General features: G+C 36.5%; 39 protein-coding genes and 1 pseudogene. 18 read left to right on the top strand and 22 right to left on the bottom strand.

What is annotated here, in order from left to right:
- Positions 1 to 34: 34 nt before the first annotated feature.
- A complete protein-coding gene (locus tag MM236_RS15435) occupies positions 35 to 652 on the bottom strand; it encodes a DUF4142 domain-containing protein (protein WP_241275891.1) in 618 nt (205 codons plus the stop codon).
- Between the two features lie 74 nt (positions 653 to 726).
- Positions 727 to 1290, bottom strand: coding sequence for a hypothetical protein (locus MM236_RS15430; protein ID WP_241275890.1), 564 nt, complete (start codon positions 1288 to 1290; stop codon positions 727 to 729).
- 495 nt (positions 1291 to 1785) lie between these two features.
- On the opposite strand from MM236_RS15430, the gene MM236_RS15425 reads away from it, so the two are divergent.
- The 3 genes from MM236_RS15425 (at position 1786) to MM236_RS15415 (ending at position 5224) form a co-directional block, all read left to right on the top strand.
- Positions 1786 to 2334 (top strand): DUF2975 domain-containing protein, encoded by a 549-nt coding sequence (locus MM236_RS15425; protein WP_241275889.1) that lies wholly within the window; start codon positions 1786 to 1788, stop codon positions 2332 to 2334.
- A 3-nt stretch (positions 2335 to 2337) separates the two neighbouring features.
- Entirely contained in the window at positions 2338 to 2544 is a 207-nt protein-coding gene (locus MM236_RS15420) for a helix-turn-helix domain-containing protein (protein ID WP_241275888.1), read from the top strand.
- Positions 2545 to 2869: 325 nt separating this feature from the next.
- A complete protein-coding gene (locus MM236_RS15415; protein ID WP_241275887.1) occupies positions 2870 to 5224 on the top strand; it encodes a TonB-dependent receptor in 2355 nt (784 codons plus the stop codon).
- 45 nt (positions 5225 to 5269) lie between these two features.
- Here MM236_RS15415 and MM236_RS15410 read toward each other — a convergent pair whose 3' ends face one another.
- Entirely contained in the window at positions 5270 to 5935 is a 666-nt protein-coding gene (locus tag MM236_RS15410; RefSeq protein WP_241275886.1) for an FAD-binding oxidoreductase, read from the bottom strand.
- A 154-nt stretch (positions 5936 to 6089) separates the two neighbouring features.
- Here MM236_RS15410 and MM236_RS15405 point away from each other — a divergent pair, with 154 nt between their 5' ends.
- The gene (locus MM236_RS15405) at positions 6090 to 6695 is read left to right on the top strand and encodes a DUF2911 domain-containing protein (RefSeq protein ID WP_241275885.1); all 606 of its coding nucleotides are present in this window, start codon (positions 6090 to 6092) and stop codon (positions 6693 to 6695) included.
- 259 nt (positions 6696 to 6954) lie between these two features.
- On the opposite strand, the gene MM236_RS15400 is transcribed toward MM236_RS15405, so the two are convergent.
- Positions 6955 to 8007 carry a M42 family metallopeptidase gene (locus MM236_RS15400; protein ID WP_241275884.1) on the bottom strand — a complete coding sequence of 351 codons (1053 nt, stop codon included), beginning with the start codon at positions 8005 to 8007 and terminating at the stop codon, positions 6955 to 6957.
- Between the two features lie 206 nt (positions 8008 to 8213).
- Here MM236_RS15400 and MM236_RS15395 point away from each other — a divergent pair, with 206 nt between their 5' ends.
- The 3 genes from MM236_RS15395 to MM236_RS15385 are packed head-to-tail and all read left to right on the top strand — an operon-like array spanning position 8214 to position 10762.
- The gene (locus MM236_RS15395; protein ID WP_241275883.1) at positions 8214 to 8969 is read left to right on the top strand and encodes a sulfite exporter TauE/SafE family protein; all 756 of its coding nucleotides are present in this window, start codon (positions 8214 to 8216) and stop codon (positions 8967 to 8969) included.
- A gap of 27 nt (positions 8970 to 8996) precedes the next feature.
- Positions 8997 to 10409, top strand: a complete 1413-nt coding sequence (locus tag MM236_RS15390) for an ATP-grasp domain-containing protein (RefSeq protein ID WP_241275882.1) — start codon at positions 8997 to 8999, stop codon at positions 10407 to 10409.
- Complete coding sequence (locus MM236_RS15385) at positions 10406 to 10762, top strand: response regulator (RefSeq protein ID WP_241275881.1); 357 nt, start codon at positions 10406 to 10408, stop codon at positions 10760 to 10762. Before MM236_RS15390 ends, MM236_RS15385 begins: the two co-directional genes overlap by 4 nt.
- An 80-nt stretch (positions 10763 to 10842) precedes the next feature.
- Here MM236_RS15385 and MM236_RS15380 read toward each other — a convergent pair whose 3' ends face one another.
- Positions 10843 to 12726, bottom strand: coding sequence for an amidophosphoribosyltransferase (locus MM236_RS15380; RefSeq protein WP_241275880.1), 1884 nt, complete (start codon positions 12724 to 12726; stop codon positions 10843 to 10845).
- A 468-nt stretch (positions 12727 to 13194) separates the two neighbouring features.
- Between MM236_RS15380 and MM236_RS15375 the strand changes: the two genes are divergently transcribed.
- Positions 13195 to 13530 carry a hypothetical protein gene (locus tag MM236_RS15375; protein ID WP_241275879.1) on the top strand — a complete coding sequence of 112 codons (336 nt, stop codon included), beginning with the start codon at positions 13195 to 13197 and terminating at the stop codon, positions 13528 to 13530.
- Between the two features lie 91 nt (positions 13531 to 13621).
- The gene (locus MM236_RS15370; protein WP_241275878.1) at positions 13622 to 14968 is read left to right on the top strand and encodes a sigma-54-dependent transcriptional regulator; all 1347 of its coding nucleotides are present in this window, start codon (positions 13622 to 13624) and stop codon (positions 14966 to 14968) included.
- Between the two features lies 1 nt (position 14969).
- Here MM236_RS15370 and MM236_RS15365 read toward each other — a convergent pair whose 3' ends face one another.
- The 6 genes from MM236_RS15365 to tsaD all read right to left on the bottom strand — a co-directional run bounded on the left by MM236_RS15365 (position 14970) and on the right by tsaD (position 21981).
- A complete protein-coding gene (locus tag MM236_RS15365) occupies positions 14970 to 17462 on the bottom strand; it encodes a hybrid sensor histidine kinase/response regulator (RefSeq protein ID WP_241275877.1) in 2493 nt (830 codons plus the stop codon).
- A 52-nt stretch (positions 17463 to 17514) separates the two neighbouring features.
- Entirely contained in the window at positions 17515 to 18021 is a 507-nt protein-coding gene (locus MM236_RS15360) for an HNH endonuclease (protein ID WP_241275876.1), read from the bottom strand.
- Positions 18022 to 18074: 53 nt separating this feature from the next.
- Positions 18075 to 18539, bottom strand: a complete 465-nt coding sequence (smpB, locus tag MM236_RS15355) for an SsrA-binding protein (RefSeq protein WP_241275875.1) — start codon at positions 18537 to 18539, stop codon at positions 18075 to 18077.
- A 171-nt stretch (positions 18540 to 18710) separates the two neighbouring features.
- Positions 18711 to 19379: a DUF4276 family protein gene (locus tag MM236_RS15350; protein WP_241275874.1), complete on the bottom strand. Its 669-nt coding sequence runs from the start codon at positions 19377 to 19379 to the stop codon at positions 18711 to 18713.
- Positions 19380 to 19381: 2 nt separating this feature from the next.
- A complete protein-coding gene (locus MM236_RS15345; protein ID WP_241275873.1) occupies positions 19382 to 20767 on the bottom strand; it encodes an AAA family ATPase in 1386 nt (461 codons plus the stop codon).
- Positions 20768 to 20976: 209 nt separating this feature from the next.
- Entirely contained in the window at positions 20977 to 21981 is a 1005-nt protein-coding gene (gene tsaD, locus MM236_RS15340; RefSeq protein ID WP_241275872.1) for a tRNA (adenosine(37)-N6)-threonylcarbamoyltransferase complex transferase subunit TsaD, read from the bottom strand.
- Between the two features lie 60 nt (positions 21982 to 22041).
- Between tsaD and MM236_RS15335 the strand changes: the two genes are divergently transcribed.
- The 4 genes from MM236_RS15335 to MM236_RS15320 all read left to right on the top strand — a co-directional run bounded on the left by MM236_RS15335 (position 22042) and on the right by MM236_RS15320 (position 29927).
- Positions 22042 to 26586 carry a translocation/assembly module TamB domain-containing protein gene (locus MM236_RS15335; RefSeq protein ID WP_439648023.1) on the top strand — a complete coding sequence of 1515 codons (4545 nt, stop codon included), beginning with the start codon at positions 22042 to 22044 and terminating at the stop codon, positions 26584 to 26586.
- Between the two features lie 251 nt (positions 26587 to 26837).
- Positions 26838 to 28139: a cryptochrome/photolyase family protein gene (locus tag MM236_RS15330; RefSeq protein ID WP_241275870.1), complete on the top strand. Its 1302-nt coding sequence runs from the start codon at positions 26838 to 26840 to the stop codon at positions 28137 to 28139.
- The gene (locus tag MM236_RS15325) at positions 28136 to 29089 is read left to right on the top strand and encodes a Smr/MutS family protein (RefSeq protein WP_241275869.1); all 954 of its coding nucleotides are present in this window, start codon (positions 28136 to 28138) and stop codon (positions 29087 to 29089) included. The genes MM236_RS15330 and MM236_RS15325 overlap by 4 nt, the downstream gene beginning before the upstream one ends.
- Before the next feature lie 4 nt (positions 29090 to 29093).
- Positions 29094 to 29927 carry a hypothetical protein gene (locus tag MM236_RS15320; protein WP_241275868.1) on the top strand — a complete coding sequence of 278 codons (834 nt, stop codon included), beginning with the start codon at positions 29094 to 29096 and terminating at the stop codon, positions 29925 to 29927.
- Between the two features lie 205 nt (positions 29928 to 30132).
- On the opposite strand, the gene MM236_RS15315 is transcribed toward MM236_RS15320, so the two are convergent.
- Entirely contained in the window at positions 30133 to 31278 is a 1146-nt protein-coding gene (locus tag MM236_RS15315; RefSeq protein ID WP_241275867.1) for a cystathionine gamma-synthase, read from the bottom strand.
- A gap of 142 nt (positions 31279 to 31420) precedes the next feature.
- Here MM236_RS15315 and MM236_RS15310 point away from each other — a divergent pair, with 142 nt between their 5' ends.
- Positions 31421 to 32143, top strand: coding sequence for a TVP38/TMEM64 family protein (locus tag MM236_RS15310; RefSeq protein ID WP_241275866.1), 723 nt, complete (start codon positions 31421 to 31423; stop codon positions 32141 to 32143).
- A 111-nt stretch (positions 32144 to 32254) separates the two neighbouring features.
- On the opposite strand, the gene porU2 is transcribed toward MM236_RS15310, so the two are convergent.
- Complete coding sequence (porU2, locus tag MM236_RS15305) at positions 32255 to 37282, bottom strand: putative type IX secretion system sortase PorU2 (RefSeq protein WP_241275865.1); 5028 nt, start codon at positions 37280 to 37282, stop codon at positions 32255 to 32257.
- Positions 37283 to 37284: 2 nt separating this feature from the next.
- A complete protein-coding gene (locus tag MM236_RS15300; RefSeq protein ID WP_241275864.1) occupies positions 37285 to 38400 on the bottom strand; it encodes a putative type IX sorting system protein PorV2 in 1116 nt (371 codons plus the stop codon).
- Positions 38401 to 38801: 401 nt separating this feature from the next.
- Here MM236_RS15300 and MM236_RS15295 point away from each other — a divergent pair, with 401 nt between their 5' ends.
- The 4 genes from MM236_RS15295 to MM236_RS15280 all read left to right on the top strand — a co-directional run bounded on the left by MM236_RS15295 (position 38802) and on the right by MM236_RS15280 (position 42164).
- Positions 38802 to 39131, top strand: a complete 330-nt coding sequence (locus MM236_RS15295; RefSeq protein WP_241275863.1) for a PadR family transcriptional regulator — start codon at positions 38802 to 38804, stop codon at positions 39129 to 39131.
- Between the two features lie 3 nt (positions 39132 to 39134).
- Entirely contained in the window at positions 39135 to 41045 is a 1911-nt protein-coding gene (locus MM236_RS15290) for a PspC domain-containing protein (protein ID WP_241275862.1), read from the top strand.
- Between the two features lie 122 nt (positions 41046 to 41167).
- Positions 41168 to 41878, top strand: coding sequence for an MBL fold metallo-hydrolase RNA specificity domain-containing protein (locus MM236_RS15285; RefSeq protein WP_241275861.1), 711 nt, complete (start codon positions 41168 to 41170; stop codon positions 41876 to 41878).
- 34 nt (positions 41879 to 41912) lie between these two features.
- Positions 41913 to 42164, top strand: a complete 252-nt coding sequence (locus MM236_RS15280; protein ID WP_241275860.1) for a VF530 family protein — start codon at positions 41913 to 41915, stop codon at positions 42162 to 42164.
- A 7-nt stretch (positions 42165 to 42171) separates the two neighbouring features.
- Here the strand turns inward: MM236_RS15280 and MM236_RS15275 are convergent, their stop codons facing one another.
- From MM236_RS15275 to MM236_RS15240, 8 genes and pseudogenes are all read right to left on the bottom strand, one after another.
- Positions 42172 to 43260 carry a BamA/TamA family outer membrane protein gene (locus MM236_RS15275; protein ID WP_241275859.1) on the bottom strand — a complete coding sequence of 363 codons (1089 nt, stop codon included), beginning with the start codon at positions 43258 to 43260 and terminating at the stop codon, positions 42172 to 42174.
- Between the two features lie 498 nt (positions 43261 to 43758).
- Positions 43759 to 45207 (bottom strand): helix-turn-helix transcriptional regulator, encoded by a 1449-nt coding sequence (locus MM236_RS15270; RefSeq protein ID WP_241275858.1) that lies wholly within the window; start codon positions 45205 to 45207, stop codon positions 43759 to 43761.
- Positions 45208 to 45297: 90 nt separating this feature from the next.
- Complete coding sequence (locus MM236_RS15265; RefSeq protein WP_241275857.1) at positions 45298 to 45621, bottom strand: hypothetical protein; 324 nt, start codon at positions 45619 to 45621, stop codon at positions 45298 to 45300.
- Positions 45622 to 45783: 162 nt separating this feature from the next.
- Positions 45784 to 46200, bottom strand: a complete 417-nt coding sequence (locus tag MM236_RS15260) for a helix-turn-helix transcriptional regulator (protein ID WP_241275856.1) — start codon at positions 46198 to 46200, stop codon at positions 45784 to 45786.
- A 769-nt stretch (positions 46201 to 46969) separates the two neighbouring features.
- Positions 46970 to 48340, bottom strand: a complete 1371-nt coding sequence (locus MM236_RS15255; protein ID WP_241275855.1) for a tetratricopeptide repeat protein — start codon at positions 48338 to 48340, stop codon at positions 46970 to 46972.
- A 373-nt stretch (positions 48341 to 48713) separates the two neighbouring features.
- The gene (locus MM236_RS15250; protein WP_241275854.1) at positions 48714 to 49229 is read right to left on the bottom strand and encodes a phage tail-like protein; all 516 of its coding nucleotides are present in this window, start codon (positions 49227 to 49229) and stop codon (positions 48714 to 48716) included.
- A 95-nt stretch (positions 49230 to 49324) separates the two neighbouring features.
- Positions 49325 to 54958, bottom strand: a complete 5634-nt coding sequence (locus tag MM236_RS15245) for a DUF8202 domain-containing protein (protein WP_241275853.1) — start codon at positions 54956 to 54958, stop codon at positions 49325 to 49327.
- Positions 54959 to 55041: 83 nt separating this feature from the next.
- Positions 55042 to 57671: pseudogene (locus MM236_RS15240) on the bottom strand (hypothetical protein); the annotation flags it as partial.

Raw genomic sequence — 57671 nt, 5'->3', positions numbered from 1 at the left:
TCTAGGATATTTCAAATATTCCGAAACCTAAATATTAAGATTTCATTTTTTCACATTTTTCTTTACAAGCTTCAGCGTGAGACAAATGAGCTCTCAAACTTGGCAGTTTCTCAGTAGCCCAAGCTCTGATTTCTGGATCTTCAGAATCCTTGGATGCTTTTTCAAACTTATCTATAGCATCTTCATGATGATCTACCATCATTTTGCTATAAGATTTCCCAAATTCATTTCCTTTTTCATCCGCTAATTTATCATAAGCTTTTTGAGTATCTTCTGTAGCTGTGGTAGGGATAGAAACTGATTTGGACCGTGCTAGTGCCACCAATTCTTCATGTGCTTTGGAATGATCATTTTCCATCATCTTACCCAGTTCTTTTACATGCTCAGAATCACCATGCTGCTGCGCAAGTTGACCCAATTTGATTTCTTCCAATTGCATTTCTGCTGCATCCATCAAAAACTGCGTGTCACTATCATTGTCGATAACCACAATTGTTTTGTCATCATTGGTCAACTTTGCCATGTTTTCTTCCTGTGCGATATCCTTGGAATCTGAAGTTTTATTTTCAGTGCAAGAATATGCCAAGAATATCGGTCCTGCCAGACATAAGGTGTAGATCAGGATAGATTTTAAATTGATTATTGTTTTCATATAATAGTTGGTTTAGTTTTAATAAATATGCGAAAAGCTTGTCTCAAGCTCTTCGCATATTTGGTATTTAGATTCTACCAGTGAATTTCTTCACCTCGGTTTGTTTTCCAATTTTCTTCCAAAAACTTGGCGTCTTCTTCATTTTTTGGAGTTACAGAGATGACTACATTGCCATCCTCAATTCCAGATTCATATAATTTTGCTCTTGCTTCTGGGATACCAGAACCAACCAAGGCTCCAATAACACCACCAGCAAGACCACCTGCACCTGCACCTGCCAATCCCGCTGCTATAGGACCTGCGATTAATATACCAAGCCCAGGAATTGCAACACTAGTACCGATTGCAGCGACTACCCCAGCAATTGCTCCCAGTGTACCACCGATTGCAGAACCTTTGCCAGCATGCTCAGCAGCTTTGGTTCCTATTTCTGTTTCCTTGGAGGCATCATCATCAAAATGCTTCTTTCTGGTGTCATTTGACATGATCAAGTTGATTTCCTCTTGTGAATACCCCCTTTCATGAAGTGTATTGTAAGCTTTCTCAGTACTTTGTCTGTCACTGAACATACCTGTAAGTACTCTTTTTTCAGAAGTTTTATCTACTAATCCTTCGTTGTGGTTCTTTGAATTTTCCATTTTAAAATAATTTTTTGTGAAACAAATGTGTTTTTAGCATTGTCAATCAGCTGATTAGCTGCATTGACCTAAAAGAAAGTAAATGATTAGAAAGACTACAATAGTCCCTAAACATCCACCACCAAATTTTTTAGCTCCATAACCTGCTAATAGTACTTTGAATATTTTATTCATTTAAAATAAATTTTTGTAGCTCCGATATAAACAAAGGTGGTGATGAACAACAATATTTTCGTTATGTAATTATTATAAAAGATTACAAAATTATTATATTTATTTAAAACTATATCAATAGGAATCAATTTGATATTGGACTGATAAAAACCCAGTTTTATTTATTTACACGATCAAGGATGACTTGAAGCTTGATTTGGATAAAGCGAAAAATCCTGTCTTGCAAATCACACTAGCAAAGAATTTTTATATTAATAATAAATATTTATTGTTTATCAATAAATATTTATTGATCTTTGATGCATATAAAATGTCAAAACTATGGAATGGAAGAAAAAATGGGAAACCCAAACTGGACTAATGCTACTAACTATTGTGATTTGGTCTATTTTTATCGGACTTTGTATTAAAGTCGGAGCAATATTGTTTGCCTCAATATTGAGTATCTTTAACCCTGTTGTAGCACAGGATCTTTATCAAGGGTTGAATCTTTATGAATTGATGCAACAAAATCTATGGTATTACATCAGTGTCCTATCTTTGCTCGTAACAATCACGGCGTTGAAGGCCTATATTTTTTATATAATGATAAGAATTTTCTTGAAAATCGATTTGATGAACCCTTTCAGCAAGGAGATTTACAAATTAATTTCCAAAATCGGCGAAACAAGTATTCAGGTTGCCTTTTTGATATTTTTAACCAATGCCTATTTCAAATGGCTTTCTAAAAAAGGATTTGAGCTGCACGGATTGGGTGAGTTTTCTGGAGGATCCTTCGAATTCCTATTGCTGGGGGTTATTATATATGCGATTGCAAAAGTTTTTAAAAGAGGACTTGAAATCCAATCTGACAACGAACTAACTATTTGACCTATGCCAATTATTGTAAACTTGGACGTGATGATGGCCAAAAGAAAAATGTCATTGAATGAACTTTCGGAAAAGGTAGAAATCACACTTTCCAATCTTTCAATTCTCAAAACCGGAAAAGCAAAAGCAATTCGCTTCAACACCTTGGAAGCGATTTGTAAGGCTTTGGAATGTCAGCCTGGAGACATTTTAGAATTTGTAGAGGAATAATTTAATGATGGATTTTCTTAATACCATATTCAGGAAATGAGAAACTTTCGAATACTACAATATAAAATATGAGTATCCACAATGTTGTACGTTGGCTAAGAGGCGCTTTTTTTTATTACGGATTCTCGTCACCTGTCAACAGTCAAGAGAACCTTAAATCGTTCATCAAACCTTCTATGGTTTGACTTTAATCAAGAAAGCGGGTACATATAATACATAATTACCACTTATCACTTTTTTGACATTTAATTAAACTAAATCTAAAGAAATTGGCTTTTAAGGTTTGAAAGAAAAAAATCAAAAACCCCAACACTCCATCTACAAGATGAAAATTTTCAAGTATATTTTCTTTATAAATGTGATTTTGATTTTTTATGGATCACATTTTTCAATCTATGCCCAAAATCAGGCAAAAGAGTATAAAGTAACAGGCACTGTGATTGATTCTGAAACCAAAGAGCCAGTTCCATTTGTACAAGTCGCAGTGTTTTCTCCTAGAGCAGAAAGCCCGATTGCATATACAGATACAAATTTCGATGGGGCGTTTTCTTTGGATGTTCCATCAGGAACTTACAATCTTAGACTCTACCTGATTGGATACCAACAGTTTGAAAGAGAGAATTTAAATATTGACAGAAATTTAAATCTCGACAAAATTGAATTTGTGAACGAAGGAGAAAATCTGGAAGAAGTAACGGTACAGTCCAGCAAAATTCTAATGCGGACAAATGTGGAAGGCATCACTATCAACCCTGGACAAAATTTATCAAATATTGGAGGGACACTACTCGATATTCTTCGAAATACTCCTTCGGTAAGAGTTGGAGATGATGGTGGGATCTCACTTAGAGGAAGTACTGGAACCAATGTATTGATCAACGGAAGAAATTCTTCTTTGACGCAAAATCTAGATCAGATTCCTGCAAGTGCTATCGAACAAATAAGGATCATCAATAACCCAAATGCTAGATATGATGCAGAAGCTGAAGGTGGAATCATTGATATTATATTGAAAAAAGGAGATGATTTGGGAACTAATGGTGGTGTAGAATTCACCTATGGTACAAGAGGAAGAATGAATACTGGGGCAAGATTCAATCATAGAACAGTCAATTACAACGTCTATGCCGGTTACAATTTGAGAAGATGGAGAGATGTTGGGACTCGTAGGATCGAAAGGGAGATTTTTGGTGATGGAGAAAGGCTTAATCAAGAAACAGGAAATCGAAATGAAAACACTGGACATACCTTCAATTATGGCGCTGATTATTACTTTGGCAAAAACACCATAAGCTACGAAGGTGTATTCAGCACGAGTCTAGACAAGCAAATAAATACCCTCTATTCAAGGTTGGCCACAATTGATTCCGATGAATTGGTACTTGAATACGTCAGAAGAAACAATGAAAACGAAACTGACGATGGACTTGAAAATTCATTGATCTATGAAAGGTCATTTGACGACAAAGAGAGGTCATTTAAATTCATAGTGAGTAATTCCTACACTAATCAATTCAAAACCCAAAACATAGAAATATTCAGAAATGCCTCTAGTCCCAATCCAGAAAATCTCAATGGTCAAGAACGTGCATTTACAGATGAAAAAAGGTATAATACCATCATTCAGACAGATTATATCCATCCATTTCCCAACAAATTGAAATTAGAGATTGGTGCAAAATCCAACTTGAGAAATTTTGATAATGATTATGATTACTCGAGGTTTGAAGAAGGATTTCAGGATTTTGTAAATGATCCAAACATTAGCAATAGGTTCGACTACAAAGACAGAATCCATGCAGGATACTTTGTGCTGAGCAAATCAAGCGACAAAATCGATATTACAGCAGGATTGAGAGGAGAGTATACTACAGTTGATACGTACCTATATAATACCGAAGAGCGAAACACCCAAGAATACTTCAATTTGTTTCCGAGTCTACAGACATTGTACAAATTCAATGAAGCCCAACAAATAAAGTTTACTTACAGTAGAAGAATCGATAGACCTACTGCTTGGAGACTAAACCCTTTCCCTGACATCACCGATTCCCTCAATGTAAGAAGAGGTAATCCATTTCTGCAGCCAGAAATGATTCATTCTTTGGAATTGGGTCATATTATGGAGTTGAAAAAAGCAAGTTTGACAACCAATTTCTTCTACAGACAGGTAAGTGGTTTGTTGGATTTCATTACCGTGATAGAAGATGGAATATCCTATTCTCAGCCGGAGAATCTGAATACAGGTGAATCTTATGGAGTGGAATTGATCGGTTTGGTCGAGATTGCTCCTTGGTGGAATGTCAGTGGCAGTTTGACTGGCTTCAATATAAGTGTAGATGGCTCTAATTTGGGCGAAGAATTTGTCAATAGTGGTTTTGCTTGGAATACAAAAATCAATTCTGACTTCAAATTACCACTTGATATTAGTTTGCAATTTGTTTTCAATTATGATTCCCCAGAAATAGAAGCACAGGGAAGAGATCTTTCTCAGTATTTCTTAGATGCCAATATTCAAAAAAGCTTCTTCGATAATAAAGGGAGTCTTGCATTGAGCATTAGGGATATTTTTGACACGAGACGTTTCGCAGGAAATAGTTTGACCAACACCTTTTCCCAATCTTTTTATTCCAAAAGAGAAACCAGAATTGCTTTAATCAGTGCCAGATATAATTTTTAGGAAATGTGAAAAAATCGAAGAGTGAGAGTCAATCTCACTCTTCGATTACTCTTCAAAGGTAATTCCATCAGGGTCAGCACCGAGTTTTTCTAAAATTTCACTCACTCCTTCTACCATCTTTGGCGGTCCACAAACGTAAAATTTCTGGGAAAAATCATCCAGCTTTTCTTTGAGAAATTCCATATTTACTCTACCATGCGCATGACCATCAAGCTTTTCTCCATCAAGAATAGAGATAAAATTCTCTCCAAGTATTTCATGAAAATAGGACTCCATGATCACATCCTTTCCTGTTTTATTGGCAAAAATCAACTTATTATCACCAATTTCTCCTGAAGCCTTCAGATTCTTAATTATACTAATAAATGGAGTTATTCCTGCTCCTCCTGCTATAAAAACACCTTTCCCTTTAAACTCGATCGCACCCCATGAATCATCTATTATCAATTCATCACCTTCTACCAAATCCTCGATTTGTTTGGTGACTCCTTCATGATCTCTATAAGACTTGATGACAAATTCAAGATAATCATCATCAGGCAGAGAGGTAAATGTAAAAGGCCTTTTTTCATCTCTCCAGCCTTCCTTGTTGATTGCTACTTCTGTAGCTTGTCCAGGTTTAAATTTGTATTCCTGTGGCTTTTCTGTTTTAAACTTTTTAACATCATGCGTCAAAGAATATATTTCTGTGATTTTTACTGTATAGCTCATAAAATTAAATTTTTGATTTATGTACAATAATGAAAACCACAAAAACTATTCATTTTTACAAATTTCGTGATGAAACTCATCAAATTGTAAACAAGACTTTAATTTTGAAGTTATATTTTCGTTTTACTTAAAATCAAAAAACAATCAACCTATTATGAAAAAAATTGGACTATTATTTACCGCACTTACTTTAGTGTTCTTTTTCGTTGGAAATGAAAAAGCATTTGCACAAATGCAAGCTCCTGCACCTAGCCCCGCAGCATTTGTATCACAAAATGTAGGCTTCACCAAAATCAGCATAGACTACTCCTCTCCTGCCGTGAAGGGAAGAAAGATATTTGGTGAAATCGAAAAATTTGGAACAACTTGGAGGGCTGGCGCAAATGCAACAACAATGATAGAATTCAGTACTGCAGTAAGCGTGGGAGGAAAAAATCTAAGACCTGGTAAATATGCCATTTATATGACTCCTGCTGAATCTGGTGACTGGACTATTCATATCAACAGCAAAGGAAATTCTGTATTTGCCTATATGAAAGATGGCAAAATTGATGAAGAAACACTCGCTAAAGATGATTTGGTTTCTTTCAAAGCGTCAACTACCAAAGTTGATTCTCCACAGGAAAGATTGATATACACCATCTCAGCTGAAAACAACAAAATTGCAAAAATCACCATGTCATGGGAAAATTTTCAAGTTTCTTTCATGGTGGACACACAAGTAGATCAGAAAATAGATGGCTTCAAAGGGGCTTTCTAAAGAATTGGAACATAATCAAAAGCCTGCCCATATTTTGATCTGGGCAGGCTTTTTTGTGATTAGGAAACAGAATACAGACTTTTATGATTATCCGCAATGACAACCGTAGAGGTTTATCTCACTTATAATTATTCGAAAAATCGCCAACAGTCTACGGTCAACCGATCACAAGACCGCAAGCCGTCGTAAGTATATGAGTATCCAGATATCCTAATACCCCTTCTTGTCCTACGTGCAAGATTGCAGATCATCATATAAATTAATGCTTCCAATCATATTGATCAATAGATTCTAAACAGGCATTTAGCAACAAAACACTGTTTGCGATGTCTTCTTTATGAGCCATTTCTATCACTTGATGCAAGTGTCTTGTCGGAATGGAAATCGCGCCTGCAATAGCTCCTTGTTTCCCCATTCTTTGAACACCTGCTGTGTCTGTTCCACCAGCAGTCAGTATTTCTGGTTGCCATTTGATCTGATGCTTCTCAGCTGTTTTTTTCATAAAATCAACCATCCTATAATCGCAGATGGTCATTGCATCCATGATTTTGATGGCTGTACCTTTTCCCAATTCCGTAACTTTTTCGTGAGCTTGTGCTCCGGGAACATCAAATGCGATCGTGGTATCCAATGCGATCCCAAAATCAGGATTAATGCTATGTGCCGCTACATTTGCTCCACGAATTCCCACCTCCTCTTGCACCGTGAATGTAGCATAAAGGTCATAAGCTGGATCTTCTATTGTTTTCAACGTTTCGATCAATATATAAACGGCAACACGATTGTCTATAGATTTACAATTGACACAATCTCCCATTTCGATCAATTCTCGATCTCTGGTGATTGGATCTCCTATTGATACATATTTATTCACTTCCTCTTTACTCATACCCAAATCAATGAAGAAATCAGTAGTCTTCGGAAGCTTTGTTTTTTCTTCTGGAGACATTACGTGGATTGGCTTCGAGCCCATTACGCCAACCAAATCTTTGCTTCCATGAATGATCACTCGCTGTGCTGTAAGTGTCTTGGGGTCGAACCCTCCAAGTGTATGGAATCTCACAAATCCATTGTCATCAATATGAGTTACTATAAATCCAATCTCATCCATATGAGCAGCAACCATGATTTTTTTCGAGTTGGGATTTTTTTTAGATTTTTTAACAGCGATAACATTCCCCATATTGTCCAAAATCACCTCATCCACCAATGGAGTAACAACTTCTACTATCAAATCCCTCACTCTTTTCTCAAAGCCTGGTGCTCCAGCTATTTCACAGATTTGTTTTAATAAGGTCACATCAACATTCATATTCTTTATATTTTAATTTTTACACTTAATTCTACAAAATGGGGCAAAATTCTACAATTAATCAAACAAATTATCTAAATAAAAAGTAAAATTTCACATAAAACTGGTACGGAATTTTCTTTTGTTGTCGCAAATGACAAAACAGTGATGTTAATTAGTCACCACTATTAATATTCAACTGTGAAAAGACAACAAAAGATTTATTTATGCAATTGATTCTTGTGCTTATTGGCGCTTTCGTAGTATTTATTTTGAGTACACTTACCGGTGGCGGGGCAAGCTTATTATTAATGCCTTTGGTGGCTGTTGTAGTTGGTGTAAAAGCAGTGGCCCCAGTGATGGCTATCAGTATTGGAATGAGTAGTACTTCAAAGGTGGCGCTCTTTTGGAAAGACATAGACTGGAAGCTTTTCGCTTGGCTTTTCCCATCCACTATAATAGGCTCTGTTCTTGGAGCCATGTTGTTTGCAAGCATGTCTAGCGACTACCTTCAGATTTTGATTGGGTTGCTTTTGGTATCTACCGTTTTCCAATTTAAGAAAAAGAAACAACCAAGATTCAAAATAAAAGCTTGGCATTTTGCACCTATGGGGCTTGTAGTAGCATTTCTTTCAGGACTTATTGGCGGTGTGGGACCTTTGATGAATTCAGCTTACCTCAATTATGGGATCAGTAAAGAGTCGCTTTTGGGAACAAGGGCTGCCAATGCAATCTTACTACACACTACCAAAATTATCAGTTATGCATACTACGGATATGTAACGGGAGAAGTACTCAAATTCGGAGTACTTATCGGAGTTACCTCTATGGTTGCTGTCTATTTCGGAAAATTGATTTTGGCCAAAATTTCAGACAATTTCTTCAGACAAATTGTTGTTGCAAGTATGGTTCTCAGTGGCATTTTGATGCTATGGAAAAACTGGGATGTCGTGGAGAGGGTATTCCAAACTTACCAATCTTAAGTATAAAATTAAAATAAAATAAATTATATGAAATTATCAATTTCGAAAAACGTACACTTAGTCGAACCGGGAGATTTTGAACCTACGGATCATTGGTATCCTAGGGTTTTGAATTCTAACATCCACCCATTGGTTTCCTACTTTTTGAATCTTACCCACGAGCAGATGGTGGAGCGCTATCACAGGCTTCATCCACAAAGTGATCCAGAGACGATCAAAAAAATCATGAGCTATCAGCCTCAATATTTCAGATGGGCTGGAACAGATCTAATGCATGTCACAAATCACGAGGGGAACAGGAAATTAACTGTAATTGAAACCAACAGCTGCCCTTCTGGTCAAAAATCCATGCCGTTATTGGACCTGAACGTAGAGCAAGGTGGCTATAAGCGACTGATTGAAAAGACCTTTAAACCAATGGTAGATGCATATCCTGAGAAAGGATCCCTTGCTGTAATCTATGACAAAAACCCAATGGAAAATATCGGTTATGCCGCAACAGTAGCAGATGTTTTTGGAGAGGATGTATTCTTGGCAAAGTTTGACAAAGATGATCAAGATCCGCCAGTGAAATTTGACGAAGGTAAAATGTATGTCCGAAACGAAGTGGAAAAATGGGTTGAAATAAGGGCTGCATTCAGATATGTCACGCAGGAACCTTGGACAAGAATCCCTGGAAATCCTAAGACCCTTCTTTTGAACCCTATTGAAGCGTGCTTGGCGGGTGGCAGAAACAAGGAAGTCGCCAGTGCGGCTTATGATCGATTCAATGAAGAATTCAAAGATAAAGGTATTAGTATATTTACCCCAGATACCTATAGAAAAGTCAAATATTCTGAATTGGATCACCACTTCGACCTATTGGGGGGAAGTATGGTGATCAAAGTTCCAGATTCCAATGCAGGTCAAGGAGTATATACCGTCGTGAACAAAAATGAACTGGAGCATGCCAAATCTGAAATTGATCCCAATGATGATTACTTAGTACAGCAATTGATTCATAGTAATTATAGCAAAGGTCTTGATCCCAATAAATCTTGGTATCATGTTGGTACTATTCCAGACAGTAAAGGAAGAAGTTTTGCATTTGACCTAAGACTGATGATGCATGCGACTGAAGAAGGAATGCGACCGCTGGCTGTTTATTCAAGAAAATCAAGATTCCCATTGAATAAAGAGTTGCCTGAAGATATGAATTCATGGGAAGTATATGGAACGAATCTTTCTGTCAAGGGAGAAGATGGCTGGTCTTACGCCGATGAGAGACTGATGTTGTTCGATGTCAGAAATTTCGGTCAGCTCGGACTTGGCGTCGATGAACTGATCAAAGGGTTTGTGCAAAGTACCATGGCCGTATATGCCATTGATCAAAATGCAATACAAACATTTGGTCAAAGAGAATCTATAAGTAATTTTACATCCTCAATCCAAAAATCATGAGTAATAAAATATTAATTGTCGAAGATGATGTTGTCTTTTGTAAACTTCTCACCCGTTTCTTATCCAAAAACAATTTCCAAGTCATGGATGCTCAGAATGGTCGTGATGCATTAGAATTGATGGAATTGAATGATTTTGGATTTGCTATTCTTGATTACAGGCTTCCTGACATGAATGGTATAGATATTTTGGAAAAATTAAAATCCAAAAACCAAGAATCAAAAATAGTCTTGATTACCAGATATGGAGATGAGGATATCGCAACGAAAGCCATCGACAAAGGTGCTGATGCATTTGTATCCAAACCAATCAATCCAGATGATCTTCTAAGTGTCATCAATGGATTGAGATAAATGGAGATATCTTTGAGAGCTTCAAACAACTATCAAAAAAAAAAAGAGAAGCTGAATTTGCTTCTCTTTTTTTAATTTTATCAATAAGCCCTTTCGACTTTTCCTTCTATATAATTGACAAATGCTCTATTCACAACGCGCATGCCTCCAGGTGTTGGGAAATCTCCCGTAAAATACCAATCTCCTAGATGATCTGGACAAGCTTTGTGTAAATTTTCTACAGTTTGATAGATGACTTTTACTTCTGCTTTGATATTATCAGAGGTAATGATTTCGGCCACTTTATCAGAAATCTCCTGATCTGTGAATGGCTCATACAATCCTTTTGCATAGTTCACCTCCAATACATTCCCAGCCTTTGCATTTTCGTAAATATCATTTACCAAGCTCGACTTGCCCTTTTCTCTAAGCAATTCCATTGTAGCTCTGAAAGCAATGAAATCTTTCATTTTTGACATGTCAATTCCATAGCAATCTGGGAATCTAATTTGTGGTGCGGACGAAACGATGACAATTCTCTTAGGATTCAATTTGTCCAATGTAGTCAAGATACTTTTCTCAAGAGTAGTTCCCCTGACAATACTGTCATCAATGACAACCAGCGTATCTATCCCAGATCTGACCACTTCGTAAGTCGTGTCATAAACATTGGCAACCATCGCATCCCTATCAGAATCATTGGTGATAAATGTCCTCAGTTTAACATCCTTGCTTACCAGCTTTTCTACTCTTGGTCTGAAGTGCAACAACTCTTCCAAATCCTCCAGATGAGGTTTTCCTTCTAACAAGACTTCTTTCCTTTTTGAACTCAAATAATCTTCGAGTCCTTCGATCATTCCCAAAAATGCGGTCTCAGCGGTATTTGGTATATATGAAAAAACTGTATTTTTGAGATCAAAGTCAATAGCCTTTAATATTTGGGGAATCAATGCTTTGCCTAGCTGCTTTCTTTCTCTATAAATATCAGGGTCAGTCCCCCTAGAAAAATAGATCCTTTCAAAAGAACAGGATTTTTTCTCCCGTGCAGGCATGATTTCATGCTCACCAAAACTCCCATCTTTGTTGATCACAAGCGCACAACCTGGCTTGATTTCCTTGATTTCTTTGTAATCCACATCAAAAGCCGATTTGATCGCTGGCTTTTCTGAAGCCACCACAACGATCTCATCATCAGCATAGTAATAAGCCGGCCTAATCCCAGTTGGATCTCTCACGACGAAACTAGAGCCATTTCCGATGAGTCCAGCCATAGCATAGCCCCCATCAAAATCCCTACAAGATCTTCTCAAAATCCTAGCTACATCCAACTCATCTTCAATCACAGCTGTGATTTGCTCATTGGTGTACTCTTGCTTGTATTTATCAAAAATCCTTTGATTTTCTTCATCGAGGAAATGTCCGATTTTCTCCATCACTGTGACGGTATCGGTCTTCTCTTTGGGATGCTGACCTAACTCTACCAATCGACTGAACAATTCCTCCACGTTAGTCATGTTGAAGTTTCCAGCCATGACAAGGTTTCTACTACGCCAATTATTCTGCTTCAAAAATGGATGGCAAGTTTCAATGCTATTCTCACCATGGGTACCATATCTAAGATGGCCTAACCAAACCTCACCTGTGAATGCAACATTGTCTTTGAGCCAATTGGCATCATACAACGCTTGCTCACCACCAAGCTTTCTTGCTTTTTTGTATTTTTTTTGAATTTTGTCAAAAATAAAATTCACTGCTTGGGGCTCAATAGACCTATACCTGCTAATGTATCTAGTACCTGGTTTTGTATCTATTTTTATATTGGCTATTCCTGCACCATCCTGTCCTCTATTGATCTGCTTTTGCATCAAGACATAAAGACGATTGGTAACATAAGCAGGAGAGCCGTACTTATCAATATAATATTGAAGGGGTTTTCGAAGCCTAATTAAGGCTATCCCACATTCATGTTTGATCTGATCACTCATTGGATTGGGCGAAAGTTATATTTGAGTTCGCAAAGTTAGCTCTTTTTTGGAAGAATAAAGAAGCAATTTCATCTTGTAATCTAATCAATGATTTTTTCTTGCTCAAAGTTCGCCTTCTGAATAAAATAATCATACCCAATTTGTGAAAAACCTCATGTACAATATGGGGAATTTTTCCACACTTCAAATTTGAATAATGATATAAAATAACATTTAAAGCCTTTTTTGTAATTGGCATTGTCTTTTCATAATGTATTATCAAATGAAAAGGATAATTACGATATCAGCTTTATTTATTCAGTTTCTTTTGATAATCATTGCAAGTTTTAGCACTTATCAAAAAAAGAAATTCGATAATAACTTGTATTCAATAGATACATTCTATTCTAATGAACTTGAAAGTAGATTCTATAGTCCCTGATCATTGATTTTAACCAAAAATTATATTTTAACTAAACCAACAAAACAATGAAAACTCAATTTATTATCCCCGCATTACTATTCTTGGGAATGGCATCAGCACCAGTGTTTGCAAACACTAGCCTAGCTGAAAAAGAAGCAATTCAGATCACTGTTCAAGAAAAAGAGAAAGTAAAAGTTGATCCAGAAAATCTTCCTGTGCTTGTAAAGGAAACAATCGCTGAAGATACTGAGACAGCTAATCTCACAATCACTGAAGCATGGCAAAACACTGATAAGGAAGGCGCCATCTACTATAAAGTGAAATTTGATAAAGCTGGCGAAGAATGGGTAAAGAAATATGATGCCAATGGCAAAGAGATTAAAGAAACCACCAGCAGATAATATCAATTTAACAATTGATATCAAAATAAGGTATTGGATTTTCCAATACCTTTATTTTTTGTTAGCTTGTGGGATAATTTAGCGCTTTTAGATGAAAAACATATTACTTGTCGAAGACGACCTGACGTATTCTAGAATTATTCAAAATTTTTTGGAGAAAAATGATTTTAAGGTTTTTACTTGTACAAAACTCAATGATGTCGATTATAATTTAAAAAGTAATGACGTCCATCTTGTCATCACTGATTTTAGATTACCTGATGGGACTGGTCTTCAAGTCCTCAAGAAAGTGAAAGAAAAAAACAAAGATTCAGAGGTAATCTTAATCACAAACTATTCGGATATAAGGATCGCAGTAAAAGCCATGAAAATGGGGGCTTTTGAATACATCACCAAACCAATCAACCCAGATGAATTACTTGTAACAGTCAGAGAGGCCTTGACCAATGAAAATACAGTATCACTTCAAGACAAATCTACAAAAACAATAGGCATCGATGAATACATTATTGGAAATAGCCATGATGCAAAGAAAATCGAACAACATATCAACCTGGTAGCGCCTACAGAATTAAGTGTAATCGTACTCGGTGAGACTGGTACTGGGAAGGAGTTTATTTCCAAGAGGATTCACCAAAAATCAAATAGAAGCGACCATCCATTTATAGCCATAGATTGTGGAGCCTTGTCAAAAGAGTTGGCTGGAAGCGAATTGTTTGGCCATGTAAAAGGAGCATTTACTGGAGCCTCTGATAGTAGAGTTGGTCACTTTGAAACGGCGAAAGGTGGGACTGTTTTTTTGGACGAAATTGGGAACTTGGAATATGATATCCAAATAAAACTATTGCGTGCGATACAAGAGCGGAAAATAAGGCGAATAGGCGGAACTCAGGAAATAGAGATAGATGTAAGAATCATTGCTGCTACCAATGAAGCACTGATAGATCAATCAAGTGAAGGGAAATTCAGAGAAGATTTGTACCACAGGTTGAATGAATTCTCATTGACAGCACTACCCCTTCGAGACCGAAAAGAAGATCTGATGGTCTTTGCAAATCAGTTTTTACATGGCAGCAATCTCAAATTAAACAAAAACATACTGGGTTTTTCGAATGAAGTCGAAGCTATTTTCAACCAATATGCTTGGCCTGGCAATCTGAGAGAGATGAAAAATATAATCAGAAGGGCAGTTTTATTGACCCAAACTGATACAATTCAATCTGACGTCATTCCAGAAGAACTGAAAAATTCCGAAAAAACGGTCGAAATCAAAGAAGAAATTGAAATCGAAAACAAAGTAGATATTGCATCTAAAGAAAGCGAATTGATAGAAAAAACTTTGATGGAAGTCAAATACAACAAATCTAAAGCCGCCAAAATGCTTGGGATTGATAGAAAAACCCTTTATAATAAAATCAATAAATACGGATTGGAATAAATCAACCAGAAGTTTCCAGATATGCTTTCAATTTTGTCAAAACCAATCGGATCTGTGGAATTAGTTGCTCTACTTTCTCAATTACATTTTCCAAATCCCCATCTTTGATACCTACCTCGATATCTTTTGCTAGACCCGAAGCTTCAACTTTTATTTGTCCAAGCCTGCTCGATAGCTGGTGGGTTATTTCCCTGATTTGCGAATAATCATTGCTCTTACAGGCTAAATTCAAGTTTTCGACATCCTTTTCTGTACTTTCCAGATAATCCGAAATCACCTCAGCAAGCAACTCTTCATCGCCCATGCAAAACCTTTTCAAATCAGTCAAATCGATTGTTACAGCAGGTTGGTTGTCAAAAGTTTGACTTGTCTTTTTAATATCCGTTTTTTCGAGCTGCAAAAACTCCCCTACCACATCTATGATTTTATCCTCATCAAATGGCTTCAGCAGAATTGCATCAAAACCCGATTGGATAAGCTTTTCCTGTTCGTTGGCAAATACGTTTGCAGTCATTGCCAATACTTTGGAATGATTGTTTTTGAATCTGTTTTTGATCAAATCCAAAACTTGTACCCCACTGACTTCTGGCATCTGTATATCTATAAAAGCCAAATCGAAAGGCCAGGACTTATAATTATCCCTAAATTCTACACCACCATTGTACACTAGGACTTCGGCCCCATTGCCTTCCAAAATCAGCTTGATCAACTTCAATCCAATTTTATCATCATCCACCACTAATATCTTTACCCCTTGGAGAGAATATTTTTGATTTGACTCTTCAGGTAATTCTATTTTAGATACTTCTTCCAATTGAATAGGCAACAGAATTTCAATTCTTGTTCCTTTTTGTAGTTCGCTCTCTATCTTGATTTCACCTGATTGGAGGTCCACCAACCTTTTTACTATGGAAAGCCCCAGTCCAGTTCCTCCAAATCTCCGTGTAATCGAGGAATCCCCTTGATTGAATTCATTAAACACATTATCAATCTGCTCCTCTCCCATCCCTATACCTGTGTCTTGGACTGTGATAGAAAGCTGTTCATTATAAATGCTCAGATATACATTTACCTCTCCTTCTGCGGTGAATTTGATTGCATTTGAGATTAAATTGTTTAAAATCTGATTGATTCTGAGTTCATCACCCACAATCCATTTGTCTTTGGGAAGATCAATTTTCCAATTGAAACCTATTACTTTTTCCTCGGCTTTGAAACTAAAGAAATTTTTGATTGCCAAAAACAATTTTATACCATCAAATGCTTTGCTCTCAATTTCGATTTTACCGGCTTCCAATTTGGAAAAGTCCAAAATATCATTGACAACCCCCATCAATGTTTTGGATGCAAAGCCTATCATCTTAACGAAATCTTTCTGATCACTATTTAAATTAGATTTTTCTAATTCATTCTGGAAACCTTGTATAGCATGAAGTGGATTTCTGATTTCATGACTCATATTAGCCAAAAAATCCTGCTTTGCCTTTGCTAGGTTTTCTGAATACATTTTGGCTTCCTCAAGTTTCTCGTTGTAGGTATTTGCTTTTTTTACCTCTTTCAAAATACTAAAAACAAACCCAAGAGAACCAATCACCCCCAAAAACACCAGCCCTCCCAAGACAATGGATACTGTATATGTCAAATTGTAGGCAGATTCATTTTGAGACCTCGACTCTACAAGGAGGTTCATTTGTATGTTGCTGATAAGATTCTGAATTTCTGAAAAAACCTCTGCATTTTTTGCCTGTAGGTTTGCTTCTAAATTGACAAAATTATCTCTAAGCTGCTGTTCATCTTTATACAGATCGGTCATCAGTTTTTTTAATGCCACCAAAATAGAATCTGATTCTGTTTCCTCAGACTTACCAGCTTCTTTCTTGGATTGGTTTAAAGCTTCCATTTCTTCTACAAGCTGAGACAATTCGTCACTTTTTTCGAATCTAAAAATGTCCTTCTCACCTTCCTTAGAATCATCATCAGGCTGAAACAAATCCCTTCTCTTTATTTTATCAAAAAAATCCATTTTTGAAGACTCCTCCTTTCTTTGAAGCTTAATTTCTATGCGTCTGAGTGCTTCTTCGCTAAAATTTCTATTTGTAAGTCTATACCTTACTTCTTCAAGTCCTGCATAAGAAACGAGTAATTCTTGAATATTGATATTTATATTTTCAAAACTTTCCACTTCAGATTCATCATCAGCGGACTCTTTGAGCCAAGCAACGCGCTTGACCAACCTTTCATATGCTTCATTAAAAATTGAGTCCTTGTCAGAAGTCCTGTTGGCTTTGGACATGTCCAACAAATAAACATCGGCCATCAACCCGTTGAGTTGTCTTAACTTTTCGTTTGGCTCGGAAAGATCCTCTACTGTCTGTAGGAGGTTTCTGATACTGATATAAGTAACCACACTGACACTTAGAACCAAAAAAGTAGCTAAGACAAAACCTAAGACTACTTTAGAGCTTAATTGGAAAATATCTGAATTTTTGAACAAGGCTTTGATTTTTTTCTTGTTTTGAAGTCAACAACCATTCCAAACAGGTCGATCAAAATGCTTTTACTCCCAAAAAAGGGAGCCATTCTTCGGCTTTTCTTTCCGCATACTCTGCCAAAAAAAAAGACAAGCTTGGTTTGAAAGGTTGCGTCCTTAATACCAAGCCTGTTTGTTCGGGAGTTTTGTCACCTTTCACCACATTACATCTATGACAAGCTGTGATAAGATTAGACCAATTTGTTTTTCCTCCTTTGGATCGAGGCACGACGTGATCTATGGTTAGGTTCTTTTTTGATCCGCAGTATTGGCATTCTCCCCCATCACGTTTGAAAAGATTGTTTCTATTCAACAAGACGCCTTTGAATGGGATGTTTTTGTATTCATTTAGCCTAATCACTGCCGGATAGCGAAAAACACGATCTACAGTCCGGATAGAATAGGAATTATAAAAAGACAGACTACTGACTTTTTCCAAAAAAATAAGTGTCATGGCTTTTTGAGCCGTGACTACCGCTACTGGAGAATGGTCTAAATTCAATACCAAAACACGCTTTTCCATAATCAGTCAATTATTCTAAACTGACTAAAAAACATATTGTAGGATTGAAATGTTTAATAAGCCAGTTTACTAAGTTCTCTTTTAAGGTCTTTTTCTTTGATGTCTTGCCTTTTGTCATGAAGTTTTTTACCTCTACCCAAAGCAATTTCCATTTTTGCTAAACCCTTGTCGTTGATAAATATACGAACAGGAATTATAGAAAGTCCTTTCTCCGCAAATTTGGTTTCTAATTTATCAAGTTCTTTTTTGCTAAGCAAAAGTTTACGCTCTCTTACTGCATCGTGATTATAGCTTGCGGCCATAATGTATGGTGCTATGTGCATTTGTCTGATAAAAAGCTCTCCACTTCTAAAAAAGCAATAAGCCTCTGTCAGAGAAACTTTCCCTTCTCTGATTGACTTTATTTCAGTACCTCGTAAAACCAATCCAGCAACAAATTTCTCTACAAACTCAAATTCATGGCTTGCTTTCTTATTTTTGATGTTGATGATTTTATCAAACTTTAGTTTTTTGTTCATATTAATTTTGATGTTTTTTTACAAAAAATATATGTTTACACTTTCATAGCAAAGTTAAGTTTATTAACCACATATCTTACTTATTATTGTTGTTGTACGCTGTTATTGATTCCTAATTGATTTTAACCTTTTTATTAATCTTTTGTAAAGAATATGGTTTTATGCAAAAATCTATTCTCGCAGGAGGTTTAGATCAAATAGAACTTTTTTAATATTCCCTTCAAAATCTAAAAAAGATTTATATTTTCTTAAGTTTTCAATGTCTATTGCTTGACCTAAATAAGAATATAAATCAGAAATTTTCAATGAATTTCTTAATTTCTTCGGAAATTCAGCTCTCCCAATTCTAATCGCCTCTTCAATTCTAATTTTTGGATTTCTAAAGCTTTCGGGGTCCCCATTTATTCCAAGTTCAGATTCTGATTTCTTAGTACCAATTTGCTTTATCAGCAAACCTTTATCCGCTAACATCCAAGACTCAGTCATATGTACAGGCACTAAGGCTGCTAAATTTTTACAATGTGTATCATCAGATTGATTTTGTATAAAATTTAAGGCAGGTTGAATCCTGTTTCTATAGGCATCTTCGGAAGAATCATCATCTGCATCTGTATGTATGACTAGAATGTTTATACCAAGTTGTTTATGACCAAACTTAGAAGCATTATTTACAAAATCAATAAAACTACCACCTTTATCACATTGTATTACTTTCAGATCTATGTCAATTTGACCTCTACCTCCAAATACAATTTGAGTAAATACTTTTTCAACTATTGGCTCAAAAAAACGATGATCGGTTGTTCCTTCTGCCATTAAACCAACAAAAATCTGAGCCATATTTATTGAAGTGTTCCTGTAGTTTCTAAATATTGTTTTACGGTTTCTAAGGTCATTTTCTTTTGAGATTCTGAAAATGCAATATTCAATTGATATTCAGTTCCCTTAACAATTGGTAAAATATTAGTAACTGAAATTTTAATTCTTTTCTCTTCAAAATCAGTAACTCTATTGTTAATTTCTGCATACCAAATACTTACTGTTGGATCGTTTTCCCATTTGTAAATACTATTTACTAAAATAGGAGAATGTGTATTTACGATAACTTGACGTAGAGGCATATCCTCTTCAGTAAAATTATTAGTTAAATTTTTCAATAACTCCGCCATTGATGATATTCTATAAGGATGAATCCCGTTCTCAGGCTCCTCAAAACATAATAGTCCAGTATGTTGATCATCTTGCTCCAAGATACATAGAGCTAAAACCCGAAGTGTTCCTTCTGATAAAACTCTAGACGAATATTCCTTTCGATCTTTATCTATTAATTTAATTACAAACTGTTTATTCTCTTTATCATCTAGCACTTTAACTTCAATAAAATTTGGGACAAACGATTGAAGTTTTCTAGATATTTCGCTTAGTACAAATTCATTTTTTATTGTTATTCTATTTAAAGCACCCGCTAAATTTCTACCACTTTGAGTAACTTTATCCTCACCATTAGATTTATCTGTTGGTTTTCTTAAATCTTCAGGATTCATTTGAAGAAACTTCCAGCTTTTCATTTCTTCTTTTGCTGCTAAAACATGTGGAAAGTCCGTAGTATCAAAACTGCTAAGAACTGTTCTTGAAGCATTTTTTAATGGAAACCTTCTCTTATTCCCTGTTTTCCCATCTTGAGGAACTTCAACTGTCAAGATTTCATTTTCAAGAGTAGTATTAATATAAGGAATCCCTCTCTTTCCCGTACCAACTTTCGGTCTCCATATTTCTCTAAATTCGCTTGGTACAATTTTTATCCATTTATCCTCCTGATGTTTCAGATTTACCAAGCTTTCACCGATCACCTCAATATCTTCCAGTCCTGATTCATTTGTATATCTTCTTATCTTTAATTCATACCTCAATCTAGTATATTTCAGAATTGCTTTACTTCCCCATGCATCAACAATATTTTTATTGACTAACATTTCAACACAAAAAATCATCTCTTTGGCAAAATCATTTTCTCCGTATTGCGTAAACAATTCAAGAAACTCTCCTCTTTGGTCTTTAAATGCTCTTTTAATATTATCTGTTTCAGCTAAATTTGAAAGCAACATAAGTGCGTCAAACAAATTACTTTTGCCTGATGCATTAGTTCCCGCAACAATTGTAAGAGGCGTGAATTCCATTTCAAAATTATGAAATGACTTAAACCCTGATATTTTTAAGTAGGTTATCATAAAATATTTAACTGTGAATCAATTTTTTAAATGAAAACGTGATCTTCTTAAGCACAAACTATTATAAATTTTCACATCTAATCAAATCTATTGTAATTAAATATGCTTTGCAATCTTGCCTCCTCTAAAATTCAGATAAAACATTAATCGCTTTATGAAAAACTTTATAAGAAGATGTTTCGAAATGTAATTAGTCAACTTTTTTATTCCTATATCTTCATCCTAGCCTCTGGACTCACATCCAGTCCACTGAATTCACTTTTTTGATATTTGTAATGTGCAGCCATGGCAATCATTGCGGCATTGTCTGTACAATATTCGAATTTTGGAATATAAACTTTCCAACCATATTGATTGGATAGGTTTTCCAATTCCTTCCTCAAACCTGAATTTGCAGAGACTCCTCCAGCTATAGCGATTTCTTTGATTTTATACTGTTTGGAAGCTTTTTTTAGCTTTTGCATCAGCGTTTTGATCAAAGTATGTTGAATCGAAGCACAAATATCAGCCAAATTTTCCTCCACAAATTTTGGGTTTTCTTTCAAATTATCTCTCAAGAAATAAAGAACAGCTGTTTTTATCCCACTAAAAGAAAAGGTAAGACCTGGCATGTCGGAAATCGGAAATTGAAATGCAGTTGGATTACCTTCTTTGGCATATTTATCCAAAATCGGTCCTCCAGGATAAGGTAAGCCCATGAGTTTGGCAGTTTTGTCAAAAGCCTCTCCTACTGCATCATCCATCGTTTCCCCTACTACTTCCATATCAAGGTGATCACGTACCAACACAAGTTGCGTATGTCCCCCACTCACTGTCAAGCAAATGAAGGGGAAATTTGGTTTTGGCTCGTCAATAAAATGTGCCAAAATATGCGCTTCCATATGATTGATCGCGATAAGTGGAATGCCCAGGGCATAAGCAAATGACTTGGCGAAAGATACACCTACCATCAAAGAACCCATCAAACCTGGTCCTTTTGTAAATGCTACGGCAGACAATTCATTTTTACTGATACCAGAAGTAAGGATCGCTTCGTTTACAACAGGAATTAAATGCTGCTGATGTGCTCTGGAGGCTAATTCAGGAACTACTCCACCATATTTTTCATGAACCGATTGCGTGGCGACAATATTATTAAGTATTTTGCCATTTGATATGATAGAAGCCGAAGTTTCATCACAGGATGATTCAATGGCCAAAATATTTACATTCATTTTACAAACCCTTTGGAAAAGAAGTCGAAAGTTACGGAAAAAATACTGAAAGCCTTAAAAATGCTCCTCAGGATAGTACTTTTCCTAATTTTGGGATTGTTGCTTTTTGTACTTGCCTTACAGATTCCTTCTGTACAAACACGTGTCACAAGAATACTTACAAATTACATTACAGAAAACACTGGCTTTGAAACTTCTATTAACAAAGTCAAAATACGATGGTGGGATGCTGTCAGTCTCGAGGATGTCATTATCTACGATCAGCAGGATAGTTTGATGATCAACTTAGAGGAAGTCTATATCGATTTCTCTGTAAAAGGGCTTTTGGATCGAGAAAACCCTAGTCTTGACCAAATAAAGCTAATCAATGGCAACGTTCGAATAATCGGTCATGACGGGGCAGATGACTTGAATATTTCTGAGTTTTTCAACCAAGTCAACGGATTAATTCCCAAGTCAGGTTCGGAAAAAACTAAAGCAAATGTAAAATTCAGTATAGCCAATATCTTTTTGGAAGAAACCTCACTGGACATCATCAACTACGCTGCAATTCCCGTGACGGGAGGCTTTGATTACAACAAACTAAGATTTAGGGACTTGTTGGCAGATGCCGATGACTTTTATACTTTTGAAGGAGAAATCGGCTTTCAGACAAATTTCCTGAAAGGCATAGAAATCACTTCTGGCATCATCATCCAACAATTGAAAACTAAATTCACGTACGCTCCTACTTTTATGGAGTTTGATGATTTGTTTTTGAGATCAAATGAAACTGAAATCAAAGATTACTTAAAATTCAGTTACGAGTCAGTAAGAGCCTTGTCAAACTTCAATGAGGAAGTTCAAATCGAAGCAAGACTCAATGAATCCAGGTTGAATATTAAAGATCTGCAGTATTTCTCTGATCAAATCCCCAATTTTGAAGACAGGATCACGCTCAGTGGCGATATTGTTGGCCAAGTCAATGATTTGGCTTCCGATCAACTTTTGATCAGATTTGGACAACGAAGTGCACTTTTTGGGAAGTTTGACATCCAAGGGCTTCCAGATGTAAGCAATACATTTTTCCAAATGTCTTTGCTTAACTCTATTTTGAACAGCGAAGATCTGTCTCCTTATATCAGCCAAGAAGCAAGAAGCGAAGTTGATAAATTTCGGGACATTCGATTTGACACGGACTTTTCTGGCTACTTAAGCAACTTTACCGCAAATGGAAATTTCAGAACAGGGATAGGTCAAATAATCGGTAGATTGAATTACAAACTTTCTAACAGACAACCTACATACAATGGAAGGGTAGAATTGCGGGATTTGGATTTGGGAATCCTTTTGGAGGATAGGGAAAATTTTCAAAAAGTCAGCCTAACCGGCCAAATTAGGGGAACTGGACTGACTCTGGAAAGTGCACTTTTACAAGTCGATGCAAATATCAAAAGGTTGGGAATCAACAATTACAATTATTCCAATATCATAAGCAATGCAACTTATGGCAAAGATCTTTTCAGTGGAAAATTAAATGTAAATGACCCGAATCTTAAGGCAAAATTTGATGGGGTTTTGGACTTGAGAGACAACAAAGATTCAATAAGACTCAATGTACAAGTTGACACTGCTTATCTTAAAGAATTGAATATCATAGACAAAGAGGTATTTGTTAGTGGAAAAGTTAATATGGATACCAAAGGAGTGACTGTGGATGATGTCGAAGGAATCGCAAGGTTCAGCGATATCAATCTGAGTTATGAAGGTAGAAATGTATATGTCGATAATTTCTTTTTCCAATCCCTATTTACGGATGATTCAAGGTTGGTTTCTCTAAATTCCGACTATTTGGTGGCGGGAATCTCAGGGAAATTCAAAGTAAAAGATCTGGTTCAGGATGTAGAAACATTAAGTCAGCAATATTGGGCTATTCTTACCAACTCCCAACAACCACAATTTACGAAAAATGAACTCGAATTCGAACCTTACAATATTGATATCAACCTTAACTTTATAGACATCAACCCAATAATAAATTTGGTCGAACCCAAGGCGTCCATTTCAAAAAACACAATCATTGAAGGGGCATTTTATCAAACACCTACGAATACCATATTTAATTTTTATTCCAGCATAGACTCTATTTATTACAATGGGAATTTTCTTTTTGATACCAACTTAGATTTCAACACTTCCAAATTAACAAACAGCCAAGAGGTGTTGGCTTCATTTTATATTCTATCTAAGCAGCAAGTTTTAGGAAATGGGTTGACATTCAACAACCTTGGAATTGAAGCTATTTGGGATAAATCAAAAATCGATTTGACATACAACCAAGACCAATTGAGCACAGAGAGTTATTTCAATCTTAGTTCTGAAATCCAGATATTTCCTGATCATACATCTGTGGTCCTAGCGCCGTCAGAGCTCAAGATTTTGGATAAATTATGGAATTTTGATGGAGATAATCAAATAAACATTGCCAACAATAAGATTGAGTTTGATAACATCAAATTGATCAATGAAAACCAATTCATTTCACTTAATGGAAATATTTCTCCGGATCCAGAACAGATTTTGGCACTTCAAATCAAAGATGTCAATATGGATTTCTTCAATACCTTGAGCATCAAAGAATTTGAAGGGACAGCAAATGGATTGTTTGCTTTCAGCGATCTTTTTGGAGTTTTTGGGGTCAATGGAAATTTAAATATCAATGATTTTGAAATCAACAATTTCCTTGTTGGGGATATCGATGCAGCTACCTACCTCTCAGACAAAAAGATCAACCTTGAGCTGAATAATTTCAGAGAAGGAAAAAAAGTCATCAGCCTCAATGGATTTCTCAACAACCAGAATGAAGAATTGTCACTCAAAGCAGAAATGCGAGATGCAAACCTCTCTATTCTAGAACCTTTTCTCTCCGATTATCTTACCCAAATGGGTGGAACGATCAATGGCGACCTCGATATAAGCGGAAGTATGACTGCCCCAAATGTAATCGGAAGTGGTAGAATCAATGGGGGAACATTAAAAATCAACTACCTCAACACCTTCTATACAATAGATGGAAACATTGTCTTTGGATCCAATGAAATTAGCTTTAGAGAGCTCCTCCTAAAAGATATCAATGGCAATATTGCCAGAATGCGCGGTGGAATCTCACATGACAATTTCAATGATTTTATCTTGGACATTTCTTCAAACCTGGAAAACTTCCAAGTTCTAAATACATCTGCAAGAGATAATGAACTTTTCTATGGTGCTGCCTATGTCACAGGGACTTTGAATATTTTTGGAGCTGCCAATAATCTTGACATCAACGCTCGTGCGACATCCCAACCAAACACGCGGATTTTTATCCCTTTTGGATCGAGCAATATTCAAGCACAAGAAGATTTTATCAATATTATCAATATAAGGGATACTACCAGGACCCAGTCTTTTGAAGAAACCGTAGAAAAACTAGCGATCAACAATGTGAGAATGAACTTTGTATTAGATGTCACACCAGATGCATATACTGAAATTCAGATTGATCCACGGACAGGTGAGAACATTCAAGGTCGAGGACGTGGTGTATTGACATTGAATATCGATACACAGGGAAATTTCTCCATGTCCGGAAATTATGAAATCACAGAAGCAAAATACAATTTCTCCCTTTACAATATCATCAAAAGGGAATTCATTGTCCAACCTGGTGGCAGGATATCTTGGTTTGGAGATCCTTATGAAGGAGTGATGGACCTTCGTGCTACGTATCAAGAAAGTGTCTCACTTCAAAACCTACAGACTGGAAACACCACCGGTTCGGAACTTGAGGATCCCCAGCTAAGAAGAAGATGGCCACTCAAAGTTATAATGGACTTGAAAGGAGATATTTTGAGTCCAGAAATTGATTTTGATTTTGATTTCACTGAATTTCCAGAAGGAAATATTCAAACTTATATATCAGCCTTCAAAAACAGGATTGCCAATGATGAACAGGAAAAGAATAGGCAAGTCTTTTCTGTGATCATGATGAGGTCATTTTCCCCAGAAGGACAGTTTAGTGGTGTAAGTAATATAGCCAGTTCCAACCTTAGTCAGTTGCTTTCCTCCCAGCTGAACAGTTTCATTTCGCAAGTGGATCAAAACCTAGAAGTTGACATTGACTTGGCTACATTGGATCAAAGCGCTCTCGAAACCTTCCAATTGAGGGTAGCATACACCTTTTTGGATGGAAGATTGAGAGTGACAAGAGATGGGGGTTTTACCGATTTGCAGGGAAATGCAAATATCAATAGTATCGCAGGAGATTGGCAGGCAGAGTATTTGCTTACCCAAGACGGAAGATATCGCCTTAGGATCTACAATAGGAATAATTTCAACACATTTACTTCCCTATCCTTGTCAAGAAATGTGGCAACTTACGGCATCTCTGTATCACAGAATTTAGCATTCAATACCTTCACAGAATTATTCCAAAGAATCACCAAGAAGAAAAATGAAAAATTGAGGATCAATGACTCAGATGATTTCTTGCGTTATCAATTTGAAAATGAACAAAATTGGAAAAACATTCCTTTGGAAAATCTTGAAGAGAAAATAAAGGAGAAAGAGAAATTAAATAATAAATAACCTCTTTCTATAATATCTAAAATGTATATACGGAATGACACCAGTGATTTAAGAAGAGAATTCTCTTTTATTCATTTCAATCCACAAGAGGCGGACAAGTTATTAATTGATTTTAGATATTGATAGATATTGATCTAAATCAAACATTAATAATAGAATTATAATCTACTGGTAAAGTAGAGTATAATGATAAAATCTAATAAACATTTTTTGCGAAGAAGCTATTAATGGAATAGACAAAAAGTAAAACTATGAAAAAAATTAGCATATTTTGGTTTAGAAGAGACCTAAGGCTTGAAGACAATACAGGTTTGTATTATGCTTTGGAGCAAGAGAAAAATGTATTGCCCCTATTTATTTTTGACAAAAATATTCTTGACAAGCTAGAGGACAAAGAAGATGCAAGGTTATCTTTTATCCACAGTCAAATATCCAATTTATCAAAAAAACTACAAAAATCAGGTTCTGATATCTTAACCAAATATGGAACTCCAGAAGAAGTATATAAGGAGTTGATGGAAACTTACGATATTCAGAATATCTATACCAACAGGGATTATGAACCTTATGCAAAAGAAAGGGATAAGGGAATAAAATCCCTCGTTAAAAGCAAGGAAATCCAGTTTTTGGATTTCAAAGACCAGGTTGTTTTCGAAAAGGAAGAAATCTTGAATGGCAGCGGAGAATATTACAAAGTGTTCACCCCATACAGCAAGATATGGTTGGACAAATTCAAAAAATCTAAACCTCAACTCCTTTCAATTGAAGATTTCAAGGATAATTTATTCAAGACAAAACCTTTTTCTATCCCAACTTTGAAAGAAATGGGATTTGAGGAAAGTGATATAAAAATTCCAGCATTGGAAATTGACAAGCCTTTGATCAAGAAATACGATCAAACGAGGAATTTTCCTGCGATCAATGGCACAAGCAGATTGGGGATTCATTTGAGATTTGGAACTATAAGTGTAAGGAAGTTGGCTTTGGAAGCAACAGAACTCAATGACACTTATCTGAATGAATTGATTTGGAGAGAATTTTACATGATGATACTTTATCACAATCCTCAAGTCGTAGATAAAGCTTTCAAACCACAATACGACCATATTCCATGGAGAAATTCCGAAGAAGATTTCCAAAAATGGTGTGATGGCAAAACCGGATATCCGATTGTGGATGCAGGAATGCGGGAATTAAACACCACCGGATATATGCATAATAGGGTGAGAATGATTGTCGCCAGTTTCTTGACAAAACACCTTTTGATAGATTGGAGATGGGGTGAAGCATATTTTGCAAAGAAGTTGTTGGATTTTGAGCTATCTTCGAACAATGGTGGCTGGCAGTGGGCTGCAGGAACAGGTACAGATGCCCAGCCATATTTCAGGGTTTTCAATCCTGAATCACAAACAGAAAAGTTTGATAAAGAACTGAAATACATCAAAAAATGGGTTCCAGAATATGGAACTTCCAATTATCCCAAACCGATGGTTGACCATAAATTTGCTCGGGAAAGAGCAATAGAAACATACAAAAAAGCATTGAATTCATGAATATAGGAGACAGAGTGAGATTGCTTCACGGCAATGAAGAAGGGGTAATTACCAAAATTTCAAATGCTGGAAGAATTGAAATCGAAATTGAAGACGGATTTAGAATTCCTGCAATGAAAAATGAAGTAGTAGTGATTTCTGCTTCAGAAAGACAATATTTTGGTGATGGCATCAAAGAGGAAAAACCGACCAGCTTTTCTTCCAAGTCCAATGACTTGGACCAAAATGACGGAGTGTATCTGGCATACCTTCCCATCAATGACAAAGACCATAGCATCTATTTGGTCAATCCAAGCGCTAGAAATTATCTGATGATGGTATCAGAAGTATATGGTGACAATAGCAGAACTTTGGTGTCAGGTGAGCTAAGTTCAAAAGGAAGTAAGAAGATCGGTGAAAAATCCATTTCAGATTTTGAAGATTGGCCTACTTTACTTTGTCAATTTTTCCCAATTCATCAAAAAATAGAAAAAACACAACCTTCATTTGAAAGAAGAATAAAGTTCAAGGCTACTTCATTCTTCAAAAGTAAAGGCAAAGCTCCTGTTTTGGATAAAAATGGCTATATTTTTAAACTTTCCGAAAACACAAAAGATATCGATGTCAAGCAGCTCAATGAAGAGTTAAAAAAAGACAGTGCAGTAGAAATCACCACAAAATTTCCCAAACCTGAGAAAAGCATTGACTTGCATATAGAAAAACTCACCAAAGACTTTCAATTTCTGAGTAACAATGAAATGCTGAAACTCCAAATGGATACATTTGAGCGGAATCTCAATTATGCAATTGCCCATGGAATGGATGAAATCACATTTATCCATGGAATAGGAAATGGAGTTCTTAAAAAAGAAATCCACAAATACCTGAGTCAATTAGGAAATATTAAGTACTTTCAAGATACCCAAAAGAACCGATTCGGATACGGTGCTACTTTAGTTAGAATTTCATAAATCAATGGAAGGCAAGATTTCTCCAATTTTCAGGTTATTTGATTCGCATTTTGAAGATGCAAAGACAGCTTTTTTAGCTTTGGGAAAGCAGTATAAAGGCAAAAAAGCTATTGAGTTAGAGCAGAAGTTGATCTTCATAGAAATTTATATTGAATTGGTTTCAAAGATCCATTTCGAGGAAAAGAAGCTTAAATTTGAGATTTTTGAGCCTTTCAAGGAAATGTTCAAGGGGCTCAAAAAAACAAAACATCTCAAATTTGTCCTTCAAGAACTGGATCAAATAAAAAGCAAAAAAAATCTCACCTTCAACACCTACGAGAAATTCTTGTTGGAGGAAAAAAAAGAACATTACAACAAGATGTATGACTTGATAGTCTCTACTCCTTTGAAAAAATGGGAAAAGCTCTATTCGGATGTCCATCAACATAGTATTGGACTCAAACCTCTAATGGTAAATACAGCTACTACGCAGATTATCAACGAGGAACTGGAATTCTTCAACATAGACAATCAATTAAAACCAGACAACAAAGCACTTAAGGATATTTACGAAGGCCTGAGGGTAGTCACTGCTTTGGAAAACATAAGGATTGATTCTGGTTTCAACCCGATTTTCATCAGAGAAGTCCATGTAAAAATGAATACACTACAACAAACCTTGTTGTCATGGTATCAAAACCAGCTTTTGACACAGCATTTGATATATTTCTTTGGTGATAAAGAAGAAATTTCTAAAAAGTACAAAGACCTTTTGGCTGACTTGAAACAAAACAAAAAGAAGTTGACTGCTACTGTTCAAAGCCAATGCAAATATCTGTTTGATAGAATATTAAATTAAAGGTATTTTAAATCAAAAGCCTGTCAAATTTATACTTGACAGGCTTTTTTTTATAAATCAATCGCAAACTTGAGATCACTCCTTGGTCTGTGGGACACAGACCAAGCCTTAAATCCAAGCCTTAAAGAATAGAAAATACGGCTCGCGGTCAGTCGGTCATTGATGAATCGGAGATTTGAAATTTTCAATTCCTATATCATGATAATTAAATCATTTCCAAAGCCTTCTTCAGATCCTCTTTTAGATCTTCGGAATCTTCAATCCCTACGCTTAACCGAATCAAAGAATCTACCAAACCAACCTTTTCTCTCTCTTCTTTTGGGATACTTGCATGGGTCATAGATGCAGGGTGTCCACAAAGAGATTCTACACCCCCTAGAGATTCTGCCAAAGCAAAATAATGTAAGTTTTCAAGAACTTTTCTTGCATCCTCTACTTTGTTACCCAACAAGGTAAACGAGATCATTCCACCAAAATCTCTCATCTGCTTTTTGGCGATATCGTGATTTGGATGGTCTTCGAATCCTGGCCAATAAACTTTATCGACTTTGGGGTGGTTTTTCAAATAAGCCGCGATCGTTTTTCCATTTTGGCAATGCCTTTCCATTCTGATATGGAGGGTTTTGATCCCTCTTAGCACCAAAAAGCAATCCTGTGGACCTGGAGTCGCACCACATGCATTTTGGATAAATGCCAACTTATCAGCAAGCTCATCGTCGTTCACGATAATTGCTCCCATCACTACATCAGAGTGTCCACCCAAATATTTTGTAACAGAATGCATGACGATATCTGCTCCCAAATCCAATGGATTCTGTAAGAATGGTGTAGCAAAAGTATTGTCAACAGCAAAAAGGATTTGATGCTTCTTGGCTACTTCACCTATTGCCTCAATGTCAATGATATTCATCATTGGATTGGTGGGAGTTTCTGCCCAGATAAGTTTTGTATTTTCATTGATGTAGTTGCTGATCGAAGCAGGATCGTCCATGTTCACAAAGTGGAATTTGATTCCATATCTTTCAAACACTTTAGTGAAAATCCGGTACGAACCTCCATAAAGGTCATTTGTACTGATCACTTCATCACCTGGATTGAGCATTTTGATAATGGCATCTATCGCCCCAAGGCCAGAAGAAAAACACAAACCATGTTTGCCATTTTCCAACGCTGCAAGATTGTTTTGCAAGGCAGTTCTGGTAGGATTATGAGTTCTTGAGTATTCATATCCCTTATGATCGCCAGGAGAGCGTTGCACATAAGTTGAAGTCTGATAAATCGGAGTCATTATGGCTCCTGTAGATGGATCCGGCTCTACGCCAGCATGTATTGCTTTGGTACCAAATTTCATATTTAATTCTATTTTTAATTTCTAGATCAAATTAATACTTCAACAAGATTCTAGCAGAAGAATTCCAAAACATGCTATATAATTTGCTTTTCAGAAAAAAGCCACCTGTAAAAGCTATAATTTGGATTAACTTTGCCCAAAGATGGAAAAAAAGGCAGGCTTTTTCAAGGATATAAGATTAATCGGAAAGAATAATCCAGCAGTGGCTATAGCGCTCTTGTGGGTAAGTATTATCCCATCAGTTTGCAGCTTGGTTTTAGTACCTCTTACAGTCCAAAACAGTCAATTTCTTGAGCAAATTGATTTTTCGAATGTACTTGATATCTTGATGTATGTTTTTGTAGGAATGCTTTTGATGGGGTTGGCATTGATGCCCACTACCCTTTTTGCGGGATTATCGGGGTTTCTATTTGGGTGGCAAGCATTTTTGTGGGTGATTGTCGGATATTCTTTGGCCACATTGCTTGGATATTTATGGGGAAAAAAACTTGGAAAAGACAGTTTGGATTTGATCTTGGACAAATACCCCAAAGCCAGAGATTTAATTCGACAAAAGGAAAAAAAAGTAGGGGAACTTATATTCTTCGTGCGATTGAGTCCGGTTATTCCATTTGCCTTATCCAATTTATTGTTTGCGCTGCTCAAAAGTGGGTGGAAAAAACTGAAAATTTTTGGGCTTTTTGGAATGCTACCAAGAACAATGCTGGTATTCTTCACTGGAACTATTGCCTCTGATATTTACAGTGCCATTGAGCAAGACGGAATAAGTGGAAAAGGTTGGATTTTTATCGCTTTGCTGGTTTTTAGTGGCTGGGGGATTTGGAGGTTTTTTCAAAGAAATGGAAAAGATAAATTTGAGCTATAAATTCATCTTTGATTTGGTCTAATGAGTATATTTCCAATTCTTTTTCATCTTCTGTTTTCTTTAAGTTCAAAATATTTTAAACTAATTCTTTCTGCCTTTTCTATTCCTTAATCACCTCAAAAGATACATTTTTCCATACCCCTGCTTGAATCCCTTATCTCCTGCCGTTGCCCTAGGTTCTACAAATTGTCCCTCTTTCCTTACAAGAACTCTGTAGATATATACTCCATTTGCCAATTGATCTCCAAACTCATCCCTTCCATCCCAGGCAAAATCAGTAATATTATTTCCGATCCTAATCGGTCCCAATTCATCTTGCAAAATTTCCCTTACCACTCTTCCAGTGACAGTCATGATCTGGATTTTGATCTGATCAGGCACTTCCGAGCCCGTCACTGTAAATACAAATCGCGTACTTGTACTGAAAGGATTTGGATAGGGATAGAAGTTGGTGATCGTCGATTCATTGACTACCTCAAAACTCACCTCATATGGCTTATCAACTCCCAACTCATCTGTAGTCACCCTGAAAGTGTAAATTCCATCTTCTAATGGCCCAGGTTGCAACTCAATTCTGAAACTACTATTCTCAGTAGCAGGTGACCATGAGATTTTTGGGCTGGAGAAATTCTTTCTTTCAAATTGACATCCTTCACATTGCTTCTTGAGAAACAGTTCCAACCCCAAAGTGTCTTTTTTGAGCAGAAGTGTCTTTTCATTTTTCAGTAAAGTATTGATCAAAACTGTTGGTGAGACAATATCCCCATCCATGATGTAGGTGCCATCAAAACTCACATCCAATATAGCATTGGTATTGTCAGGGATCACATTGATGTGGTCTATCAAGTCAACCACATTGTTCCTAAATGTCTGCTCCATGATGATTCTAGGGTTGGCAAACACTTCGACATTGATATTCCCTCCATGGCCGATGGATTCGAAATCAAGATCAAATTCAAAACTCTCACCAGCCTTGATTGCCGGGATTTTCATATCAAATTTCTCGATTTTTCTTTGGGAAGTATTGTTGAAAGTCCATTGAACCGTGATAGAATCCAAGTAATCATATTTTGAAACATTCAAAAACTCAAATTTCAAATTGGTGTCTTCACCTTCCTGAAGCGTAATCTTACTTTCTCGACCCTTGTAAACCAAAACCCCTTCTGGCACTCCAGTATAGTTCACTTGCCACTTATTGAGTTGTGCCGGAGCGGTCGACTCTGCATCATCCATCGCAAACCTCAAGCGCAAATATGGAAATTGGACTGGATTGATGCTATTCAAATCAATCTCTCCTTCCCTGACATTGGAAAAAAGAACACTTTCCCCACCATTTTCCATTATCCCAATGATGTCGAAATTTGTCAATTCATCATTTATCCAATCTCTTGATTTGACATCATTGAAATATCTTTTCCACTCAGAAGAAGGACCAATCCTTGGTGTAATTATACTTCCTGATGTAAAATATCCCGTGACTTCTGATTCAAATTCGATGATTTGCTGATTAGGCTCCACTTCCAAATCCTTGGAACCCACTATTTCTATTGCTTCACCTGGACGCATTCCTTTTCTACCATGCAAGATATAAGGTTCTCCATTCTTGAGATTTCTCAAAGTGGCTTCATTTGCACCGACTTCCCTCAGCTTGGCGAAAATCACATCTCTCCACTGCTCATAGTTCACACTTCCAACGGAGAAAATGGTAACGTAGTCACCTTCTGGAAGTCCATCAATATAATCTATCAAAATATTCTGATTAGGGTCAGAAAGCCATGAGTTTCTGATACTTTGGATCACTTGAGGCACTCTTCCGCAACTCCTCCCATCCAAAATATCAAAACCTGGGATCGGAATCACCAAATAAGGCGTCAAGGATCTTTGTTCGAAGGCCACCAATCCAAGTGATCCGTTGGGACAAAGCCGTGTATTTGCATTGTTGACATTATCGATAATTTGGGGAATTCCTCCCAAATAGAACTGGGTATTTCTGAATGTCAAACTATCTGCGTCAACCCCAAATGTAAAGACTCCAAAATCCAATTTTGTATCTTCATATTTCCACTCTCTTTTGGTTGGATCTACCTCTAGATTCTCCAGACTGTTTTTCTCCAACTGAGGCAATACACGCTGAGTCCATCCATCTGGACCATTTTGAATATAAGAGAAACTAGAATTTACCCATTCATCACTTTCCCCGACCCTCGGATTGAGGTATTTGGATCTCCAGTAGAAAGTCATCGAATCTGTACTGGCAATATTTTCAAAAAGATCCAATTCCCAATTAAACAATGTGGATGTAGTCACCCTTCGCTCTCTCCTACGTGCAGAAGTGAAATCGGCAGCCGTGTCTATTTGTATTATCAATGTCCTGTCTTCTACCGAACTTCCGGGAATTTGCGTGATTAATGATACATTTCTGTTATTCACAATACCAAAATCAAATGGAAGTACATTCAAAGTCCCACTCAATGGTATAAACTGTGTTGTTGTGATGGAATTATTGGCATAAGTCAATTCTTCTGCTGTTCTTGATCTATTTACTTCAATAGTAAAAAGGTTATCCCCAAATGCCTGAACAGCTGAATTTGGGATGGTAAAATAGATTGTATCCCTTCGATCAATAGGTGCAAGCATGATCGGTTCATATTGGATATTTGTTCCATCAGGAAGTCTTCTGGAAACCCTAAAGTCAATAGAATCAAAATCAACCCTGCCCAGATTCCTGAGGACTACAGTAAGCTGCAATGAATCTGAAAGTGCATTGAATGGCTCTCCATCAAAACTCCCAAGTGTAACTTCTTCAGAATTTAAAGCATAATCTGGTCTATTTGCCGGAAACATTCGAGTAGCTGGATCTCCCAGCATGATCAGCTGCTCCACATGTGCTCTATTGACTTCTGAAGTCCCAAATCTTTCATAGAACAATTTTTCAACCTCTCTCCTGACAATTCCTATAGGTTGGTGAATCATTGAAGAATCAGAAAATGCCTTAGCATAAAATGATTCACTGTATCTCCTCAAATATATATCGACTCCAATATTGGCATGCGCCATAAAATTTGTACTTCCCTTTCTAGGAGTTAGCACCCAATCTTCGCCAAATGTGAAAGCATTGCCAAAAGCATTGCCTGCATCACAACCATTCAGTAACAACATCGGGTATTTACCTTGATTATTGTATGCCATGGTAGGATCAGAAGCAAAGCCTATTTCAATATCCAAAACTGTGGGTGCTCCATGCCCAAAGAAAGTAATCAAGCTTGCTCCCCTATTCACATCACCAGAAATATCTATCAATTCAACTGTAGAATTCGACCTTTTTCTATAGGTTTTTACATTTCCTCCAAGAAAAGGTCCCTCAGCAATGTTTTTGAATCCATTCAAGAAATTGAAATAACGCTCCAACTCAAAAGCTGAAACTCCACCACTGAGATGGATGATTTCCTTTTGCCAAGGTTCGGATACGCCCAAGGCATCCTTTTCTTTGGCTTTTTCAAGATAATCAGCAACCTGTTGGGGAGTCCTTGCAGGAATTCTACCAACTGCGACAGCAGATACTAATGGGTTTGTAGGATCCAAACCAATAGAAAAATTACTATCTGCATATGGATACCCTGCAGGAGGAACCATGTCTTGAAACTGAAAAATAGACGGCCTGTTACGATAAAAATAACTCACTGAATTCTCTCTGGCAGTACTAAAAATCCCTGTTGATCTTCCAACCAAAAACAGAAAATCAGGTTTGTGCAAAGGATAATAAGCCCTGAGAAATTCATGTATGGCTAATGGTGTTTTTTCTCCAAAAGAAAATTGATCATACAATTCATCTACATTGACGACCAAAGTATCATATGAACCTCCTGAAGGTGATGCCCTATGGGCTGCATAAGCAGTGACTGGATCACCATAACTAGCTGTAGGTCTTCTCAAAGCACGATTTGTGACGATAATAAAATCAGCAGCTTGATCTAGTAAATTTCTAAATCTAACTGGACGCATCACATTGACCTCTACGATATTCAACTGATTCTCAAGCAAGATTTTACTTGCAGTCTCAGCAATTCCTGCCTGCAGTCTGATTTGATTTCCTATTCTACTAATTGGAATTCTTACAGGATTCACAGGATCTGAAATTTCATGGGCAATATATTCAGAAACCACACTACTGATTTCCAATTCACTTTCTCCTGATGGAACAATCACTAATTCCTTTGAAAGGTCCCTATCAGCCACATTTTTTGAATAAACCAACCTTACATAAGCCAAAGAAACATTGTCTGGATTTGTAGGTGCATTGGATTGAAATTGTATTGTGATGCTTCCATCTGAATTAAAGTCAGTTCCCAACACAGGTACTTCCACATGAATTGCTTCATAATTTTCAAATTCAAAACTCCCAGTATTTCTTAGACTAGCTTCATTTACCCCTACCCTTACAAGAGTCAAATGTGGAGATTCAGACCTTCCTGTGAGTCCGATTTCCAATTTTGCACTTAGTCCAGCACTTACCTGACCGAGACCATTGAAGGTGATATTTCTGGGAGTCCCTTTTACAATAGGTGCTGACATCCATCCTTGCCCTTCTTCAAACTCCGAAAGTCTAGAACTTGGGAAGTATGTCGGCCCCAAATTATATTGATCAGAAAAAATCTCAATAACTTCTGTTTCATAATTGGAAATCTTCTGAAGAGATCCATCTGAAGTTTGCCTAGAGTTCATCCTCTTTCCTCTCACTCCTGGTGTGACAGTAAAGAAAAAAGCTGTGGAATCATTGTGGGTATTGAACATCGTATTTCCCACATGAGAAGGATCATTAAAGAATTTGGCATCTAATGTCCCATCATTTCTTTTTCCATAAAACTCCACAAAATCATTTTGGTCAAACCTCCCATTGTTCTCGCCTTGCACATGAATCGCCACTTCCTCTCCCCTATGGTACATCCTGATATCTCTAGGATCGAGACCATTGACATTGATGCCAGAAGCAGAAAGCGTCGTAAAGGTAATTCTGTGAATACCATCCTGAGCTGTATAAATCCTATGGTAGGTGTTGTTGTGATTTATCCAATTGTTCTGAGCATAAGCGCCAGAAAGACAAGAAAACAAAATTATGATATGTAGAATTTTGACCTTCATAGTTATCTATTATCCCAGCCTTTATTGAGTCGGAATTTTTCATCAAGTTCATTCAAACTCACCTTAACACTGAATACATGGGAATATGGAGTCTGTGAAACACCTCCTATATCTGACAATGCATAGTCAATTTGGAATTTTTCATTCAGATAAACACCAAGACCAAAACTTGGCTTCCATGCAAAGAAAGTTGAATTGTCAAAATCTTTGATTCTTTGGACACTACTCCCTCCTGCTCTCAAAAACACCAAATTCCTGTAAGCAGCTTCCAAACCCAATCGTGGATCGACACTCACCAAATTGGTAGCAAAAATGGTATTCCTTCTTCCATCAAAGGTGAAATCCAAATCAAAAACTCCTTGAAATCGAATATCATCATTCATCTCAAAATCTCTGGAAACACTGAAAATTGCCCTTGGCAAAGTCAATTCAATAGAATTTACGGGGACTTCGTTGTCTGTTTGTGCATAGATATCCCTCACCATTTCAGCATTGTGAGACCAGGCATTGAAAGTAGAAGTTACGTCCCTTAGCATGACCCCGACCTTCCATTGATCCAATAAAACTATTCCTCCCAAGTCTAAACCAAAACCCCAAGCGTGAGCAAATTTCCCAACATTTCTATGGATTATTTTGGTATTGACGCCTACTTTGAAAACATCACTTACATCTCTGGCAAAAGACAAAAGCAATGCATAATCAGCAGCATTGAAAAACTGAATATTATTATAGTTCAAAGCGCCGTTTGCATCATATAAAAATCTAGTATCCGGAATATCATCCACTCCAAATCGAATCAAGGAAATGGCAATCTGATTATCTTCCTCAATATTTGTCGTAAATCCAGCATAATCAAATTTGGCTATACCGGCGAAATATTCGGCATGCATCAATGAAAATTCATACTCATGCTTCACTCCTATCAAGCCAGCCGGATTCCAATAAGCTGCAGTCACATCTCTCACAGAAGATACCTGAGCCCCTCCCATGGACAAAGCCCTTGCACCTATTCCGATATTCATAAATTCGTTGGAGTATTTGGGAACAATGGACTGAGCCTTGACTTTGGCAAAGCTAAAGACAAGCAGTAAGACCATAATATATTTAAAACCCCTCATAAACCTGTAGAAATCAGAAACGCAAAGTAAAAATAAAAACAACAGTTTTTGCGTAATTCCAATAAAATTAAAGTTCATTATAGATTAAAAACATGTACGATTCCGCACATAAAAATGTACGATTCGATAGCATCCCAATTTGCTATGATTGAAGTTGCAACTTACCTTCAAAAAAAAACACTTGACCACTATTTTTTCAAAAAGTGCTTTAAAATCAAAATAGAGAATATTTTTTTTATTTTTTCCAAAAATCAAATTCACAGACTGCCTAGAAACTGGTATAACAAGGTAGCTTATTTAACTTTGGTATAATTTTTCTTTCATTCTTGGCATGGGTGAATGGATGGAGGTATCAAATCCATTGAATTTGCCATTGAAAAAAAATCTAAATTAGAGAATTTATGAATGCTTCAAATACACAAATCCAAATGCGAAAAGGCCTTTTGGAATTTTGCATTTTGCATATAATCTCCCGCGGTGAGGTATATGCATCGGACATGATTGATGAACTGACTGAAGCCAAAATGATCGTGGTCGAAGGGACACTTTATCCGCTCTTAAATAGACTAAAAACTGCTTCCCTTGTATCCTATAAATGGGTAGAATCTGAGTCTGGCCCTCCCAGAAAATACTATTCCATCACTGATGAAGGAAAAGATTTTCTACTAACCCTTGACCAAACATGGGAATCATTGGTAAAATCGACTCTGTTAATAACTTCAAAGCGCTAAAACATGAAAAAGACAATAAGTATCAATATCAGCGGTATCCTTTTTCATATTGAAGAGGATGGCTTTGCAACCTTAAAAAAATACCTAGATGCTATCAACAAGCACTTTTCCCACTACGAAGACAATCAGGAGATCATCTCTGATATTGAAAATCGAATAGCGGAGATTTTCTTGAGCAATCTCAAAAACAACAAACAGGTAATCACTGCCAAAGATGTTGAAAATTTGATTGAAAAAATGGGGACGATAGCTGATTTTAAAGCTTTGGAAGAAGCTGAGGAAAAAACTATTGAAAAGGAGGAAAATTCTGAACCTGAAAATGACTTCTATAAGTATATAACACCTCCTGGAGAAAATGCAAGTAAAGGCTACAAAAAGATCACGAGGATGGAAAAAAGCAAAATCCTAGGTGGGGTATGTGCTGGTTTTGCCAATTATTTCTCCATCGATCCGCTTTGGACGAGATTGATAGCGATTTTGCTCCTATTTAGTGGGAACTTGAAGCTTGGAGGCTTCAATTGGATGCCTTGGAATGCAAGTTTCAGTTTCTCAATAGGAATATTTGCTTTGATTGCATATATCGTTTTATGGATAATTTTGCCGGTATCATTTGACGATCCCGAAGACAAGAATGTCAAAAAACTCTACAGAAACCCAGACGATAGGACACTCGGGGGTGTAGCGAGTGGATTGGCTGCATACTTTGGAATTGAGGTTTTATGGGCAAGACTGATTTTCATAGCCTTAATATTTGCCGGTGGTTCTGGATTGGTCATATACCTTATTCTTTGGATCATTACCCCTGCTGCCAAATCCATAACGGAAAGAATCCAAATGAAAGGTGGTGCCATTACCCTTGACAATATTGAATTGACAATCAAGGAAAACATGAGTCCAAACCTCAATAAAGAAGAAAGTGCTGGAAAGAAGATTTTGATCGCACCATTCAGGGTTTTGGGAATGATTATTAACGGAATTGGTGCGGCATTGGGTCCATTAGGTATTGTATTGCTGACAATCATTCGAGTATTTTTTGGCTTAGTAATCTTTATAATTGGTTTGGCCATTACGATCACACCTATTACTGCATTGGCTGCATATTTTAATTTGATTCCTTTTGCTGATTTGTATTACTTCGAACGCCAACAAATCCCCACAGATTGGCTTACTGAAATAGTACCAGTTTGGTTAGCTGTAGCTTCTTCAGTAGCAATTCTAATTCCTGGTTTAGTTTTGATAATTCTTGCAATCAGTGTTTGGATAAGAAGAAACATTCTTGATTCACGGACAGGATTGATCACATTCGGTATTTGGCTTTTGAGTATTGGAATATGTGTGTTCCAGATTCCTAAGGTAGTGTCCCAATTCAAAGTGAACGCAACCCATACGCAGGTAAATGAATTCGATATGGACAATCGTATTTTAGTAATAAATGCTTCAAACAGCAATCTAAATTCCTCTTTCAGACAGCAAGTCACATTAGAAATCAATGGAAAGGATACTGGAAAACCAGAATTGATCCAGAAGTTCCAAGCAAGAGGTAGAACAAAAGAAGATGCATTAAATAATGCTAAATCAATACCTTACACATTCAACCTGCAAGACAGTATCTTAACAATCAATAGGTCTATTGAGATGAATACTTTGGAAAAATTCAGAGTGCAAGAATTGGATTTGATTCTCGAAATTCCTTATGATCAAGTTTTTGTCATGGATAAATCTACCTTGCCAATAATCCGAAACACTTTGACAAAAAATGGCTATAAAATCCGAGATGTAAATAGTAAAAATCATTGGGTATTTAACTCAGATGGTCTTTTGTGTCTCACATGCCGATCTGAGCATAAGAAAAGTGAAGCTGATTCTATATCAAGGGCAAATTTTAATGCAGCCTATTTTATGAAAAAAGATTAGAATAGATGTAAAAATAAAATACTCGTCGGCAGACAACAGTTAACTGTCAACAAAACTACAAATCGTTCATCCGGCATTCTATTGTTTGGCTACGTGCAAGAAAACCTGAAGATGAGTTGGGTTTGGCAATAAGGGAGGCATACCGAAAAGGTGGAGTCGCAGTAATACCTGCATTTGCGGTAGGAAGAACGCAGCTGATTTTGAACTACCTCCACAGCCTACAACAGAAAGGAAAAATACCAAATATCCCAATCTATGTAGATAGCCCGATGGCGATAGATGTTACCAACCTATACAAAACTTATGGCAGCTATCACAGATTAAAGCCTCTGCTTGAAGAAGAAGGCTGCAACCCATTTACAAATAAAAATCTACATTATTACCAATCTCAAGAAGCATCAATGTCCCTAAATGCACTCAGAGGAGATGCAATAATAATATCTGCAAGTGGAATGGCTACAGGGGGAAGGGTTATGCATCACTTATATAACCGATTGCCAAACGAACAGGACTCAATTATTTTCGTAGGCTATCAGGCAAAAGGAACTCGAGGAAGAAGACTGCTAAATGGTGAAGATCATTTGAGAATGTATGGATTAAATATTCCTGTAAAAGCGTCCATTTGTTATGTTGAAGGACTATCAGCACATGCGGATCAGGAGGAATTCATTGATTGGGCACAAGGTTTTGTTTCAAAACCGAAAATGACTTTTTTGATTCATGGAGAGGATGAAGCAAGAAAAGCCTTGAGCCAAAAATTGAATGAAGAACTGGGTTGGAATTCAATCATTCCGGAATATTTAGAGAGTTTTGAGCTTTTCGAAGGAATTTAACGGCTGAAGAAAAAATAAGGCTTAAATTTGGCGAATGGAACAAAATAACAAAGAAGAGTCGAAACAAATAAACAATCCGCTCCATGGTGTGAGGCTCATCGACATGCTTGAATACTTGGTAAAGGAGTATGGATGGAATAGTCTTGGTGCCAAGATCAATATTAGGAGTTTCAATAATAATCCATCAATGAATTCCAGCTTGAAATTTTTAAGAAAAACAGACTGGGCGAGAAAGAAGGTAGAGGACCTATATATCAGAACTAAAGAGCGAGAAGAATTCAAATAAATGTTTCTCAAAAAGCTTCTCCAAAAGTAAAATAAATTTGGAAATCTTCACTCGGAGAAGTCGCAAAATCAAGCCTTAAATTCAATTTTTCCTTTTTACTCAACTGAAATCTACCTCCTAGACCATAAGTAAATTTGCTTTGGTTAAATTGGAAACTATTATTTCTTGAAAAAACATTCCCAACCCCAGCAAATCCTACCGCTCCCCATCTCGGCAGAAACTTCCATCTATATTCTGCTTGGGCCAAAGCCAGATTACTATCCCTAAACTTCCCTTCGAACAAACCTCTCAATAATCTATTGCCTCCTACCATTGGAAGACCGAAAAAGGGCATATCTCCAAACATCAATTCTGAATAAGCATTCCAAACCAAGACTGACTTCTCTGTGATGCTATGGACACTTCTAAAATCTATTAACATTTTACTGAAATTGTATTGACTTCCAATAGATTTATGGAAAGTTTGGAAACTTGATTCAACTAATACACCTCTACTAGGATATAACTGACTATCTCTCGAATCAAAATAAATAATCGGTCCAATTCCACTCAATCTCCCACCATTGGAACCTAAGATATCTCCACTGTCCAAAAGTCCACTAGCTTTCACAGAAGTAATCTCAAAATCATCATAATGATATCGAAAACCAAGGTAAAGATTTGATTGAACCTTACGAAGGTAATCAAACTTTAATCTCGGAAAAGTTGCATCAAATTGCTCTCGATCAGAGTCTTGTACAGTGGCACCTATTCCATAAAAAAAATAGACATAACGATACCATCCTATTTCACCAGCGAAAAGATTTTTATTTTCCTCTGTGAATATTCTCCAACTTCCATATGCCAAAAACTGATTAAACAGTGTATATGCACCGCCCAAGGCCACTTGGCTTTCAAAGGTGTCTTCATGTTGATCACCAATTTTGAAATTTGCTACTGCCCCTGCACCAAATGACCACGAGGTCTCTGGAGTATAATATACGAGCGGCAAAACGGAAACTACAGGCTTTTTGTTAGCTATAGAATCTTGATTTGCCTCAGAAAAAGAAACACTTCCAAACAAAAACAGAAATAAAATAGCGAGACGCTTTTGCATTGTCAAATATACGGACTTGTAAAGATATCCGATGAGTATAACATTATTTGAGTACCCTTAATGATGCACGTTAGAAAAAAGTACCTTTAAATGATGTGGATTCTCGTCAAAAGCTTGTGAGCCCGTTGCGTAACAATAATGTTGTAAGGTGGACAAGGATAGGAATCAAAAATCGCATACACTCATGGCAGACAATTGTCGCAAAAAGTCAACTGCACTTCAAGTCATTCATCAAATATTCTATTAAATGGCTACGTATCAAAAAACGAATACAAATACAATTTGTTTACGTGACAAACTTATCCTACAGCATTTTTGGTTTTTTCTATATGTATATACGCTTTCTTGCCACAAACCATTATAAATATACCTAAAAGGAGATATATCCAATCTGTTGACTGTTGACTGCCCACTATTGACGATTATCCGCATGATCTAGCCTTATTAATTTTCTTTCTGGCAAAATTGCGGATATTCATATTTTTTATGGTATTTGGATTAATTATCCTTCCCATCCACCAGTTGATCAATCCAAGTCCCTAAATCTTCCGCCGTTGTTAAACCAAGTTTCTTTCGAAGTCTATACTTTTTCATCTGCACTGTTTTTACTTGTACATAAGTAAAACTAGAAATCTCCTTAGTTGTAAACTTCAAACGGATAAAAGCACATAATTTCAATTCTTCGATGGAGAGGTTTGCATCCAGACCCTCCAAAGCTTTCCAAAATTCTACATGGACTTCTTTGAACTTTGCCAAAAAAGCAGGATCATTTGATTTAGCTGATTCCAGTATGTCATTATGTGCATCCAAAACTTTCTTTTCAAGGATTTCTTTCTCATCCTCCAGCTTTTTGTACTCAAGGTTTGAAATGTTTTTATGAAGTCTACTTTTAGCTATTATGGCTAGTAAAAACAGAAAAACAATTAAAATAATCAAAAACCCAATCCATAGGTTATAACTTTGAAATCCTCCAATATTTATACTTTTATCTTTCAGCGTATCTGAAAAAAGAATTTTAGAAAGCCGATTTTGACTCAAATCAAAATCGGCTTTGCTTTTAAGGTTTAAAATTTCCGATAAACACAAACTCATCTTCTCATTATCCCCTACTTGCTTGTAATATGACAGTAGAATTTGAAGCACATCTGTTTTCAATTCAGATTTTTGCATCACTTCAGCAAAAATCAATGCAGACTCAAGATATGCAACAGCTTTCACAAAATCTGATTCTACAAGCCAATACTTGCCAGCTGCCAAATTCAATTGATATTTGATATCAACCTGACAACTTGGATCTTCCAATGTTTGATCCAACAAGGACAAATAAAGTGAAGTCGAATCCATATCATTCTGAATAGTTTGATAATAATCCAAAAGGACAGGGATCTCAAGTGTAGCCTTTCTATAAGAAATAGCTTTGTAACTAAAGTGCAAGGCTAAAGTAATGTCATTAATCTTATTGCATAAAGTGGCTCTTAAAGCGTATAAATCACCTATTAGAACATTTTGGTCAGTTTCAGAACGACTTTCAATTGATATTTGGATAGCTTTTATATTATAAGTCAGTGCCAATTCAGTCATTCCGATTTGGCTATACAATTTTGAGGCTTCTTGATAATAAAGAATCTTCAGAAACGAATCTGCTTTTGTGATAAAACCCTCCTCAATTTCGTGAAACATTTCCACAGCCTGATCATACCTTTCCAAATCTATCAACAATCCAAGAAGTTGAATTTTCACCAGAATTTCAATATTGGTATCTTTTCCATCAATGGTATTGGAGGCTAATAGCTGATTCAGCCACTCTATTGCAGATATATAATTACCACCCTTTTTAAACTCACTTACTGAATCCAAAATGTACGCTTGTCTCTCACTAAATCCATTTGCTGAATGTCCGACGAATATCAAGACATAAAGCAAAAAAGCACGTATTTTCAAATCCATCAAATAGAATTTTTTTTCAATTCCAACCAACCTTTTACCTTTCGCGAAATAAAATTCACATGATTTAACCTCTCTATTTTCTTATAATGGTTACTGGAACATTAGGAAGCTAACATTACTATGTTCTAAAGATGCTGAAGACAACATTTCTATATCTTGCATCTTATTGCTGACCCTTACGATCCCTTTATTCTTGTAACTACTATGTATGGTCCTAAACACTAAATCCAGATCCTTTACATTTCCAACAAAAAACACATCTGGTTCAACTTTCAAAACTTGTATTTTGGTTTGAAATCTTATAATAGAAGAACTTGACCATATACAATTGAAATTCCTCCCTGATAATGCCGATTTAATCCTTTTTATCCTTTCTTTGTCATCATCCAAAATAATGTAACTTATCTTATTCATACTCAATAATTAAACAACTGCTAATAAAATTTTAAAAAACATAAAGCAAATAATCTTCTGGATTGAACTAAATCTTAAATCCAAAAGCACCTTCTTTTAAACCCAAACAATCAAATCAATATTTAATAGTAACATCAACTGATAATTGAGACCGACTGAGCGTTATTCTTTCGTCAGTCTAATCAGGAATAAATTGAGATTTACTGCTGATGATAGATTTAGCTTTTTCCTTAACCTGTATTTTCTTGATTCCACAGACCTGACAGAACTTTTAGTCAAAACAGCTATTTCTTTGGTACTCAAGTCAAGTCTAATGAAAAAGCAAGTCTTCAAATCCATGGAGTTCATTTCAGGTATCATCTCTTCAAGTTTTGCGACAAATTTTGGATACTTCTTTGCAAATTCAACGATAAACAAATCACTGAAACCCGAGCCAACAAATGACTTTAACCAATCGTGCTTTCCAGCATTGAACTGAAAAAAATTGTTGCTATCAACACTTACTCTTTCTTTTTCAATTCCCACCATTGGGTTTGAAATAGATCTCACATTCAAATTACTATTGTAGTAGTTTTCCATATTAATTTTGTTTAAAATTCCCTAACCAATTATTTTCTACTAATAAAAACTTTCTCAAATAAGTGCTTAAATGGTCAAAAAGCGAAATAACTAGGTTCTACAAAAGTACTACAGAGTGAAAATTACAGTAAAAAGCCACCCTAATTCAACATTACAAAGTCAAAAAAAATGGTAGTGTTGCTATTTTTTTGGATAAATAAAAAATTTTTAAATTTTATGAAAATTAGCTAATCAGAAGAAAAATATGATGGATTACAAATTTCCAAATGGAAAATAAAAACAGAATTTCATTATAAATTAAAAACAAAAAAGAGATGGAGAAAATCAAAAAACGACCCCCTTGTTATCTTTCAAGTTGACAAAAATAACCAACATAAACTATTCAACTTTCAACAGTCAATAGCAATGATGCAGGCTGTGGTCTTGCCTGATTTTCGGTGAAGGAAATCAGATAGCCCTAGAACCTATCATGTATTACGAATAAAGGTTAGAAACTAGTGTTGCCTAGCAAAATCAACTGATGCTCCCATTATAATAAAGACATGATTTTGAATGGCTAAATGAAAAATAGCACTTAAGAAAACATTGAAAAATGACTACGCCCTATTGGACGTAGCCAAACAATATCTCTTCAGGTGAAAGATTTGAATTGTTACCTATTATCTGTAGTCTTCAGCCCAGATGCACATAAAATTGACTAGAGCCCCCGACATATGAATTATCAAATTACCTAAGATATAACGTAGCGGATATTTATTTAATGAAAACTTTAAATGTTATTTAGCCAATCTGATATTTCAACATTTGAATCTATGTTAAGTTTTTTTCTCAACCTATATTTCTTCATCTGAATTGTCTTAGCTTGTACAAAAGTAAATCTAGCAATATCCTTGGTATTGAAATGCATAAATAACATGGCGGCAAATCGGAGCTCTTCCGTAGTCAATGTGGGCTCCATATCATTAATTTTTGAATACCACTCATTATAAACTTCTTTAAATCTTGCAATAAAGGCAGGATCGTTATTTTTCACGAGATCAACAAGTTCTTTTATTGCATCCTGATTTGCTTGATAACGAACTTCCGAAATCTCAATGTCTTTTTGTACCACTTCATCTTCCAAAATGTTTTTTTCTTTTCTGACCTTATAAAATTTTATAAAATACTTAATTGTAAAGAAAAGTATGATCAATCCCAAGAAGATCACCAATCCGATAACTGCCTTCAATTTCCATTTTTCTTGATTAAAAGCTGTTGTTATTTCCTTTTTTATGGACTCAGAAGCCCTATTTACACCAGACTTACTTATTTTATTCAAACTATCCGTAACGGCTAAATAGGACTTGTTATAAATCTTATAATTCTCTGTATCGTCAAGATCATCATAGATCTTAAAAAGAGTCTCATATATATGCTGCTGAGCGACCAAATCACCAATTAAAATTGACAAATCCTTAGAATTCTGGTAATAGTAGATCGCACTGTCGAATTGTTGTGTTTTATAATATACAGACCCTAAGTTCATATCAACATAAAGTTCAGCAGCTTTATTGATACTTTCTATAGCTTTTGCTTTGTGGGCATAGTAAATTGCAGAATCATACTTTTCAATTTCAGCATAATTTCCACAGAGGTTGATATACTGCTCAATCAAAGTCCTTTCTTTCAATGTTTTATCACTCAATTTTTCATATTCTGTTATAGCTCTTTTAATTGAGTTTATAGACGAATCTGCAGGGTATTCCATTTCAAAGTACAACCCACCTCTTATGTGATGAATTCTACCAACATTATGATGTTTTAAATCGCCCTTAAGGTTTTTCGCCAATTCTTCAGCTTTTTCCAAGGAATTGAATGCCTCATCAAAAAAACCCAGTTTAACGAAAGCAAAAGCCTTGACCTGGTAAGATTTGATTTTAGAAAAGTAGGAGTTTTCTGAGCTCAATGGGATATCTTCTATTCTCCCCAAAAATTCAAGCGCTTTTTCATATTGACTTTTTTCCATGTAAAGTTCACTTATGTTTAATAAGGTCCTAAACATGCCTCCTTCATAACCTATTTTTTCAGAATTTTCATACAGTTGAAGGTAAGTATTGTAATTCTCTTCAAAAGAATAATCTGACCTGACGATATTGAGCATACTGTCAATTTGACTTTTTGTATACTGATCGGCTATACATGGCCGAGAAGTCAGAAAACTACACAAAACAGTCAAAACTAAATAAATATTCGAACTCTTTCCCAAAACAAAAACTAAGTAATAATTTTATCAAATAAACAATACAATTATAATAAATCGAATGCTATTTACATATGGTTTTATGAACCATTTTTAATCTTACCAACAAAAAAATAAAATTAGAATTGTTTAGAGAAAAAATTCGCTATAAAAATTCTGAAAAACCCATTCTAAAATCTAAAAATTCAGTAACCACGGCAAATACCACGGGGAACCACACCCAAGGGCCATGATTACTGAGAGATCATAGATATGATTTTCGATAAAAATATTTCTATTTCCAATAATTCCAAACCGCTCCATCAAAAACGGCCAAAGCTTTTGCATCCGTATCATAACACATCATGCCTGGGTAAGGACTCGGCACATTCAAGTGTGGAGAGGCTATTTTTGGAAGGATCATGGCTTTGTCAGGTGATTCTAGCACCAATACTCCATTTGCATCAGAGGTTCTGGATCCTATTACTGTCTTTTTACCATTTGAAGGACCTGAGTAAGGCAAGAGCGCACTTCCATCCCCTTCATCAGAAAGGTTGAGCCAAACTCCATTGGCATATACTTTCACTATTTGATCATTTTTATCAAAGAGAAAAGTACCATTTGAGGGAGTGGAAGGCAAAGATTCTACTGCGGGTATGACAATTCCCTTGGTCGTACCTGCAGCAAAATCCAACAATGTACCCTCACCTCCATCAACTGTCTGCTTTTCGATGGCTGTTTGTGCGATTGCAAAACTTGTTGCTATGCATAAGTTTATGCAAATCAATAATATAGTCTTTATGTTATCCATTTTTTACATTTTAAATATCTTATTTCAAGGCAATTAATTTTATTTTAGAATTAAAAGCCTTTCCAAATAGGCATAATTTGGAAAGGCTTTCAATACTAATTATTACAACTTCTTTGGATACAATTCCAAGTTGTTCCATTATACAATTTGATGCATTCGTCATCGATCTCATAGACCAACATTCCTTCTACAGGTTCAGGTACGTCATTAACATTTTGCACCCTAGTAATTACAAACCCTTGATTTTCAGATTCAATTGCTAAAAACCCATTTGGAACGCCTTGAGGCCACCCTTCGAAACCTTCCCTGTCTGAAATACCTCTCTGTGTAAATTCAGTGGCTGGATCGGTAGAACCTGGTTGAGTACAAAATCCACAATTAGTCAACAAAATTTCATTAGAAACCAATGGGGCTTCTTCTGAACATGGGTTATCAGGTTGTACAACCAATTCAAATATACTAGAAACAAAATTTTCTGTATTAAATATTTGATTTGTTATATCTATGAGAACATCTATTGAGCTTTGTCCTGTTGGGATTGTAAGGTCCTCAATTTCGATATAAGCTTCTCCGATAGGGTCAAATCCTAATACTCCACTAACTCCATTGTTGAAATCAATTGATGCTATACTTTGACCAACATCATAATACACTCTTAAATTAGCTCCTGTGATCTCCGTGTCTTGATTGTTAAAATTGAGGGTGTAGATGACTTGATCTCCAATTTCCAAGCAAGCTTCATTTACTTCATAAAGTAATTCAACATTTGGTACAGTAGCAGAATTTGCCTCAAAACCAACTTGACTGAATTCTCCCCCAGCTGGATTAATACTACTATAGGAATTTCCTGATTCCTCAACTGTAAAATTACTTGACGTATTATAAACAGCTGATATCCCATCAGTGGATCTCACATTTATATATAGGAATGTGGTTCCAGAAGGCAATTCTAAACCATTGATCACAAAATTATTAGGATCAAATGTAAATGGTGTTGGTGCAGAGAACTCAGCGTCATTGTAAGTATCTGAAACGAATTCAAGTCCGTTAGGAAGAGTTTGTGATACATTGATTATTTTGGTATCACAGTTACTATTGACAAAACGCATTCTCATGGTAGTTTCAATACAACTAGGTACATCTTCACTCTGAGTGAAATCCTGAACAATAGAAATGTTATCTACCGTTGGTGGAAGTGCTAAAGCACATTCGAAGGAAATGTCTCCAATATCCAAGGATCTAAGCGTTTGAAGTGCATTTACTCTATCTACTTCAAAAACAACATCAATTCTTTCAATTGCTCTATTGAATCTTACATTGGCTGTAGAGTGCAAGAATGTAAGCCCTCGATATTGTTTGGTACCAACAACCTGATTCCCCATAATTTCATAAGTTGTGGCTGCTGTTGGGTTTGTTGCATGTGTGATTTTTGGAAGGACTACATTGCCATCACAATCATATCCTATGACAGTAAACTTATTTGCATTTTCCAAATATGTATTTATGTTGGAAATTTGGAAACTTGCACCTGCAACCGTCTGATTCAAAACAATACTATGAATTGCTTCCAAATCTTGATTATCTCTCCTTCTAGACAAAAACCAACGGCCATAAGGACGTGGGTAAGCATTTGGTGCATATTCAATACCAGCAGGGAAATTTGCCTCCATGTTTACTATCAAATCACCTTGATTAGTGGTACCTATCGTTTCAGGATCCATCACGTTTGATATCCTTTCAGCACTTGTATCCCAGCTTCTTCCCGTTTTGAATGTGAATGAACCACCCGTACAGACATCACAATTACTTGGGGCTATAACACCCGCAAAACTCATGTACTTTACACCTTCTGTAAACAAGAAATTAAATGTAGCAATCCCTCCTTCATATGACGCTGCTGGCAGTTTGACGAGGTTATTTGTGAAATTTTCGTCATCTGCCACCCAAATTTCAATATCAGAATTAAAATCAAAATCATTAAGATCAATTTGCAACCAAATTGGTTCTGGATTCCCATTTGTTTCTACCCTCCATATTTTATTTGTCCTAGAAATAGGGATATCCAAAGGAAGGCCAGTACAAGGATCTATATCTGCTTCTGTTTCACCTGTCAAATTATTGTCTCCAAACATTATAAACGTGCTGTTTTCCTCAAATTCAACTCGTGTTGGATCTGTATTGCTTGATCCAAAATCCCTAGATGTTGCTACTATCAATTTAGCCTCTGAAACTGGATTTTCTGAAGAAGATACATTTTGGGATAAAACAGAGCTATCATCTCTTCCTAAACCGAAAACATTATTATGGAAGTCGGGGTTAGAGCTTCCTTCCCAAACAATATTGCCAGTGGAAGAAACATAATCAAATGTTCCTGTATTAAAATCTCCTGACCTCAAAGTAGAACCATACTTAATCGCCAAATAACTGTCTACCCTATTTTGCTCTTCTGTATCTAGCTCTCTGCTATAATAGATGGATTCGCCAATGTTTCCGTTGTAAGCACCGTAGTTGGTATCTTGACCAATTCTGTAATGATTTGTGCTTACTGTTATATTATTTACCGTATTAAACGATTCAAAGAAACCATTATAACGTGTATTGAATAGCAAGTTACCTGCCGTGCTACCTGCACCATTTCTCCAAGTAGATCCTAGCAAATTTGGTATCGTTATATCAATTGGGTTTGCCAGTTGGGTTGTGAAATTATTGTTAAAAATCAAATAATTATTATTTACCATTCTATGCCATCCAGGGAAGTCCATAGAAGGATCAAATCCTAATATTCCGGCGCCATATCCATTGGTATTATCTTTTGCGGCAAAGTATAAAGTTCCTTCTGTCTTGATGGTAGAAGTAGGAAATGTATAGGACATCCATTGTACTGAAGTACGGGTAAATCTTACTGTTGGGTTAAAATTAAGCATTACATCAGGTGTGTAAATTGGTCTTCGGGCTGCTGTGGGTTGACTAAAATCGATCCCTGAGCTGTTGAATTCACCCCATTGTTGAATTGACTGACCTGAACTTGCCAAGTTACTTCCTTCATCTGTATAGACAAACGCATCTGCACGATGCCAAGCACCAAGACCAGCATTAACTCCACCTGGCCCAAAATTGAACCCCGCCAAGGTAAAATAAGCCCCATCATTTAGGGTTACAGTTGCAGTTGCATGGTCAATCCCGTTCAGGTTGACAATATTATTCATCTCGTAAAATTCATCTTGATCTGTAAACACTTCATCATCGCTGACAACCAAGTGAAGATTCCCCAGTACAGCAGGCCAAGCGACTGTGACTGTACCCACATCATTGGTGTTTTGAACTTTCCAAATAGATTCAAAACGGAAATTTAACTCAGATCCATTCGGTAGATTTGTAATCAAAAATTCGACAATACCACTTTGAGACAGTCCATTATCACCCACCATCAAAGACTGATCGTCAGAAAGTGAGACTACATTCAACTCATTTGAATTTGCCAATCCAGTTGTGCTAATAACCAATTGTTGACTTGGATTGATACTTCGAGATTGCTTCTGGTCAAACGAAGAAGCTTCACTCTTGGCTATACCGAATACATTATTATAGTAAGTACTATTTGCTGTTGCATCCCAAATCACTGACTCACTGGCACTCAAATAATCATTTGTATTTTCTAAAGTAATTCCATACTTGATTGCCAAATAAGACTCCACCCTTCGCTGTGCTTGAGGAGACAATTCTCCTTCATACAAGATGACTTCCATAATCTGACCATTCCATCCATACACATTATTGTCTTGATGGTTATCTCCTCCACTCGCAATCCCAAACCCCTTGTCACTGTAATTCATCGCCACATCACCATTACCAAAAACAGAAGGCCCTCCATTTTGTGAAATAAAGAAAGATATATTATCAGGTGCAGGCCTAGAACCAGACTTGATGATGCTAGGCATACCTGCTTCAAACGTGCCATTACTGGAATAAACAGTCAAGTTTCTAAATTTACCAATCGAGGGATTACTTGAATTACTACCAACGTTACCTACAGCAAAAGACTTCTCATTAACAGTCGGGAGGTTATTTACCTGTGAAACATCTGTCATCCCAAAAATATAATTTCTTTGCAAAACAGGCGAAACATTTGGTAAAGCCACGGCAAATGTCGTGATGCCATTTGTACCAGGTGCTATACCTCCTTCCAAGCTATTCAACCCTGCATGGGGGTTTCTAACAAAAGCCATAGAAGGATTGAAGTTAATCCCGTTTTCACCAGTCAAATAGGTGGGTCTTCTATTCAAAGTGGGTTGATTGATGATGATGCTTTGATCTACTTGGTCTATCAAAGAATTGATTCTATCTCCATCTAAATCAATGCCAATATCAGCTCGATACCATCTTCCTAAACCTAAGGCTACACCTCCTGGTGAATTTGCAAACCCAGCGAGGGTAAAAAAATCGCCATCATTGAAGTTGACTACTGCTGTATTGTATTCAACACCATTGATTGTGACTATGTTGTCCATAGAAACGAAATCGTCGCTAGAATCAAAATTGGCATCAGAAGAACGTATTAAATGAAGGTTATTAATTCCTACTGGCCAAGCTATTGTCACAGCGCCAACAGTATTTGTATTTTGGACTTGCCATATGGCAGAAAAATGATTATTGATTACACCTCCAGATCCTATATGTGCTAGAGGTACCTCAAGCTGTGTTTTGAGACCATTATCCCCCCACACTAAAAACTGACCATCTACAAACTCATTGGTATTGGATGAATTAGATTCAGACAAACTATTGCCATTTCCTATCAGGATTTGCCTTCCAGCATTTTGGGACATTGATTGCTTTTGGTGTAAGCCTGACTCATCATCCCTTCCGATTCCTGCAATATTGTTGTTGAATACACTAGAATTGAAGAAAACATTATCATTGGCGTCAACATAGTCTCCAACTTTCGTAATTCCATATTTCAATGCTAAATAAGATTCTACCCTATTGACAGTTACCAAATCATGTTTGCCTTCATAGACTATCACCTCAGCTATGTCTCCATTCCAGAAGGCTGAGTTTGCTCCAGAAGATCCAATTCTAAATGGCGCATTATTGGCATAATTTGGGTTGACATCTTGGCTATTCGTAAACTCTCCACCACCTTGAGCTGCGATATAATTCCTACCTGTAGCCCCTCCGCCATCAAACCCTGTTCTCACCATATTCAACCCTTGATTAGACTCAGTAACATCCCAGTTAGGTGGAGAAATTACAATTGCACTTCCTTGGTTATTTGCAAAAGTCACTACGCCCCTACTAGCAATAAAACCTGATGTAGCTTGCTGACCACTATGAAACCCATTTGAATCATTAGAAACACCAATCCCAAAAACAGCCCTATTGGCAATTTCAACATGATTTTTAGCTATGTAATAGTAGGTAGTAGCCGAATTGTTTCCTACTGGCCAAAGTAATTTTGGGCTTAGGTTATTAAACTGATGTGCTGTCACTCCTTCGAAAGAAGCTACTGGGTTGAAATTAATCGATGATGATGAACTGGGAGATTGAAGTCGCTCGAGGTGATAATCATTGACTGATTGATCTTCCCAAAAGGTATCAGCAAGACCTAAATCACCTTTGTACCAAGCTGTCATTCCTGAAACGCCACCTGGAGCAGTTTGAGCAAACACCTCCCTACTGGTGAAAATGCTCATCCAAATTGCAAATATAAATATGTATAATCCTCTCATTTTTTAATTTTTTGGAATGAAACCCCTCCCATTCGGGAGGGGTACTTAATAGACAAAAAGTAATTCATCACCCGAAAGGTTGATTACTGATTGCTCAGCATTTTTTCTATTTTTTCCAATCTAGCTTTCAGTGCTTCTATCTCTGATTGTTGTTCTGAGATTTGTTGTTGCTGCACTTCAATCTGATCTTGTTGCTCTATGGTATGTAGGAAGAGCTCTTCTATCTTTTCCAATTGTTGAATTGACAAAGCTGTCATGTCAAAAGTATAACCATGCCCAGATCTACCCAAGTCAGCGATACTTGTCACTCCAGGAAGGTGATTGTGTCTCTTGATAAATTCCTTTACATACGCCAAAGATTTGAAATTATAGTCTAGCTTGATAGACGAATGCCCTTTGAAGTATTTTTCAAAAACGTAATCAGCATAGACTGAGTTGGTGGTGTAAAGACTACCAGTTGTACTGATATTGCCATCCACATGTAATTTTACAGTAGAAGTAAGGTCATCAACACCAACTATCAAATCAGGAATCTGATCTGTCCCTATTGCCACACTACCACTTTGATAAATATCTTGAGAATTGGATCTTGCTTTGTCTGTTGTTCCTTGAGCATTCCAAGGTTCTATCATCACACTATCAATTTCAATTTTCAAAACCATATCATCATCTGATGAAATCACCATGATTTCGGTTTCTGAAAAAGTTTTACCTACATTCAAAGGATAAAATAAATCTGTCATATAAAGAGGATTTGTACCGGTCTGTAAAGTCAATGGAAATCCACCAAATCCAATTGTTGTAGGCCCTGTTAATTCTCCACCTAAAACAACTTTTCCGTCAGGGTCTATTGACAAACCATTATCCGCCTCTAAATCTGCTGATAAGGAAGACAAATCAACATTGACAGAATTACCGCCCTCGATTGATAAAGTAAGTATATTTGTTACAGGATTTAGCGAAAAATCCAAAATTGTTTGATTATCTGTATTATCTAAATATGATGATAAATCAACTGTTCCCCCATCTTCTAAAGTCAAAGTATTACCTACTAATGTCAACTCTTGATTGTCAGTATTAATATCAGAAATAGGCACTTCTAGTGTTTCTCCATCGTTTAAACTAATCACCAAATTAGCCCCATCAACTTCAAAACCTGTCACATAAACATCCAAACTCTCTATCAATTGCGTGAGGTTTTGGATCACTGTAGCATCGGTAAGTACATTATTGATAACGAAGTCAACAATTTCTGGTGAAGTAAAATTTAGAATATCCTCAATATTACTAATAACCGTCTGCGGTACATCTATGATAGCACCGATACCTACAGGATTACCATCTGCATCAATATTATCCTCATTAAAATAAGAATAAGTACCATCGTTGTTGTCTATCAAAAGCGTTACTGTCTCATTGGCTTTTACGATCTCGGATAGGTTGATCGTTTCCACATCTCCATCCTCGTTTACATAAGAGAAATCAGTCCCGTCAAAAGTCACGTTGCCTGATACATTCTCGGTGATAAAGGTACTCAATAGCTCTCTGACGTCTCCATCTTGGATGATCGTCTCAAACTCGCTGATCACTGCCGAAGGAATATCTATCAATACTCCAGGTGCGATCGGATTGCCATCCACATCTATGCTCTCTTCGTTGTAGTAGGTATATGTTCCATTGGACGTATCCAAAAGTAGTGTTACTGTCTCATTGGCTTTTACGATCTCGGATAGGTTGATCGTTTCCACATCTCCATCCTCGTTTACATAAGAGAAATCAGTCCCGTCAAAAGTCACGTTGCCTGCTACATTCTCGGTGATAAAGGTACTCAATAGCTCTCTGACGTCTCCATCTTGAATGATCGTCTCAAACTCGCTGATCACTGCCGAAGGGATATCTATCAATACTCCAGGTGCGATCGGATTGCCATCCACATCTATGCTCTCTTCGTTGTAGTAGGTATATGTACCATTGGCCGTATCCAAAAGTAGTGTTACTGTCTCATTGGCTTTTACGATCTCGGATAGGTTGATCGTTTCCACATCTCCATCCTCGTTTACATAAGAGAAATCAGTCCCGTCAAAAGTCACGTTGCCTGCTACATTCTCGGTGATAAATGTACTCAATAGCTCTCTGACGTCTCCATCTTGAATGATCGTCTCAAACTCGCTGATCACTGCCGAAGGGATATCTATCAATACTCCAGGTGCGATCGGATTGCCATCTACATCTATGCTCTCTTCGTTGTAGTAGGTATATGTACCATTGGACGTATCCAAAAGTAGTGTTACTGTCTCATTGGCTTTTACGATCTCGGATAGGTTGATCGTTTCCACATCTCCATCCTCGTTTACATAAGAGAAATCAGTCCCGTCAAAAGTCACGTTCCCCGCTACATTCTCAGTGATGAATGTACTCAATAGCTCTCTGACGTCTCCATCTTGGATGATCGTCTCAAATTCGCTGATCACTGCCGAAGGGATATCTATCAATACTCCAGGTGCGATCGGATTGCCATCTACATCTATGCTCTCTTCGTTGTAGTAGGTATATGTACCATTGGATGTATCCAAAAGTAGTGTTACTGTCTCATTGGCTTTTACGATCTCGGATAGGTTGATCGTTTCCACATCTCCATCCTCGTTTACATAAGAGAAATCAGTCCCGTCAAAAGTCACGTTGCCTGCTACATTCTCGGTGATAAATGTACTCA

Source organism: Belliella calami (assembly GCF_022549695.1).
GTDB classification, from domain to species: Bacteria; Bacteroidota; Bacteroidia; order Cytophagales; family Cyclobacteriaceae; genus Belliella; species Belliella calami.
Note: the sequence above shows the minus strand (reverse complement) of the source record. Positions and strands in the feature narration are given on the sequence as shown.

Bases quoted from the DNA above. Each gene is read 5' to 3' on its own strand.
- MM236_RS15335 (WP_439648023.1), top strand. From the start codon at position 22,042: ATGCTCCTCAGGATAGTACTTTTCCTAATTTTGGGATTGTTGCTTTTT.
- MM236_RS15295 (WP_241275863.1), top strand. From the start codon at position 38,802: ATGAATGCTTCAAATACACAAATCCAAATGCGAAAAGGCCTTTTGGAA.
- MM236_RS15410 (WP_241275886.1), bottom strand. From the start codon at position 5,935: ATGAGCTATACAGTAAAAATCACAGAAATATATTCTTTGACGCATGAT.
- porU2 (WP_241275865.1), bottom strand. From the start codon at position 37,282: ATGAAGGTCAAAATTCTACATATCATAATTTTGTTTTCTTGTCTTTCT.
- MM236_RS15325 (WP_241275869.1), top strand. From the start codon at position 28,136: ATGAATATAGGAGACAGAGTGAGATTGCTTCACGGCAATGAAGAAGGG.
- MM236_RS15435 (WP_241275891.1), bottom strand. From the start codon at position 652: ATGAAAACAATAATCAATTTAAAATCTATCCTGATCTACACCTTATGT.
- MM236_RS15330 (WP_241275870.1), top strand. From the start codon at position 26,838: ATGAAAAAAATTAGCATATTTTGGTTTAGAAGAGACCTAAGGCTTGAA.
- MM236_RS15375 (WP_241275879.1), top strand. From the start codon at position 13,195: ATGAAAACTCAATTTATTATCCCCGCATTACTATTCTTGGGAATGGCA.
- MM236_RS15315 (WP_241275867.1), bottom strand. From the start codon at position 31,278: ATGAAATTTGGTACCAAAGCAATACATGCTGGCGTAGAGCCGGATCCA.
- MM236_RS15405 (WP_241275885.1), top strand. From the start codon at position 6,090: ATGAAAAAAATTGGACTATTATTTACCGCACTTACTTTAGTGTTCTTT.
- MM236_RS15250 (WP_241275854.1), bottom strand. From the start codon at position 49,229: ATGGATAACATAAAGACTATATTATTGATTTGCATAAACTTATGCATA.
- MM236_RS15425 (WP_241275889.1), top strand. From the start codon at position 1,786: ATGGAATGGAAGAAAAAATGGGAAACCCAAACTGGACTAATGCTACTA.
- MM236_RS15280 (WP_241275860.1), top strand. From the start codon at position 41,913: ATGGAACAAAATAACAAAGAAGAGTCGAAACAAATAAACAATCCGCTC.
- MM236_RS15420 (WP_241275888.1), top strand. From the start codon at position 2,338: ATGCCAATTATTGTAAACTTGGACGTGATGATGGCCAAAAGAAAAATG.
- MM236_RS15290 (WP_241275862.1), top strand. From the start codon at position 39,135: ATGAAAAAGACAATAAGTATCAATATCAGCGGTATCCTTTTTCATATT.
- MM236_RS15370 (WP_241275878.1), top strand. From the start codon at position 13,622: ATGAAAAACATATTACTTGTCGAAGACGACCTGACGTATTCTAGAATT.
- MM236_RS15270 (WP_241275858.1), bottom strand. From the start codon at position 45,207: ATGGATTTGAAAATACGTGCTTTTTTGCTTTATGTCTTGATATTCGTC.
- MM236_RS15390 (WP_241275882.1), top strand. From the start codon at position 8,997: ATGAAATTATCAATTTCGAAAAACGTACACTTAGTCGAACCGGGAGAT.
- MM236_RS15395 (WP_241275883.1), top strand. From the start codon at position 8,214: ATGCAATTGATTCTTGTGCTTATTGGCGCTTTCGTAGTATTTATTTTG.
- MM236_RS15255 (WP_241275855.1), bottom strand. From the start codon at position 48,340: ATGCTCAATATCGTCAGGTCAGATTATTCTTTTGAAGAGAATTACAAT.
- MM236_RS15265 (WP_241275857.1), bottom strand. From the start codon at position 45,621: ATGAATAAGATAAGTTACATTATTTTGGATGATGACAAAGAAAGGATA.
- MM236_RS15430 (WP_241275890.1), bottom strand. From the start codon at position 1,290: ATGGAAAATTCAAAGAACCACAACGAAGGATTAGTAGATAAAACTTCT.
- MM236_RS15260 (WP_241275856.1), bottom strand. From the start codon at position 46,200: ATGGAAAACTACTACAATAGTAATTTGAATGTGAGATCTATTTCAAAC.
- MM236_RS15350 (WP_241275874.1), bottom strand. From the start codon at position 19,379: ATGGCTCAGATTTTTGTTGGTTTAATGGCAGAAGGAACAACCGATCAT.
- MM236_RS15380 (WP_241275880.1), bottom strand. From the start codon at position 12,726: ATGAGTGATCAGATCAAACATGAATGTGGGATAGCCTTAATTAGGCTT.
- tsaD (WP_241275872.1), bottom strand. From the start codon at position 21,981: ATGAATGTAAATATTTTGGCCATTGAATCATCCTGTGATGAAACTTCG.
- MM236_RS15310 (WP_241275866.1), top strand. From the start codon at position 31,421: ATGGAAAAAAAGGCAGGCTTTTTCAAGGATATAAGATTAATCGGAAAG.
- MM236_RS15320 (WP_241275868.1), top strand. From the start codon at position 29,094: ATGGAAGGCAAGATTTCTCCAATTTTCAGGTTATTTGATTCGCATTTT.
- MM236_RS15385 (WP_241275881.1), top strand. From the start codon at position 10,406: ATGAGTAATAAAATATTAATTGTCGAAGATGATGTTGTCTTTTGTAAA.
- MM236_RS15400 (WP_241275884.1), bottom strand. From the start codon at position 8,007: ATGAATGTTGATGTGACCTTATTAAAACAAATCTGTGAAATAGCTGGA.
- MM236_RS15300 (WP_241275864.1), bottom strand. From the start codon at position 38,400: ATGAGGGGTTTTAAATATATTATGGTCTTACTGCTTGTCTTTAGCTTT.
- MM236_RS15345 (WP_241275873.1), bottom strand. From the start codon at position 20,767: ATGATAACCTACTTAAAAATATCAGGGTTTAAGTCATTTCATAATTTT.
- smpB (WP_241275875.1), bottom strand. From the start codon at position 18,539: ATGAACAAAAAACTAAAGTTTGATAAAATCATCAACATCAAAAATAAG.
- MM236_RS15415 (WP_241275887.1), top strand. From the start codon at position 2,870: ATGAAAATTTTCAAGTATATTTTCTTTATAAATGTGATTTTGATTTTT.
- MM236_RS15275 (WP_241275859.1), bottom strand. From the start codon at position 43,260: ATGCAAAAGCGTCTCGCTATTTTATTTCTGTTTTTGTTTGGAAGTGTT.
- MM236_RS15360 (WP_241275876.1), bottom strand. From the start codon at position 18,021: ATGGAAAAGCGTGTTTTGGTATTGAATTTAGACCATTCTCCAGTAGCG.
- MM236_RS15245 (WP_241275853.1), bottom strand. From the start codon at position 54,958: ATGAGAGGATTATACATATTTATATTTGCAATTTGGATGAGCATTTTC.